The sequence below is a fragment of the Streptomyces sp. NPDC056883 genome (assembly GCF_042788835.1).
Lineage (GTDB): Bacteria > Actinomycetota > Actinomycetes > Streptomycetales > Streptomycetaceae > Streptomyces > Streptomyces stoeckheimensis.
The window spans coordinates 1-55,602 of record NZ_JBHUBS010000004.1 but is presented as its reverse complement, the minus strand read 5'-3'; the positions used below and the strand labels follow the sequence as shown (position 1 = coordinate 55,602).

The following is a 55,602-nucleotide window of genomic DNA, read 5'->3' as shown; positions in this document are numbered from 1 at the left end:
CGAGTGTTACTTGGCCTCGTCGGCGGCGATGTCGCCGTCGGCCTCGACCACGTTCTCGACGGTCTCGGCAGCCTGCTCGAGCTCGTCCTCGTCGTCGGAGAGGTCGACGACCTCACCGTTGGTGTCGGTGACCTTGGCGGCCTCGACGACGGCCGCGAGGGCCTTGCCGCGGGCGACCTCGCCGACGAGCATCGGAACCTGGCCACCCTCGACGACGGCCTGGGCGAACTGGTCGGGGGACATGCCGGAGGAGGCGGCGCGACGCATGAGGTGCTCGGTGAGCTCCTCCTGGTTCACGTTCAGCTTCTCCTTGTTGACCAGCTCGTCGAGGACGAACTGGGTCTTGATGCCCTTGATCGCCTGCTCGGCGGTCTCGGCGTCGAACTCCTCGACCGTCTTGCCCTGGATCTCCAGGTACTTCTCGATGGTGAGGCCCATCTGGCCGAGCTGGTGGTGCTCGAGGTTGTGCTTGCGGGTCTGGACCTCGTCCGCGAGGAGCTTCTCGGGGATCGGGACCTCGACGAGCTCCAGCAGCTTCTCCAGGACGCGCTCCTGGGCCTGCGTGGCCTGGTCGTACTGCTTCATGTTCTCGAGGCGCTTGCGGCTGTCGGCCTTGAGCTCCTCGAGGGTGTCGAACTCGCTCGCCATGCCGGCGAACTCGTCGTCCAGCTCCGGCAGCTCACGGGCGGAAACCTTGGTGACCTTGACGGTGACCTCGGCGTCCTTGCCCTCGGCGGAGCCGCCCTTCAGCTGGGAGGTGAAGGTGGCCTCGCCACCGGCCTCCAGGCCCTTGACGGCCTCGTCGATGCCTTCGAGAAGCTCGCCCGAGCCGATGGTGTAGGAGACGTCCTGGGCGACACCGTCCTCCAGCACCTCGCCGTCGACCTTGGCCTCGAGGTCGATGGTGACGACGTCGCCGTCCTCAGCCGCGCGCTCGACGTCCTTGGTGGACGCGAAGCGGCCGCGCAGCTGCTCGACGGACTTCTCGACGTCCTCGTCCGAGACCTCGATGGCGTCCACGGTGACCTCGATGCCGGAGTAGTCCGGGATCTCGATCGCGGGACGGATGTCGACCTCGGCGGTGAAGGACAGCAGCTCGCCGTCCTTCAGCTCCGTGATGTCGACCTCGGGCTGGCCCAGCGGGTTCAGGTCGGCCTCGTTGACGGCCTCGGTGTAGAACTTCGGGAGGGCGTCGTTGACGGCCTCCTCCAGCACCGCACCGCGGCCGAAGCGCTGGTCGATGACGCGGGCCGGGATCTTGCCCTTGCGGAAGCCCTTCACCGTGACCTGCTGGTTGATCTTCTTGTAGGCCGCGTCGAGGCTGTCCTTGAGCTCCTCGAAGGGCACCTCAACAGTGAGCCGAACCCGAGTCGGGTTCAGGGTCTCCACGGCGCTCTTCACGGTTCGGTCTCCTTGTGGCTGACTGCTGGGGGTCTCTGCTCATCGCCGCGGTCTAGCGGTTCTCAGCGGATCGGGCCCGGTACATCAGACACACGGGCACGCAGCTTGCATAGTAGCCGCAAGCGGCAATCAGCCCACAACGCGATCATCGACGCGGCCTCGTAAGGACACGAGAACCCGAGGACGCGCGCGCTGCTCCTGCTACTCCTGCTGGTCGGGGTGGCCGGATTCGAACCGACGACCTTCCGCTCCCAAAGCGGACGCGCTACCAAGCTGCGCCACACCCCGTCGGTGCGACACGTAGGGTACATGCCCGAAGACCCTCCGCCGTGCGGAGTTTCGGCGATGGACCCGCCGGGCGCCGCCGCGGCCGCACGCGGGCGCGAAATGCGGTGTGCGATCCCCCGCCGGAACCCGCTAGGATGCTGTCCGTGCCGCGGTCCCCGGACCTGCGTCGCACGTGCTGCGGGTGTAGCTCAATGGTAGAGCACTAGTCTTCCAAACTAGCTACGCGGGTTCGATTCCCGTCACCCGCTCAGAGACGCAAAGGGCCAGGTCAGAGGACGTTTCCTCGACCTGGCCCTTCGTCGTTCCCGGGGCTGCGATCAGCTCGGCGTGCCCCCTGCGTGCCCCTTCCGCTGTGGATCTTTCTTCGTGCCCTTGGCGGCTGCCTTCCGGCCCTTCTTCACGAGCCCGCTCAGCGCGTCGGCGATCAGTCGATCTCGGTCGGCACTGGCGTGCTGATAGATCAGCGCGGCCCGGGCGGTGCTGTGGCCCATGCGCGTCATCAACTCCCGTGTGCTGGCGCCCGTCGACGCGGCGAGCGTGTTGCCCGTGTGCCGGAGATCGTGGAAGTGCAGCCCCTTCACTCCCGCTTCCCGACACGCCTTGTGCCAGAGCCGGTTGAAGTGATTCCGGCGCGGGGTGGCTCCCTTGGCCCCGACGAAGACACGCCCATCGGCGCCGGCCTCGGCGTACCGCTTCAGGTGCTCATGCAGATCCGCCAGGATCACGCCGGGGATGGAGACCGTCCTCTTGCCCGCCGCGCTCTTCGGCGCCTTGATCTCCCGCTGCCCGTTGCTCAGTTCAGCGACGGCCCGCCGGACACGCACGGTGCGGTGCTCCAGGTCGACGTCGCGCCGGTGCAGGCCGATCAGCTCACCCCAGCGCAGCCCGAGAAATCCAGCCATCAGCACGAGCGCTCGATAGCGCGGCTGGACCGCTTCGGCCAGCGCGTAGACCTCCTTGACCGTGGCTGTCGGGCGCTCCGGGGTGTGGACGGTGCTGGCTCCCTTGACCTGGCAGGGATTCCGCCGGATCAGCTCGTCGGAGACAGCCGTCCCCAGGATGGCGCGGAGCAGGGCGTAGGCCTTGGCCACAGTGGTGGGCCCGGTGCCGGCGGCGAGTTTGTCAGCACGCCAGCTCCGTACGAGGGGCGGCGAGATCTCTGCCAGGTTGACGGCTCCGAGGACGGGCTCCAGGTGGTGCTTGAGGAGCGAGGAATAGAGCTGTCTGGTGGTGCTCGTCAGCTCGCGCTCTTTGATCCAAGCGGCGGCGTACGGGCCGAAGGCGACCTTCCCGGCGTCTGGATCCCGCCAGTCACCTCGCCGCATCTCGGTCTGCATGTCGGCGAGCCAGTCGTCCGCGTCCTTCTTCGTACGGAACGTCTCAGGCGCGGGACGGAGCTCCCCGTCCGGTCCGAGGTACCGGGCCTGGTACCGGCCGGAGGGCAGTTTGCGGACCCGGCCGAACTGTCGGCGCTTCCCTGCCATCAGGCAGCCACCCCCAGACGGCGACGGCGAGGCTCGACGGTGTTCGCGGCGAGGTACTCCCGGACGGCGCTCTCCGGGATGCGCACGTGCCGACCAACCTTCACGTAGGTGATCCGACGCTCCTCGATGAGGCGGCGAGGGAACCGCACGGTGGTACCGAGCAGCTCGGCGACCTGGACGACGCTGAGGTATCGCTCATTCATGCTGCTCTCCTTGCAGGGCTTCGCGGGCGGTCTGGCGGTTGAGCTGGATGTCGCGGGCGATGGTCGCGGCGAGGACGGACTCCCCCGGATTGTGGCCGTGGCCGGCGTACTCCCAGGAGGCGAGGACGAGCACGGTCTCCGGCTCGAAGTCGTTGAGGCCGCGGGCTTCGCGTTCCTGGGCGGCGCGGTAGTCGGCGCGGGTCTGGCGGAGGGCGCCGAGGGTGGTGGAGTACTGCCTCGACTTGGTGGAGAAGTGGCCGCGGAAGCCGAGCATGTGGGCCCAGCGGGTGAGCGCGCGGTCCGGGTAGAGAGGTTGCAGCGCCGCACAGGCCTCCATCAGGCGGCGGGCGTGCTCGGGCACGGATAGCCGGTCGAGGTCTTCGCCGAGGCCGGTTCCGTGGCAGCGGGAGCAGAGGCTCAGTGCGGAGGCGGGGCGGTGATAGCGGTCGGAGTGGCCAGTCCCCCGGCACTTGCGGCAGTGCACGGCCGTGTCGGTGGCTCCAGTGGTCTCGGCGGCCTTGGTCGCGTACTTCGCGACGTACGAGGCGACGGCCTGTTCAGTGATGTCAGAGCCGTCCCCGAAGGCCTTGATCGGGCGTACGTCGAGCTGAGTGCCCCAGCGGAAGGCGCGGGCGGGCTCACCAGCGACGGAAGGGACCCGAACCGACGTGTAGGAGTGGGCTACGGCAGAGCGGATCGATCGTTCCAGGAGTTCCGTGCTGGCCCAGTACGGCGGCGGGGTCGAGGGGCCGGCAGGCCCGTCGATGCGGATCACGGCGTGGAAGTGGATGGCGCCGCGCTTCTGGAATTCGGCGACCTTGCCGTAGGAGATCCGGGCTTCCTCCGTCAGCTCGCGTTGGGTCAGCCCGGCGGAGGCAGCGATCTCGCGGCGCAGGCGGGTCGTGAATCGCTGCCAGAGCTGTCCGGCGTGGTTGTTGAAGAGGACGGCGGCGGCGTAGTCGTACGTGGTCGGGTCGAGGGCGCTGCCGAGTTCGGCGTCATCGTCGGGGTGGTGGGTGCCGCAGCGGCAGCGCCCGGAGGCGGGCCGGTTGTGGACCGGTCCGAAAGACGGGGCGGTGAGAGTGGCGAAGACGCGGGGATGTCCGCGGACGGTGGCGGGGATCTCGCGGCGGTCGTCGCCTGCCAGCCCGGCCCGGATCAGGTGGTACGTGTCTCCGGCGTGGGTCCAGGCGCAGGCCGGGCAGCGGGAGGCGCGGCGGTTGCCACAGGCGATGCGGAGGCGGGCACCGGGTTCGTCCGCGGTGGAGTAGCGGTGCAGGACCTCGCCGGAGGCCTTGTCCTTGGCGACAGTCCAGCCGGTGATGTGGATCGGGTCGGAGCAGCCACCCGTGCGGTGGATCTGGTCTTCCCAGCGTGCGTACCCGGGGGCCCCGGCCACCTTCAGCATGTCGCCGAGGGTGGACGGGTCCAGGCCCGCGATGGTCGCGGTGTGGGTCACGCGGTCACCGTCCGGTGGGGACGGCGGGTGGGGCGGCGGGTCCCGGTGCCGTGGCAGGTGAAGCAGTGGGCCGTGATCGTACGGAGGTGGCCGTTGTGGTCGCGGCCGCCGAGGGTGATGGCGACGGAGGCGTGGCCGTCGCAGTTCGGGCAGAGCTCTCCCGGGGTGTTCTGCTTCATGATGGTGATTCCGTCCGGTTCGTTGGATCGGGCAGGAATGCGGCGCCGGGACGGCGGAGACTTGGCGGTTGAGCCGTCCCGGGGCCGGTCAACGGCTCTTGAACTCCGGGCACAGGGCGCGGACGAGGAAGAGCATGACGACGGCGCTGATGGACAGGGCGACGGCGGTGACCGCGACGGCCAGGAGCAGCGAGACGGCGACCGAGGCCAGCGCGAGGACTCCAGCGACTCCGCCGGCGGCGAGGGCGAGTGCGGTTCCGGGCGAACTCTGGAGCAGGCCGCCGAAGGCACTCGGGGACTTCGCGGGGACGGGAGCCGGACCGTGCTCCGAGTACTCGACGGGTGCCGCGGTCGGGCGGATGGTCGCCGGGGTGTAGGTGTCGGGGCTGGGGTACTTGGGCTTGAACATGGTCGTTCTCCTTCCGGGGCCGGCTACTTGTTGATCGCGGTGTCGATGGCCGGGGCGAGGAAGCTGTCCGCGAGGAGGAAGCCGCCGACGAGGATCACGGCGACGAGCCAGAGCGGCGGGCGGACGAGCTTGTAGCCGAGGACACCGACGACCAGCAGGGCGAACCAGAGCGGGACGTCCATGGCGGTTGTCCTTCCGGGGTCAGCTGACGCGGCAGCGGTGGGAGCGGGCGGCGAGCTGGGCGGCGGTCGAGGAGCTGTAGTCCGAGGACCAGCCGCAGCCGTCGGTGGTGCAGACGGCGGTGTCCTTGTTGCGACCGCGGTTGTCGCGGTAGGTGCCTATCTGGACGGGGCCGATCTTCATGAGCGAGCGGAAGTTGATCCGGGCGGGCATGGGATCTCCTGTCGGGCGAGCTGGGCAGCGATGGCTTCAGCCATCGGGGACGGGACGCCGAGTCGGGCGCGCAGAGTCTCGGTATCGATGTCCGAGCCGGTACGGGTGCGGTGGTCGGCGGCGATCTTCTGGGCGTGCGCGACGAGGGCCGGCGGGACTGTGGCAGGGAGAACGGGGAGAACGGGGAGCTCGTCGGCCTGTACGCCGGGTTCTGTCACCCGCTCGACCACGGGCAGGGTCGCCGGGTCAGGAACGGGTTCCGGCGCACTGGGCGACGTAGGCCGGTGGACCAAGAGCGTGCCGCCGAGGAAGGCGAGGGCGGGCCATCCGGCGACGAGGATGCGGAGCCAGTCCGGGACGTCGCGGAGGTCGAGTAGGCCGGCGGTCGCAACGTTCGCACCAAGCGAGGCCGCGAGGGCTACGGCGAACCAGGACCAGGCCGACCGCGAGGGCTCCCCCGCATCCCGCAGAGAGCGGAGGCGGTGCCAGGCGGCGACGAGGAGCAGGTCCACGCTGACCGGGTAGGCCCAGGCCTTCCAGCCGTCCTGTCCGGCGGCTTCGGCGAGGTCGTGGAGGTGGGCGAAGGAGAGGGCTCCGGCGATGACGGCCTGGACCAGGACGGCGTCCGGACGGACCAGGCGGGTCATGGTCTTCACCTCCTTTCAGGCATGGGTGGGGTAGGGAACTGGCGCGAGAGGCCGCGCCGACCGGGTGGGCCAAGTGTTTAGAAGGCACCTGCTGTGGCGGCCTTGGGCTGGACCTTGCCGACCAGGACGCGTACCGGCAGCGCAGGCCGGAAGGGGTCCAGCTCCGGGATGTTCGGAGTGCGGTGAGCCTGGGCGTTGCAGGTGTTCACGGCCTGGCGGAGCGTGGTGTGCGGGGCCCTAATGCGGGACCAGCCGCCGGAGGAGTCGCCGGCCACGGCTGTGCCTGGGCGGTCTTTGTCGATCTGGACGGCGGCGAGGACTGCGTCCGGGGAGATGTCCCCGAAGGCCATGTTCGCCGAGGTCTCGTCGTTGACACGGTGAGCAGTACGGCCGGTGAGCTGGGCACGGAGCATCGTGATGCCCTTGCCGAGTTCGGAGCCGAAGCGCTGACCGCAGATCTCCAGGTGAATGCCGGCGGCGCGGCCAAGCTGGGCGAGACGGACCAAGTCGGTGACGATCTGGTCCCGTCGAGCCTCCTCCGCCTTACCCGCGGCGAGGGCGAGCTCCGCAACCTCATCCACCAGCAGCACGACCGGTACGGGGCGAAGGTGCACGGGCAGATCCCAGATGTCAGCAGTGATCTCTGCATCCGGCAGGTCGATGCTGATCCGCTGCTCGGCCCGGATGAGCTCGTAGACGCGGCCCATGTACTGGACGAGCGCGGCGAGCAGCTCCGCTGCATCGTCCGGGTTGTCAGCGAGGGCAGTGAACCGCCGAGCCATCGGCGAGAGTTCCACGCCGTTCTTGCAGTCGATGCCGACGAGGGCGACGTTCTGCGAGGCCAGGCCGGAGACGAGCGTGCGTTGGTAGACGGACTTCCCGGACTTGGTCGCGCCGACATTCAGGGCGTGCGGGACCTGCCGGTAGTCCCGGTGATGGACCTGCCCGTCTTCGCGCAGGGCCACCGGCACGCGGAGCGGTTGATCGGGCAGGGCCGCGGCCGGCATGCGTACCCGCTTGAGTACGTCGTATCCAGTCATCCTCAGCTCGACGACGCTGGAGCGGATCTCTCGTGAGACGACGTTGTGCAAGGCGAATGAGTGGCGGAGCCGGTCCGACGAGGCGGAGAAGTCGAACGCGTCCTGTCCGGGCCGGAGTTTCAGCCGCAGGACCAGGCCGGTCGAGGTAGGCCGGAGCCGCAGGATGCGCGGCGAACGAGCCTCAGGTGCGGGCCTGTTAGCGACCCGAGCGAGTGCTAGTCGCCAGCGGGAGGGCGGGACGGTGAGCCCGCAGGCGTCCATCACCGAGCGGTAGCGGATCAGAACGCGAACGGTCGCGAAGGTGACCCCGAAGGTCATCCAGTACCAGGTGGGATGCCGCCAGCGCAGTACGAGCGCCAAGGCGAGGACCACCACCAGCGTGACCCATAAGGCGTTCATGTTCAGCCCGCCTTTGCCGTGAGCGAGGTGACGGCGACGGCGCGGAAGCTGATGCCGTGGCGCTTCTGGCCGTTGAACTCGTTCTCCCACGGACGGGCGACCAGGCCGGTCAGCGCGACGGGGGTACCCATGACCAGCTCACCCGAGATCCCGGGCGCCGGCACGACCACCGACAGGACTTCCGCCTCCCCGTAAGAGGCGAACAACACGTCCACGGTCATCATCTGGGACCCGGTCTCGGGGTCGGTGGCGATCTCACCGGTCCGACGGTCCTTGATCTTCACTGCCGGGGGCTGGGCGACCATCACCATGGCGGCCGAGGTGTCGACGGGAATCTGACGCACAGCGGATCACTCCTCTATAGATGCTGAGCTCCGTCACTCATGTATAGGAGTGACATGAAGAAGAGTGCCCGACTCCTATACATGAGTCAGCCCGCCACGAAGAGAAACTCGTAGCGGGCTGCGGGGAGTTGAGCGAGCGTCAGTCGCGCGCGGGGATCCGGTACTCGAAGACGAACTGGTCAGCGGCCATGAGGGTGTCGCAGACCTCGACCACACGACCTTCTTCCGTGACCGCATCGCGGAGCAGATGCACCACGGGTGCGCCAGGAGTCAGCGACAGCTCGGTCGCCTCAGCTTTGGCGGCTGGCCGGGCCTGGAGCGTCTCCACGTACTCGGCGAAGACGTGGCCGTGATCCTCCAGCCGGGCGTAGATGCCGCCGGGCCCCGGATTCTCGGCGAACAGCTCCGGGATGTCCTTCACGACGTCCCAGGGCAGGTACGAGGTAGCCGTCTCCACGGGCGTCCCGTTCCGGAAGTACAGCCGACGCCGAGCCAGCACCTGAGTCCCCGCGGTGACCCCGAGCCGCGTCGCGATCTCCTCCGGCGCCTCCATGGGCCCGATGAACAGCACGCTCACCTTGGCTTCAGCCCCGGACTGCGCGGACTCGGCGAGATACGCCGCCCGGCCCTCCTGCCGATGCGTACGCCGAAAGCGATCGGAGGACCGGTGCCGCACAGGCGGCCGAGCCTTCACCAGCGAGCCCTTGCCATGCCGGGTCTCTACGAGCCCGCTCGCCCGAACCTCCACCATGGCCTTGCGGATCGTCCCGCCCGCGACGCCGTAGCGCTCCACGAGCTCCGACTCACTCGGCACCATGTCGCCGGCACTCAGCACCCCGGCCCGGATCTGCTGAACGATGTCTTCGGCGATCTGCACGTACCGAGGCACGGCGGCCCTGCCACCTCCTGCTGCGGTTCCCATAGTCCTTCTCTTCCTCCTATGCTCCTGTACATGAGTACGGGTTCCCCGCAGGCCAAGTCAACGCCACTGCACTCCGTGTCCGTAGCCGGGGCAGTGCTGCGCGAGGACGGCCGACTCCTGGCGATCCGTCGCGCGGACAACGGGAATTGGGAACTGCCGGGCGGAGTCCTCGAACTCGCAGAGTCCCCGGAGGCCGGCGTACGCCGCGAGGTCTTGGAAGAGACAGGCATCGAGGTCGAGGTAGACGAGCTCACCGGGGTCTACAAGAACACCACCCGAGGCATCGTCGCCCTGGTCTTCCGCTGCAAGCCATCAGGCGGCACCGAGCGCACCTCGGCGGAATCGACCGCAGTCGCCTGGCTCACCCCAGCAGAGGTCACTGCTCAAATGTCCGAGGTCTACGCGATCCGTCTCCTGGACGCTCTAGACGACGCCGGCCCCCACGTCCGCAGCCACGACGGCCGCCAGCTCGTCACCTCATGACCCACGAGGAAGCCGTGCGCCTGGTCCAGCAACTCATGGATGGCGACATAGCGACCGAGGACGAGGGCAGCACGATCATCGAAGCCCTGGAACTGGGCCTACGGTGCCCGCACGTCAGCGACTACATCTTCTACCCGTGCCCGGGACAACACCCTTCCGCCGAACAGGTCGTCGAACGAGCCTTGGCCTACCGCCCGATCGCTCTCTGACCCCGAGGCCATGCGGTAAGAGTTTCCCTACTTCATCAAGGGCGCTTCCGCCGCCAAGGCGGCGTCGCGCGCCCGTCGCCCCGGGCCTGCGCCCCTGTCTACGCCCCGCTCCAGCCCGGGACGCCGGCCGCGCGCCAATGGCTAAGGACTTGATGGGCTGGATGACCCCGGCCTGATAGGTGAGCCGCCCGTCAAGACAATGCCTCCGGCGGGGGCGCTCTGACTCTGGGATGCGGGGGCCAGTCGTGCGCCCGCGGCTCCGTTGTGGTTCGGGGTGGGGGCTGTCATCCCGTCTGCCGTCGTCCCAGGGCAAGCCGTAGCAGACCAGCCGCCAGGGGCCCAGGTCGTTCGTCCAGCAGGGCGCTCCACCTGGGCCCCTGACGACTGCCCCGCTACCACTACGTGTGGGACGACGGCAGACGGGATGACAGCCGGGGTGAAGCGTGGATCGCCCCGGAGCAATCCACCAACTAATCCCCGAGGGTCTGGAAGAGCTCATCGACGGGATCAATTTGCGGCTCATACTCTCGCAGCGCTGGCGATCGCAGAGGATACTGCGCAGGAATATCGTCACCAGCGGATTCCTCTTCGCTAAAATCCAGGTCTTGCGCCACTTCATCTTCCAGTAGCTCCAAGCGATCCTTCAAGACCGGGGTATCTACGCCATCCAGCTCGAAGTACTCAACGACGGAAGCAATACGACTAATCGAGTCCTGACAATCTGCGACGGTATTAACACGCCCCGACTCTGAAATATCCCACCCAGAAAGAAAATCTTGAAATCTTCTTCGCAATCCAGCCTCAGCCGTCACCGACCAATCGGACGACGGCACGCTCAGCTCCTTAAATGGAGAAAGAGCTATTTCAAAATCCTCAGGAAGGTCCAGAGCCCCCATTAGCCTCAAAGCAAGCATATCCCTCCCACTTGCGGCCGAGCCCCCCATCTCGGAATATTCCCCCAGGTACGAAATAAGTCGGATCTCTTGACGAACGGAAAGCTCCGCCTCACCTTCCACACGTCGAGCCAGCCCTTCGAGAATCGCCGTAAGCGCATCCACAGGGAGGAGTCCGTGTCGATATTTCGCATCCAACATCAGCATAACGAGATGGCGGTTCAGGAGCGACGCCTGCTGCCTGACCTCAACGGAATGCCTCCCCATCCCCTCGACCCAATAACAAGAAGGAGCATCCACCAAGCGCCTCAACGCCCCCATTAGCACGTGCTGCTGACCGGGCGCCAGGCGAGGGTGGGTTTTTTCTTGCACCCGATTACGGCTACCGAAGAAGGAGTCCATCAGGGACGCAATTAGGCGCTCATCAAGGTTTCCACCAATATCCCAGTTCACGAGCGTTTCAACTTGCTCGAAGAAGACGGCGCCCCGAGCCACTTGGGAAATCTCACCCGGATGAGACGAAAGATAGGAGGAAACAAAATCAATGAAGGAAGGGTTAGCCAGCTGTACAACTGTCGAATAGTTTCCTGGATGAAACCCTCTGGCCTGATCATCTAGGCGCACGTCCGCAGCAACACGGACGAACGTTCCCTGCAGTTTCTTAAGAGCCAGGCTCAAGCGATGGGGGCTATCCGGCAATACTCCCGCCGCAGCCTGATAGGCGGATACTCCCTCAAACAGATCAGACACCTCAACAGGCCGGCGAACTGTGGCTAGAACCAACAAGAGGCCACGTTCAGCCTGCGAAAGCTGATCTTGAAAGATGCTATCCCACAGATCGCGAGGGTTGTCGAGCGCGCCCATCGTATACTGATAGAAATCGCTTCCCGGAACACCGGAATTTCTGAAGTTTGAAGCAACAAGCTCAATCACTCGTGGACTAAAATTCGCATGCTCAACGACATTTACATATTTCCTATCGGAGAGGATCGACCTCAGGGCAGACTCCTCGATTCCGGCGAAATGAATGTGATTGTAGAAAATTTTCGCTTTCTGTAGCCTCGTGTAGTCGCCGAGGTTCAAAACGACCCTATCCTCATACAGGAGCGGAGAAGACTTCAGGCGCGGGTATATCTGCCTCGCCTGTCGCAAAATATACTCTCGCGTTGTCATGATGAGACGCTTGTCGCCTTCTTGGCTGACCCTCTCGGCGATCTGGACAAGGCGACTGTCCTCATTCTTATTCAAGCTGTCGAGCAGAGAGTTCTGCCCCAGGAAGTCGTCATAAAGGAAGGCCTGCTTCCTCCCCGGCTGCCAAACACGTTCAATTTCAGAAATATCTTCCGACGCAGTGTGAACTTCCCAGCCATCCGCCAGGAGCCTCACAAGGAGCGTCTCGGCTAGAGTGGTCTTTCCGATTCCCGGCTCACCCGAGATCACACACACATGATGGGCTTCCAACATCTCAAGGGATGTGGTGTGCGCTTCACTGTGCACATAAAGTCTGCGCCGCTTAACGATTCGTTCAACCAAGCCGGCACTCCTCAGATGCAAGTCTGAATTCATCAGATGCTGCAGCACCGCGCTCGACGTGATCCAGAGCTTAAAGTTCTGCGTCTCAATTTGAGGATGGAGCGTGAGAAGGTTGTCGAGGTCGTCAACGCCGAGGATATCGGTCTCACTTAGGCTGACGCCGCTGAACATTTGAACCACTTCGCGCTTATTGGCTCGCGTTAGCGAAGCCGAAGTTGCAAGCATGTACCTGCAACTAAATCTCCTGCCGATTTTTCTGGCCTCCAATTGCAGCTGACTTCGGATCTGAGCAAACGACCGACCCGGCGAATGCTTGCACTGAATAATTACCGAATCCTCTCCTCCATGATGCAACCGGACATCGACGCCACCGTCCCGGCCTGCGGGAAAGGTTTCCATTCGGACGCCGAACTCGGCTTGGAGGAGGTCCCTAACGAGCAATTCGAAATCATGGGGGGATAGATCGGCATAGTTTCGAGTCATGACCCCAATATGCCATTCCGCGGAATCCCCCGGATGGCTTTCCAGTAAATCCGAGACGGCCGGTCGCAGTGACGTACGAACGGTGAAGCCCCCAGCGATCGGCTGGGGGCTTCACCGTCGTTGGGGCGCGGGCCACTAATCCGAGGCCGCTGGCTGGGGATGAGCTTCATTGCGATCTTCAGGAAGGTAGAGGGCCGGTGTCGCTAGGCGGTGACCGCGGCTGGTTGCTACGCGGACGACGTCCTTCAGGGCTCCAGCCAGGTCGGTTGCTAGGAGGCGGATCTCATCAGGGTCCGCTTCCTCGTCCGCGAGGACTTCGAGGGCGTGGTCCAGGAGCTCCGAGCCCAAGCCGAGATGCACCGCCTCTGTGTTGTCGGCGAGGCGGGACAGGTAGCCGACGTTGTCGTCGGCGCTCAGGAAGCAGGGTTTGCCGTCAGGGCCCGACCACGGCAGGAGTCGCAGTTCGTTGTGGGGTGTCATCGTTCCGCCCTCCTGGCTTCGGTCGTGTGGTGCGTGGTGAAGACTGCGTCGGCTCGGTCGCCAGGGAGTGCCAGGAGCGCCGCCTCAACCACACGGCCGGCGGTGTCGGTTGCCACGCGTGTGATCGAGAGGATGGCCAGGGTCGGGCTGATGCGAAGGGTCGTCGCTTCGCCTGGAGTCGGGAGGCGAGTGCTGACCGATTCCTGGACCACGGCCAGTGGTAGGCGCTGGTCTGGCAATCGTGCGGTTAGCAGTCCCTCCGGGACGTCGGCCGGCGCCAGGTCGCGGGGCACGTAGATGCGGGCGAGGCTGTGCGGTGTCTTCCCCTCGTGGGTGAGGTAGAGAAACTCCGTCAGGGGACTGCGCGGCGAGACCTTGAGGAGGGCGGTCAGCTGGCCGTGCGCTCGGAGGTTGGTGGCTCGGACCGTGGTGTGGAGCGCCTCCTCGGTCGGGGCCAGTGCGCTCGGCGTGTGTCCGCCGCCGATGTACGTGGTCCTGCGGAGCGGGTGGCGGACGAAGTTGCCACTGCCGTGGATCTTCTCCACTAGGCCTTCGCCCTGGAGGAGCGCGAGGGCGTTCCGGAGTGTGGGCGTGCTGACTGCGTAGTGGGCGGCCAGGCGGGCTTCGGAGGGGAGGCGTTCGCCAGCCTTCAAGCGACCATTCGAGATTTGGGACCGGAGATCGTCGGCGATGGCGTGGCGGCGGAACGGTGCGGGTTGCTTCACCAGTTCCTCCGCATTCGGAGGGCGACGAGGCGGGTTCGGGCGTGCATGGTCAGGAGTTCGCCCGACTCGAAGCAGAGTCGCTTCGCGCTGGCGGGGAGTTGGATCAGGTCGATGACGCGGCATGGTTGGCCGCCGATCTGGATGACGTCACCGCGTTGGACGGTGGTTGAGGTGATCTCGACGTTTGTGGCGAGGGCGCCGCTTGGGGTCCATCCGCTCACTTGGTCACCTGCCGCGGTTCGGGCCGGTCGCTTGGGGTGTGGCAGGGGCAGTCGCAGGCCTCGTAGATCACAGGGACGCCTACCGGAGCCGTGGCGGGGGACGACTGCGCGCACTCGTGGTGGGTACCGATGGCGCACGAGCTCGACCGGTAGGGGGGCGGGGCTGCGCCGGGCGGTGAGGCCGGCCGGAGGGGGCGCCCACTGGTGCGGGTGGTTGTGGGGACCATACGGTTCAACATGCTGATCAGCTCCTACTGCTGTCGGCCAGGTCCCCGGACGTCGCCCGTCGCGGGGACCGCTTTGCGTACGGCGGCCCAGAGGGTGCGGCCGGTCAAGCTGCTGGCAAGGAGCCCGAATCGGTCGGCCTCCGCCACCACTTCCAGGACCGCCCGCCATGTGGAGGCGGGCAGCGTTTCCGGTACCTCCGCTTCGATCGACGTGTAGTGGGCGTGCTCCTCCACTCGCGTGGTCAGACCCAGGGCAGACAGGTGGGCAGCGATGCTCTCGGCCCTTGATTCCGCAGCGGGCACCGAGGGCCTCCGTCGCCGAGTGAACACGTTGAGTGAAGCTAGTTAACTAGATTAGAGCTAGTGGACTAGATTTTCTACATGCCTGAGCAGCCGCCTTATCTCCGTATCGCCGACGTACTCCGGCAGCGGATTGCGGAGCATGAGTGGAACGTTGGCGACCGGCTCCCCTCGCGGACGCAGATCGCCGAGGAGTGTGGGGTTGGCGAGAACGTCGTTCGTCGGGCGCAGGAGCTCTTGATCTCCCAAGGAGTGCTGGAAGGGCGCGCGGGCTCGGGTACGTACGTCGCGGAGCCACGGCAGCGCGTGCGGGTTGTCCGGTCGTCGGCTCGTGAGCAGCCCGGCAGTTCTCCCTTCCGTGCAGACATGCAGGCCTTGGGTAGGCAGGGGAACTGGGAGAGCCGGACCGAGGCCAAGGTTCCCGCGCCGGTCGAGATCGCCGCGCGTCTCGGGATCTCGGTTGGGGAGCTGTGCGTGCGCACGGTGTACGAGTTCCTTGCCGATGGCAGGCCGGTGCAGTTGTCGACGAGTTGGGAGCCGTACGGGCTCACCGCCGGCACGCTCGTGGTCCTGCCCGAGGGTGGGCCGCATGCCGGTGCCGGCGTCGTGAACCGGATGGCCGTCATTGGGATCACGGTCAGCCACGCCGTGGAGCAGCCGGAGCCGCGGCAGGCAACCGCCGAGGAGGCGTCGCTTCTCGGGATCCAGAAGGCTGCCCTGGTGACCCACATTCGGCGGACCTACTACAGCGACCAGGGGCAACCCGTGGAGACGGCCGACATCGTCATTCCCGTCGCACTGTGCGAGGTCGTGTACGAGATTCCGATCAGAAGCTGAGTGCTGTCACCTGGAGGGTCGGCGGCTGGGTTCGGCCCCAGGAAGTCAGACCCTGACGGCATGATGTCCTCCGTGACGAACAGCGCAGACCTGCATCCTGACCGGATACCGGGGTACGACGGCGGCCCCCTCACGCATGAGGCAGGGTTCCTGGACGAGCCGTTGTTCTGGCTTGGGCACATCTCCTCGTGTGTCCATTCCGAGGAAGCCGCGGAACTGCTCTTCGGTGCTGACTACGACGCGGCGGGCGAGTTCCAACGGCGGTTGTGGGAGCAGGCCAAGTGGCCGACGTTCACCATCCCCCTTGCCAACGATCACCGTCTCCACATCGTCTATCGCACCCTCACGGGCGAGGCCGGCACCGACTACCTCCTCCACCATCCCGATTGGGAGGAGGCCGAGCACCTCGCCCAGGACGACGGGCACTTCATGGGGCCGGGCCTGTCCTGGCCCGAGCTGGTCGCTGCTGCGGACAATGCACTGCCCGGCGGGAGTACCACCGACCCGCACGCTCGGCTGCTACTGCTGCTTCCCGCGTTGGGTGACGACGAACTGCCCAACGATGCCGTGGACCGCCTGGCGGCCGCGCTGCGCGCTTGTACGGGCGTGGAGGACCCCCAGGCCCTCGGAGTCGCCCTGCTGGACGCCCAGGGCGCACCAGGCCCCGCGCGCTGGACAACAGACGTCCGCGGTTACGCCGTCAACGACGGCGAGTACTCCTGCCGCAACCCCGCCAACCACTTTGCGCTGCCGGCCGCTCGACTGTCACGGGTGGCCGCTGCGCTCGCCCCTTGACCCGTGTACGCCCTCTCGACGCGGTGTCCTGGCTCGTGTCTCCCGCGTGCCCGATCGGAGGGGGCCGTTGAGGGCGCAGCGGGGAACAGCGGTGAGAGAGCAGGGAACCAGCAGGTCAGCGGGTTGGCTGGTCGGGCCAGGGGCGGGTACGCGATCTTCCAAACTAGCTACGCGGGTTCGATTCCCGTCACCCGCTCAGAGACGCAAAGGGCCAGGTCAGAGGATGTTTCCTCCGCCTGGCCCTTCGTCGTTCCGGAGGTCGTGGAAGCGGCGCACACGCGAACGTGCCTTCAGTCGCTGCCGATTCCCGCCGCCGGAGGAATTCCTCGTCCGGGGAATGCCTCTCGCGCGCAGCGCCAGAGGGTCTTGCCGTCGCCGAAGAGCGGCACGAGGAACACGATGTGCGCGAGGTACCACCAGGACAAGGCCTCGTCGAGGCCGGAGAGTCGCAGGAGGCCGCCCACGGCGAGGCAGGCGGCGGGGCCGGCCAGGGCGACCGTGGCGGTCTGGCGCGTGGTCATGGCACCGTGCGGGATCACCGAGGTGCGCAGCGCCGTCCGTTCGATGGTGATGTGGGTGACGGTGCGGATGCGTTTGAGGACGAGCACATGCGCCGATTCGTGTAGGGCGAAGGAGGCCGCCAGACCCAAGGCGCTCGGTTTGGCCACCAGCACCCATGCCATCTCGGCCGGTACCGGGTCGCCGGAGTGCGCCTTCAAGGCCAGCGCCGCCGCCAGAAGGACGCCGGCGACCGCCAGCAGGGGCCACACCTGCGCGGCCGTCGCCCATGCGACGGCCCCCACCTTCAGGTCAGCTGCCGGACGCGTTGAGGAGCTGCTCACGGCGCTGCTTCAACCCTTGGTAGACGGTCTGGATCAGCGTCAGAACGACGGTGAGCACGAGGAACAGGACGATGGGCGGGACCGGGTTCTCGATGCCCGTGGTGATGCCCAGCGCCCCGTTGTCCTTCTTCACCGTTTCGAAGACCACCGCCCCGAAGAACAGGGTGCGTTTGGCGGCCTCGTCAGCGCCCGTCGAGAACATGAGGGCGAGCAGGGACACCGCTACGGTGGCCAGCGTCAGCAGTACGGCCCCCAGCGCGGACGTCATGGCCCACCGTGCCTTGAACATTTCTTCTCCTTGACTCATTTGTGCGGATTCCTTGGATCGCGTACCCGATGAACGCGGCGACCGCCCCGGCCAGGCAGCCCACGACCGCCCACGGCGGAAGGGAGAGCAGCCCCAGCCCGATCACCGACACGCCGGCAACGACGAAGACGACGGAGAGCCCCAGGAACACGGAGAACGGGTTGTCCTTCTCCGCGGGGAACACGATGCTGATGCACGTGGCCATGACCGTGCCGCCCAGGCAGGAGGCCAACGCCGCCCCGCTGGAAACGAGTCGGTCCGCATCGGCCGCCAGCGTGATCGCGAGAGCGGGCACGGCGAACACCACGAGCAGGACCACCTGCGCCCTGACCAGCCGTACATAGACCCGCCAGGCCGGTTCCCTCGCACCGGGGAGCACCCGGAGCGGCTGGGTGGCGGTGAACTGGTACAGGCCGCCGAAGGACAGCGCGGCCAAGCCCCACATGGGGTTCCACGAGGAGTCGGCCAGGAGCAGATAGGCGAACAGAGCCAGGGCCATCGCAACGGCGGCCACGGTCTGCGCGCTGCGCAGCAGGCACCAGTCGTACGGGCCGAGGAGGTTCCGCAGCCGGATGCTTCCGGGGAGTTTCAGGTAGCTGGACTGGCGGATGTGCTGGTTGGGGGCGAGCGCGAAGGTCAAGGTCAGCAGCACGGCCGACACCACTGCGGTGGCGGCCAGCGTCGGCCCAGGGCCGTGTTCGTTCCACGCCCAGGACACGGATGTGACCCACGTGTACGTGGTCCGCTTGCTCAGGTACGCGCTGGACAGAGACTGGATCATCGGCGTCATCTGCGCGGTGTAGTACGCCAGTACGGCGAACAGGGCGAGGGAGTTGAGGATCCCCGCCATCCTGCCGAGCCCCGCCAGCATCCACAGCCGGGTCAGGAGCTGGTACAGCACGGACAGCGTCAGGTAAGTGAGGACGGTGGGCAGGACGATCGAGGCGGTGATGTAGCCGGCCGCGGACGGGCCGAGGAGGATCAGCGCGCTCACGGCGAGGGAGACGAGACCGGCGGCGGCCACGACGGCGGTCATCGCTGCTTCGTACATGAGGAAGGCCGTGGCGCGCTCGCGGTTGGTGACCGGTAGCTGATAGCTGAGCTGGAGCATCCCTTCGGCGTTGATGAACAACACCTTCACCAGCAGGAACGCGATCTGCACCCACAGCACGAGGGACACCGTCGAGGAATCGAACAGCAGCCGCCACACCGCCGCTTCCCCAGCCAGAGGGCGCAGAAAGAAATAAGAGGCGGTGCACATGGCACCCAGCAGCAGCAGGGCTGCCGCGATGACGAACACCCTGACCGGGGTGGATTTCAGAGCGCCGGCCCGAAGGGCCCGGCGGCGGAAGAACACGAGGAGCATCCGGGCGAGGATCGCCGACTGCCGAATTCGCACCGCCGTCATCGCAGGTCCGATTCGAGGTGGTCGACCACCATCGTCGCGAGCGATCCGTGTTCCTCGATCAGTTCCCGCGTCGGCGCGTCGTGCACCACCTGTCCCAGGTCCAGGAAGAGCGTCCGGTCGGCCAGGCGCTCCAGTACGGCAAAGTCATGGGTGCACAGGACGATGGAGCGGCCCTCGTCGCGGATCAGCCGGAACTCCTTCTCCGCAAGATGCAGCGCTTCCAGGTCGATGCCGTTGAGGGTCTCGTCGACGATGGTCAGCGGTGGACGGATCACGAAGGCGGACACCAGCTGCGTCTTCTTGCGCATGCCGTGCGAGTAGTCCTCGATGAGGTCGTCATAGCGGCCGTCCATGGAGAACCTGCGGAACAGGCCGATCGCCTCATCGTGGTCGACTTCCAGGCCGAAGAGCCCGCCCATCATGGAGATGTACTCACGGGCGGTGAGGAACTCGGGCAGATAGTCGTTGCTGGAGAGGTACATGCCCAGCCGTTTCGCCTCGGGCCGCGCGTGCTCGTGGCCGCCGAGCAGGATGGTCCCCGACTGCAGGCGCACGAGATCGAAGATGTTCTTGATGAGCGTGGACTTGCCGGAGCCGTTGGGGCCCACGAGGCCGACGATGGTTCCCTCTTCGACCGCGAAGGACACGTCCAGCAGGACGTTGACGATTCCGTCATAGGAATAGCTGATGCTTCTGACATCAAGGAGAGCCATTGCCGTGTTGATCCTTACCGATTCTGTCGATCAGAGCGGCGCCCGGGAGACCCCCGGCAACCGGGACTTCCCGGGCGCCTCACAGACGTGTCCGTCAGACGGCTAGGCGCATTCGGCGCTGACCTTCAGCCCGTAGTTCTTGAAGGACCAATTGCCGGTGAACTTCTTGTTCTGCTTCACCACGCACCAGACGACCAGCCCGGCGAAGATCGTGGCACCCAGGCCGAGGACGACCGCGACGAAAATCAGGAACCAGGCGTCGTAGCGGACGAGCCCCCGGTCGACCTTCGCCCTGATCGACGAGATGGCGCGCTCGGGCGCCGAGGTCGCGGCCACGTACGCACCGATCGACGCGGAGGTGAACGCTCCGACGCTCCTTCCCCCGGCCGGCGCGACGGCGACTTCGGTCTCTCGTATCAGAGTTGACGCAGACATGGTCATGCTCCTTGCAGTCGGCGCCCGTCAAGGGCCGACGAATGATTGATGGGTGGTCACATCACAGGTCTCACACCGGACTTCGGCGAAATTTCGCCACAAGCGACAGCCGCGCGGAGCCGCGGCGGGGAGCCTCGTGAAGGACTCTGGCATAAGAAATTGATCAATCGGGATGATCTTGCTTGAAATGGGACTTAAGTCCCCCCAAGTCCAGACCTTCATCCCCGGTCAAAGCCGCCACGGACGGGCCCAAGGTCCCGGAACGGCGTTCTCGGCGAGTGGGGAGCCGTACGAGCTCACCGCCATGTGACCCAAGGCCCGCGGGCGCTCGAGAGCCCCGCCGGGTACGTGTGTCGGCCGTCCTGTCCTCGACCTGGCCGCGAAGGGCTCGGCCCGTCTGGGGCGAGCACCACGGCGAGGGAGTGTTACAGGGGTTGCCGAAGGGCCTTGAGCGGTCTCAGGGCGATGCCTGAGCCCGCCGGCCGTACTCCTGCGTCAGAGCTTGATGCCCGCGATGGTGTCCGCGAGGGAGTTCAGGAAGCGGTTGACGTCCGGGGCGATGGAGCTCGACGCGAGGAAGAAGCCGAAGAGGACCGCGACGATGGCGGGGCCGGCCTTGAGGTGGCCTCCGCGGACGAGCACCACGAGGATGATCGCCAACAGAACCACTACTGATAGCGAAATGGCCACTTCTGATCACACCTTCGGTCGTCCCCTGGTCGGCCCGGGGTGCGGCCGCGCGCACCCCCACATGGACCATCCTCCCACCAACGCGCCCCGGCTATCCGCCTCGTGACGAAGAGACGGTGGTGGTTTTGCGTCAGGGGGCGGTGAGGCCCAGGAGGGAGCGGACATAGGCGTACTTCCCGGACAGCCTGTCGCGAGTGGGGGCGTCGAGGACCGCGAGGCGGGCGGGGTCCGCGTTGTGGGCCAGGTCGGCTTCCTTGATCAGGAGGGCGCCGGGGGTGGCGAGGATGCGGGCCGTGTACGCCTCGACCGGTTCGCCGGGGCGTTTGGTGACCGCCAGGACCATGTCCTTGACGGACTGCGGGAGTCCGGCCGATTCCAGCCAGTCCGGGGTGAGGGCTTCGTCCTCGATCGCGTCGTGGAGCCAGGCCGCCGCCTGCTGATCGGCGGTGCCGCCGCGGGCGCGTACGCCCTCGGCGACGGCGGCGAGGTGTTCTGCGTACGGACGCCCGGCCTTGTCGGTCTGGCCCTCGTGCGCGGCGCGGGCGAGGGCTTCCACCTCGATGAGGGTGAGCGGGCCGTTGGTCATCCGAGCTCCTTCGCCGCCGTGTGGAGGGCCTGCGCGGCCCGGCGTACGTCTGCCTGCGTGGTCCGCCAGTTGGAGAACGCGGCGCGCAGGGCGGGGGTTCCACCGTACGTCGTGGGGGTGACGAACACCTCGGGTCCTGCCGCTTCGCGCAGGGCTGTCAGGCGGGTCGCGGTGGGGGTGTGGGTGAGGGTGAAGCAGACGACGTTCAGGCGGACGGGGGCGAGGACCGTGAAGTACGGGTCCTGCGTGAGGGATTCGCCGAGGGAGCGGGCGCAGGCGATGTCCCGTTCCACGATCTCGCGGTGGCCCTCGCGGCCGTAGGCGCGGAGGGTGAACCAGGCGGCGAGGGCGCGCAGCCGGTGGGAGTTCTCCGGGGTGAGGTGGACGAGGTCGGGGTTCTCGCCCAGAGGGCCGAGGTAGGCGGCGGCGTTCTGGAAGACGCGGGCCTGGAGGTCGCGGCGGCGGGTGAACTGGACGGCGCTGTCGTAGGGGACGTTGAGCCACTTGTGCAGGTCGACGCAGATCGAGTCGGAGGCGTCGAGGCCGGTGGTGAGGTGGGCGTGGGCTGGAGAGAGGGCGGCGAACGCGCCGAAGGCGGCGTCCGTGTGCAGCCAGAAGTCGTGGCGTTCGCGGAGGGCGGCGATGGCGCGGAGGTCGTCGAAGTCCACGGTGTTGACGGTGCCGGCGTTGGCGACGACCACGGCGGGCCGGCCGGGCGCGTCGGCGAGGGCGCGGTCCAGGGCGGCCGGGTCGACGGCCTCGCGGCCGGGCAGGGTCGGTACGGGGACCAGGGCTGAGCGGCCGAGTCCGAGCACGGAGAGGGCCTTGGCGATGGAGGAGTGCGGGGCGCCCGAAAGGACGCGGACCGGGCCGAGCGCGGCCGCGCCGTCCTCGGCCGGGGAGACGCCGAGGCGTTCGCCGAGCCATTCGCGGGCGATGGCCAGGCCGGTGGTGTTGGACATCGTCGCGCCGCTGACGAAGGTGCCGGTGTGGGCGGCGGAGAGGTGGAAGAGGTCACGGAGCCAGGTGACGGTTTCGCGTTCGAGGGCCTGGCCGCCGCCGTCCAGGGCGGAGTTGGAGTTCTGGTCGTGGGCCGCCGTGAGCCAGTCGCCCGCGAGGGCGGCGGGGGTGGCGCCGCCGGTGACGAAGCCGAGGTAGCGGGGGCCGGCGGACGCCGACAGGCGCGGTGCCCAGCGCTCCGCGAAGGCCGCGAGGGCGGCCTCCGTGCCGGAGCCTTGCTCGGGGAGCGGCGGGGTCGGCGGTAGCGCTGCCGCTCCGGGTACGACGGGACGCGCGTCCAGTGCTGCGAGGGTTGCTGCGGCGGCGTCGCGGGTGGCGTCTAGGAGCTCGGGGAGGCGGGACAGGTCGGCGGCGAGGGTGCGGTCCATGGGGGCACGGTAGGGGGCTCCGGGGCCCTGCGGACCGGCCAATCGGGAGTGAGTGGCCGGTGTCGCCGGGTGGGGGGGGCGGGCGGGGGGCGGGGGGCGGCCCTGCGGGGCGAAGTCCCCTACCCGCCCTTCCACCGTTCCCTGGGGCTCCGCCCCAGACCCCGCTCCTCAAACGCCGGAGGGGCTGGATGCACCAGAGGGGCTGGATTTGCCGGAGAGGCTGGATAGGGCGCGGCGGGCCGGGAGGGCCGTGGCGGCCAGGGTCAGGGTGATGGCGGCCGCCACGAAGGAGCCGTAGACGAGGGGCGGGACGTACGGGGCGCTGCCCGTCATCGCCTTCGTCAGGGGGTTCAGCGTGGCCAGGGCTATCGCCGAGCCCAGGGCGATGCCCGTGCCGCTGACCAGGAGGGCTTCCCAGTAGAGCATCCGCAGGACCTGGCGGCGGGTGGAGCCGATCAGGCGGAGCATGTGGAGTTCGCGTCGGCGGTCCAGGACGGTCATGACCAGGGTGTTGGCGGCGGCGACGGCCGCGAAGCCGCCGAGGACGGCCGCCATGGTGGTGTTCGCCCAGGCGTTGAGCTGCCGGTCCACGCTCTGTTCGGAGGTCCAGGCGGCGGCCGACAGCACCGGGCCGAGGCCTTCCGGGGCGGGGCCGCGGAACAGGAGTTCCGTGGGGCGGCCGGCGGTGGTGCGGCCGGCCAGGTCGGCGGCGGGGAGGGTGACCTCGCCGAGGCCGAGGCCGCGGGTGTAGACGGCCACGATCTCGGGGGTGACGGGGGTCCCGTCGGGCAGCCGCAAGGGGATCCGGTCGCCGGTCTTGGTGTGGGTGCCCTCGGCCAGGGTGCGGTCGATGGCGACCGTGCCGGGGGCCAGCCGGGAGAGGTCCCCCGAACGGACGTCCAGGTCCTGGACCTTGGCGAGGTCTCCGGTGACGCCCTGTGCGGAGGCGGTGTGGAAGGCGCGGTCGCCGCCGGAGCCGACGACGGTGAGGACGGAGGTACGGGTGAGGGCGACGGCCCCGGCCGCGACCGCCCGGTCGACTGCCCTCCCGTCCGTGCCGCCGTGCGGGACCGACCCGTCGAGGGGCACGACGTGGTCGGCCAGCAGGCCGGCCTCCTGCTGCTGCCGTACGGCCCGGTCCTCGCTGGTGTGGAGGAAGACCAGGGTGGAGGAGAAGGCCATGGCGAGCACGATCGGGGTGATGGCGGAGGCCAGACGGCGGGCGTGCGTACGGGAGTTGGCGGCGGCCAGCCCGGCCGGCGCGCCGCCCGCACGCAGCGGGAGCCCGAAGAGGGCGGCGCAGGCGCGGGCGACCAGCGGGCCGAGCAGGGCGACGGCGAGCATGAAGAGCATGACCACGCCGAGGGCCGCGTTGGCGGCGTCCGGGCCGTTGCTGGTGGCGGCCAAGGTCGCGCAGGCGATGCCGCCGGCCAGGGCGGCGAGGCCGAGCGGGGTACGGATCCACCCGGGCCGCAGCCGCTCCACGGCGGCCGAGGCGAGGGCCAGGCCGGGGCGGATGCGGGCGGGGCGGCGGGATGCGGCCCAGCCGGCGATCAGTGCGGTGACCAGGGCGAGGCCCACCGCGGTGACGAGGGGGATCCAGGAGACGACGAGGTCGACGTCGGCCGGGACGGCACCCTTCGCCTTGAGCTGCCCGAACCACCAGGATGCGAGGCCGATGCCGGGTACGCAGCCCAGCGCCCCCGCGACCGGCGCGACGAGCAGGGCTTCGGTGGCGACCGTACGGCGGATCTGGCGCGGGGTGGCTCCGACGGCGCGCAGCAGGGCGAACTCGCGGGAGCGCTGCCCGACGGAGAGGGCAACGGTGCCCGCGGCGGTGAAGACGGCGACGAGCGTGGCGATCCCGCCGAAGGAGCCGCCGATGCCTGTCAGCACCTCCTGGGCTCCCGCGAGCCGCGCGTCGAGGGCGCGGGCGTCTCCGGTCAGCACCTGGGCGCGGCCGTCGACGGCGGCCCGGGCCCGCTCCGCGTCGGCCCCGAACAGCACGATGGCGTCGAGCGCGTCGGGGTGCCCGGACAGGCTGCGCGCCTCGGGGTCGGCGAACCAGGCTCCGGGCCGGTCCGCGCGGCCCACGACGCGGAACTCCCGGGGCCCGGCGGGGGTGTCGAGCGTCACCCGGTCGGGGCCGTCGGCCCCGCCCAGGACGACTTCGCCCGGGCCGGCCGGGGCGCGGCCCGCGCGCAGCTCCGTAGGGCTGAAGGCGGTGGAGCCCCAGCCGGAGGCGTCGAGCGTGCGGCCCGATGCGTCCCGTACGGGGAACACCACGTCGGGCACCGCCCGCCCCAGCGGAGCCAGTCGCTCCAGCAGGGCGGCGTCCACCCGCGCCCGGTCCGGGAGCGGCGCGGAGACCTCGTAGGCGCCGTCGCCGCGGCCCATCTGCAGGCGGGCCTGCTGATCGGCGGCGACGACGACGGGGGCTCCGGCGTACCGCGTCGGCGGGGTGCTCGCACGGGCCCCGGTCTCCAGCAGGATCCCGCAGGCGGAGACGATGGCGACGGCCAGGAACAGGGCGACGAAGGTGCCGGCGAAGGCGGCGGGCCGGAACCGGAGCACGGCGCGGGCGAGGCCGTTGGAACGGGGACGGAGCGACATCAGGCGGCTGCCCCTGCGTACCGGGGCGCGGAGGCCTTGGAGGGCGCGGTCAGCGCCGTCATGCGGGCTGCGATCGCGGCGACCGGGCTGCGCGGGAGCCGGTCGGCGATGAGGCCGTCGGCGAGGAAGAGCACCTGGTCGGCGTGGGCGGCGGCGGCCGGGTCGTGGGTGACCATGACGACGGTGGCTCCGAGGGCGTCCACGGCGTTGCGGAGCAGGCCGAGGACCTCGGTGGCGGTGGTGGTGTCGAGGGCGCCGGTGGGCTCGTCGGCGAAGACCACGTCGGGGCGGGTCACCAGGGCGCGGGCGATGGCCACGCGCTGCTGCTGGCCGCCGGAGAGTTCGGCGGGGCGGCGGCCGCCCTTGCCTTCCAGGCCGACCCGGGCGAGCAGGTCGGCGGCGCGGGCCTGCGCCTGGGCGGCGGTGCGGCCGCGGGTGCCGGCCAGCCGCATGGGGAGCAGGACGTTCTGCTCGACGGTGAGGGAGGGGAGGAGGTTGAACGCCTGGAAGACGAAGCCGAGGCGGCTGCGGCGCAGTTCGGTGAGCTGGTTCTCGTTCATGCCGGTGATCTCGGTGCCGCCGAGGCGGACGGAGCCCTGGGTGGGGAGGTCGAGCCCGGCGGCGCACTGGAGGAAGGTGGACTTTCCGGAGCCGGAGGGGCCCATCACCGCGGTGAAGCTGCCGCGGGGGAGGGTGAGGTCGATGCCGCGGAGGGCGTGTACGGCGGTGGGGCCGCGGCCGTACTGCCGACGGACCGAGCGCAGCTCGACGGCGGGGGCGGCGGCGGGCGCCTCGGGGTGACCCGGCTGGCCCGGCTGGCCCGGCTGGCCCGGCTGGCCCAAGTAGCCCTGCTGGCCCGCCTGCCCCGGCTGGCCGGCCTGCTGCGTTTGCTGCTCGGCCTGTCGCTTGCTGCGCCGGAGCCCCATGGTTGTGCCGCCTTCCGTGCCGGTCGAACACCCGGTGGTGATCGTGTCTCCGACGCTACGGAGCGTGCGGTGGTCGGGACCATGACGGGAGCTGGCGGACCGGGGGTGGGGGTAACCCGACCATCGGCCCGGCCGTCGGACCGGGTCGGCCCTGGCGGGCGGCATCGGACCGGGCGTGGCGCGGGTGGGTGCCGACGCGGGCATGGCTGGGCCGGCCGCGGCTTCGGGGGGGGTGCCCTGCGGGGCTGTCCCCTACCCGCCCTTCCACCGTTCCCAGGGCCGGCCCTGACCCGGTCCTCAAGCGCCGGACGGGCTGGGAAGGGGTACCGGGCTGCGCCCGGACCCCTCGGGGCTCCGCCCCGGACCCCGGTCCTCAAACGCCGGACGGCTGAAAAGCCCCTGGGGCTCCGCCCCAGACCCCGCGCCTCAAACGCCGGCGAGGCTGGATTTGGCTGGCGCAGCCCGTCATGTGCGCGCAGCGCACCGTGCCCCGCCGGGGCACTTCAGCCCGTACCCGCCACATCCAGCCCCTCCGGCGTTTGAGGAGCGGGGGTCCGGGGGGCGGCCCCCGGCAACGGCGCCGCAGCCGGCAACGGGTCCGGGGCGGAGCCCCGGGGAACGGGCGAAGGGTGGGTAGGGGACCTCGCCCCGCAGGGCCGACCCAGCCGCACCCGCCCACCGGCCCCCGCCCCAGGCGGCAGGGGCGGCAGCCCCGACCGGCCACCGCCGGACGGAGTCCGGCGCAGCGACGCGAAGCCCGCGCAGCGGTGCGAGGGGCCGTCTAAAAAGGCGCGCGGCGGATCAGGAGGAGGGCTCGGTCGTCGTTGACGTCCTTGGCCACCTTTTCGATCAGGTGCCAGGTCGCGCCCTCCCAGCCGGCGCCGACGTAGCGGTCGGCCTCGCCGGTGAGGCGGTCGATGCCCTCGCTGATGTCGCGGTCGGCCGTTTCGACCAGGCCGTCGGTGAAGAGCATCAGGACGTCGCCGGGGCGGAGGTTGCCGCGGGCCGGGGTGAACTCGGCTCCGTCGTAGACGCCGAGGAGCGGGCCCTCGCCGGTCTTCTCCTGCCAGCGGCCGGTGCCGGCGGAGAGCTGGAGGGCGGGCAGGTGGCCGGCGGAGAGGAGTTCGTAGTCGCCGGTCTCCAGGTCCAGGACGAGGTGGATGGAGGTGGCGAAGCCCTCGTCCCAGTCCTGGCGGAGGAGGTAGCCGTTGGCGGCGGGGAGGAAGTCCTGGGGCGGGAGGGCGCCGAGCAGGCCGCCGAAGGCGCCGGAGAGGAGGAGGGCCCGGGAGCCCGCTTCCATGCCCTTGCCGGAGACGTCGGTGAGGACGATCTCCAGCGTGCGGCCGCCGTTGGTACGGGCGGCGACGACGAAGTCGCCGGAGAAGGACTGCCCGCCGGCCGGTCGCAGGGCCATCTCCCGGTGCCAGCCGCGCGGCAGGGCGGGCAGCTTGCTCTGGACCCGGATGCGTTCGCGCAGGTCGAAGAGCATGGTGCCGCCGCGTCGCCAGGGCACGCCGACGCGGCTGCGGAACTGGGCGATGACCAGGCCGAAGAACCCGCAGGCGGCGACGACGAGGACGGTGCCGGGGGTGACCCGTGCCGGGCCCTGGGTGTAGGGGCCGAGGACGAGGGCTTCGACGATGAGCGCGGCCGCGGAGGCGGCGTAGAGGGCGAGCAGGCTGGCGGGGCGGAGGAGCAGGCCGCCGGCGACGATGGGGAGGACGAGTGCGGCCGGTGAGAACCACACCGGCAGCATCAGTGTGCCGCAGGCGATGGCCGGAATGGTCAGCAGCAGGCCGCCGAAGGCCAGCCAGTCGGAGGCGTCGCCGCGGAAGTAGTCGACGGCGGATTTGCGCAGCGCGGTGCGCGCCCGGTGCCACATCATGCGGGACCGGGCCAGGAGGGACTCCACGTGTGCTCCGGCCATTGCTTCGGGACCCTATCCATCCTGGCTGTGCGCGCGCAGGGGTACCCCCTGAGATGGGCCCATCGGCAACCGAAAAGAGATCGACCCGGGACGGATTGCCCTGATAGGGATGGCCGTATGGCTCTTGAGACGCGCGTATTGCAGTCGGATGAGTGGGATGTCTGGTACGACCAGCTTGAACTGGCGTTCGGCGGAGTGCCCGAATCCCCGGAGGAGCGGGAGCTCTACCGCTCCCTGACGGAGATGGAGCGCTCCCTCGGCGTCTGGGACGGAGGGACCTGCGTCGCCACGGCCGGGGCCTTCTCCTTCCGGCTCTCCGTGCCGGGCGGGGCGCTCGTCCCGGCGGCCGGGGTCACGATGGTGGGCGTCTCCCCCACCCACCGCAGGCAGGGTGTGCTCACCTCCCTGATGCGGCGCCAATTGGACGACGTCCGGGCGGGTGGTGAACCGATCGCCGTGCTGACGGCCTCGGATCCGGCGATCTACGGGCGCTTCGGCTACGGCACCGCCGCGTACTCGATGTCCGTGGAGATCGACAAGACCCGCGTACGGCTGACCGTGCCGCCGGGCACCGATGACGTGCGGCTCAGGCTGGTCGATCCGCGCAAGGCGCTGAGCGACTGCGAGCGGGTCTTCGCGGGGCTGCCGGCGGGCCGTCCCGGGATTCCGGCCCGGCAGCCGGGCTGGGAGCTGCAGGCGGTGCTCGACCCGGAGTCGGAGCGCTCCGGGGCCTCCCCGCTGAAGTGCGTGGTCGCGGAGCGGGCGGACGGCGAGGTGGTCGGGTACGCCCGCTACCGGGTCAAGCCCGTGTGGGACCTGACCGGTTCGGACGGCCGGGTGGACGTGCAGGACCTCGACGCGCTCGACCCGGTGGCGTACGCGGCGCTGTGGCGGTACGTGTGCTCCATCGACCTGACCTGGACCGTGAGCGCCCCCAAGCGGCCGGCGGACGACGCGCTGCTGCACCTGGTCACCGATCTCCGCCGGTCGCAGGTGCGGCTGCGCGACTCGATGCACGTACGGCTCGTGGACCTGCCGGCGGCGCTGACCGCGCGGTCCTACGGGGCTCCGCTGGACGTGGTGCTGGAGGTCGAGGACGCGTTCTGCCCGTGGAACACGGGACGCTGGCGGCTGGCCGCCGGTGCAGACGGGGCCGCGGTCTGTACCCGGACGGAGGACACGGCCGACCTGGAGCTGTCGGTACGGGAGCTGGGCGCGGCCTACCTGGGCGGGGTCACGCTGAACTCGCTGGCGGCGGCCGGCCTGGTCCGCGAGGTGCGCGCGGGAGCGCTGGCCCCCGCCTCGCGCGCCTTCGCCGGCGACGTGGCCCCCTGGCTGCCGCACGGCTTCTAGCCGGAGCGCCCGGCTAGCGGCTCTGGCACCCCGGGCACCAGAAGAGGTTGCGGGCGGCGAGACCGGCGGTGCGGATCTCGCCCCCGCAGATGTGGCAGGGCAGGTTCGCCCTCCTGTAGACGTACACCTCGCCGCCGTGGTCGTCCACCCTCGGCGGGCGGCCCATGGCCTCGGGAAGGTGTTCGTCGCGGACGGTGTCGATGCGGTTGTTCCGCACGCCCTCGCGCATGAGGAGGACCAGGTCGGCCCAGATCGCGTCCCATTCGCGGCGGGTCAGGTCCTTGCCCGCGCGGTAGGGGTCGATGCCGTGGCGGAAGAGGACCTCGGCGCGGTAGACGTTGCCGACGCCCGAGACGATCTTCTGGTCCATCAGCAGGGCGGCCACGGTGGTGCGGGAACGGGAGATCCGGGCCCAGGCCCGGTCGGGGTCGTCACCCTTGCGCAGGGGGTCCGGACCGAGCCGCTCGCTTATCGCCCGCTTCTCCTCGTCCGTGATCCACGCGCAGGTGGTCGGGCCACGCAGGTCGGAGAACCAGTCGTCGTTGGCGATGCGCAGCCGGACCGTGTCGGTGGCCGGCGGGGCCGGCGCGGGACCGATCGCGTATTTGCCGAAGAGTCCGAGGTGGATGTGGACCCAGCCGCTCTCCTTGAACCCCAGGAAGAGGTGCTTTCCGTGGGCGTCCACGCCGTCGAGGACCCGGCCGTCGAGCAGGGACGCACTTTCGGCGAACCGGCCCTGGGGGCTGCTGACAGCGACCTCCCACCCGGCGAACCGGTGGAGGTGGTCCTCGGCGAGGCGGTGGATCGTATGCCCCTCGGGCACGGCGGTACTCCTCGGAAACGAAAGCCGGGACGTGGACGACCGGGAAAAGAAAAACCGGCCGCGCCGCCCCGAGGGCGCCGCGGCCGGAAGCGGGATCAGCCCTGCGGGTGGTGCGCCGGGATCGGGGGGAGCTCGCCGGTGGTCTCGTAGGCGGAGAGCATGTCGATGCGGCGGGTGTGGCGCTCCTCGTCGGAGTACGGGGTCTTCAGGAACGCGTCGATGAAGCTGACGACCTCGTCCTGGGTGTGCATCCGGCCGCCGACGGAGATGACGTTGGCGTTGTTGTGCTCACGGCCGAGCTCGGCGGTCTGGACGCTCCACGCGAGGATGGCGCGGATGCCCTTGACCTTGTTCGCGGCGATCTGCTCGCCGTTGCCGGAGCCGCCGATCACGATGCCGAGGGAGCCGGCGTCCGCGGCGGTCTTCTCCGCGGCGCGGAGGCAGAACGGCGGGTAGTCGTCCACCGCGTCGTAGATGTGGGGCCCGCAGTCGACGGGCTCGTGGCCGTTGTTCTTGAGCCAGTCCACCAGGTGGTTCTTGAGCTCAAAGCCGGCATGGTCGGATCCGAGGTACACGCGCATGGTCCGAGTGTGGCACGAGCCGGGCCGGGGACCCGCCGCGGGGTGTCGCGTAAGTCACTTCTAAAGCTCAAGTAAACCCAAAGAACGCAGATGGGACACCGCGGGGCCAAGGTCCTGGACGTTCGTCCCGACGCAACGATCCGGATTGGGGTCTTCCGCCCTGCGTTCATCTCGGGTTTGAATGCCGGGGCTCGCCACCCGAGAACCTAAGGATCCGTTCATGAGTTCCACGACGACCCTTCAGAAGGAAGGCGCCCCCACCGGCAACCCCGGTGACGGTCAGCCCTCCGACGGCCTGAAGGCCGGTCTCAAGAACCGCCACCTGTCCATGATCGCCATCGGTGGTGTCATCGGCGCCGGACTCTTCGTCGGCTCCGGCGGCGGTATCGCCAAGGCGGGCCCCGCCATCCTGATCTCCTACGCGCTGGTCGGCGCGATGGTCGTCTTCGTCATGCGGATGCTGGGCGAGATGGCTGCCGCCAGCCCGAACTCCGGCTCCTTCTCCGCGTACGCCGACCGGGCGCTCGGCCGCTGGGCCGGTTTCTCCATCGGCTGGCTGTACTGGTTCTTCTGGGTCGTCGTCCTGGCCGTGGAGGCCACCGCCGGCGCCGTCATCCTCGAAAGCTGGGTCCCGGCCGTCCCGCAGTGGGCCTGGGCGCTGATCGTGATGGCCGTGCTGACGGTCACCAACCTCGGCTCGGTCGCCTCGTACGGCGAGTTCGAGTTCTGGTTCGCGGGCATCAAGGTGGTCGCCATCGGCGGCTTCGTGATCGTCGGCATGCTGGCCGTCTTCGGCGTGCTGCCGGGCTCGGACAACCCGGGTGCGGGCTTCGCCCACCTCACCGACACGGGCGGCTTCATGCCGAACGGCTGGGGCTCGGTCCTCACCGGTGTGCTGATGGTCGTCTTCTCCTTCATGGGCAGCGAGATCGTCACGCTGGCCGCCGGCGAGTCCGAGGACCCGCGGCGCGCGGTCACCAAGGCCACCAACTCGGTGATCTGGCGCATCGGCGTCTTCTACTTGGGCTCGATCTTCATCGTGCTGACCCTGCTGCCGTGGAACGACAAGTCGATCACCGAGAAGGGCTCGTACGTCGCCGCCCTGGACTCGATCGGCATCGCGCACGCCGGCCAGATCATGAACGTGATCGTCCTGACGGCCGTGCTGTCCTGCCTGAACTCGGGCCTGTACACCGCCTCCCGCATGGCCTTCTCGCTGGGCGAGCGCGGTGACGCCCCGAAGGCCTTCGCCAAGGTGAACAAGCGGGGCGTGCCGGTGGCCGCGATCCTCGGCTCGGTCGTGTTCGGCTTCGTCGCCGTCTACTTCAACTACGCCTTCAAGGACACGGTCTTCAGCTTCCTGCTGAACGCCTCGGGCGCGATCGCGCTGTTCGTGTGGCTGGTGATCTGCCTGACCCAGCTGCGGATGCGCGGGATCCTCATGCGCGAGGCCCCGGAGAAGGTGACGGTGAAGATGTGGTTCTTCCCGTACCTGACCTGGGCCACCGCGGCGATGATCACCTTCGTCCTCGGCTACATGGTCTACGACAAGGACAACCGCGAGACCGTCCTGCTGTCCCTGCTGGTCGCGGCCGTGGTGATCGCGATCGGCGTGGCGCGCCAGCTCCGGCGCAAGGCCGCCGTGAAGGCCTCCGCGTAACCGCTCCGGACATGACGGCAGCCCCGGACCGCACTGCGCGGTCCGGGGCTGCCGTGTGAAGCGTGTGAACCGTCAGAAACTCAGGGCGTACGAGCGCTCACGCGCGGCCGAGCAGCTTCCAGGCGGCCGGCAGCAGGCCCATCGCCAGCGCGGCCTTGAGCGCGTCGCCGATCAGGAAGGGCGTCAGCCCGCCCGCGACGGCCGCGCCGAAGGACATCCCCGTGGACAGCGCGAGGTAGGGGACACCGACGGCGTAGACGACCGCCGAGCCCAGCACCATCGCGCCCGCGGTGCGCAGCACCGAGCGGTCGGCGCCGCGCCGCGCGAGGGCGCCGACGAGGGTGGAGGCCAGCAGCATGCCGAGGACGTACCCGAAGGTCGCGCCGCCCGCGCCGGAGGCGCCGCCCGCGAACCACGGCACGCCCGCCATGCCGACCAGGGTGTAGAGGGCCAGCGAGAGGAAGCCGCGGCCGGCGCCCAGCGCGGTGCCCACGAGCAGCGCGGCGAAGGTCTGCCCCGTGATCGGGGCGGCCAGGCCGTCGACGTGGACGGCGATCTGCGCGGCCAGACCGGTGAGCGCGGCTCCGCCGGCCACGAGCGCGATGTCGCGGACGCGGCTCGCGGGCAGCAGGTCGGCGAGGACGGCGCCGGGCCGGAAGGAGACGGAAGCAGTGCTCATCGGGGACTCCGCAGGGGGTGGGGTCGGCAGGGACGATCACCGACGTTAGTGCCGGGTCCGGGGCCGCAGCAGGGTGGCCCGGGACAAAGCCGTACTCCCCGGTTTGGTGGGGAGTACACAAAGACCCCGTCCAGCGCCCCAGTTGGAGTGATCCGCATCACGGGCAATGACGGCTGACACGTCCGTTTTGCGCGGATGGGCGCTCTCCGGAGAGACTGTAGGGTCCCTCCAACTGTCGCGGAGCCCCCACCGCCGCCAGGCCATTAGAGAGTACGAGCACCCCTCATGCGCGACCTCCCGTCCGCCCCTCCCGGCACCACGGACGAGCTCCCACCCGAGCCCCTGAGCCACAGCCTCAAACAGCGCCACCTGACCATGCTGGGCCTCGGCGGCGTGATCGGCGCCGGGCTGTTCGTCGGCTCCGGCGCCGGCATCACCATCGCCGGTCCCGCGATCATCTGCTCGTACCTGCTCGCGGGCATCCTGGCGATGCTGGTGATGCGTGCGCTCGGTGAGATGTCGGCGGCGATGCCCGCCTCCGGCTCCTTCTCCGTCTACGCGGAGAAGGCGCTCGGCCGCTGGGCCGGCTTCTCGGCCGGCTGGCTGTACTGGTTCCTGCTGGTCGTGGTGCTGGCCGTGGAGGCGACCGCCGCGGCGAAGATCGCGAACGGCTGGCTGCCCTCGGTGGACCAGTGGGTCTGGGTGCTCCTCTTCATGGTGGTCTTCACCGTGAGCAACCTGGCCGCCGTGCGGAACTTCGGCGAGTTCGAGTTCTGGTTCGCGGCCCTCAAGGTCGGCGCGATCGTGCTGTTCCTGATCCTGGGCACGCTGGCGATCTTCGGCTTCCTCCCCGACACCGACCCGGTCGGCATGGCCAACCTGACCGGCCAGGGCGGCTTCTTCCCGAACGGCGCGAGCGGCGTGGTCGCCGGCATGCTGGCCGTCGTCTTCGCCTTCGGCGGCCTGGAGGTCGTCACCATCGCGGCCGCCGAGTCGGACGACCCGGCCCGGTCCGTGTCCCGCGCCGTGCGGAGCGCCGTCTGGCGCATCCTCTTCTTCTACGTCGGCTCGATGATGGTCATCGTGACCCTGCTGCCATGGGACTCGCTGACTCCGGGCCAGAGTCCGTACGTGGCCGTCCTCGATTCGATCGGCATCGCGCACGCCGGCCAGATCATGGACGTCGTGATCTTCGTGGCCCTGCTGTCGGCGCTCAACGCGAACCTGTACGGGTCCTCCCGCATGGTGTTCTCGCTGGCGGAGCGCGGCGAGGCACCGAAGTCCCTGCTGAAGGTCTCGGACGGCGGGGTACCGCGCCGGGCGGTCTTCGCGTCGGTGGCCTTCGGGTTCATCTCGGTGGTGCTGAACCTGCTGTGGCCGGACACGATCTTCCTCTACATGCTCAACGCGGTGGGCGCGGTGCTGCTCTTCGTGTGGGCGCTGATCGCGGTCTCGCAGCTCAAGCTGCGCCGGAAGATCGAGCGGGACATGCCGGAGCGGCTGACGCTACCGATGTGGCTGTTCCCGTACGCGACGTGGGCGGCGCTGATCGGGATGGCCACGGTGCTGGTCCTGATGCTGTTCGACGATTCGGCGCGGCCGCAGCTGCTGTGGTCCACGGGGGCCGCGGCGGCGGTGCTGCTGGTGGCGTGGATCCGGGAGCTCCGCGCCCCGAAGGCCTGACCGGCGAGATCCGAAAAAGACGGCCTAGGCCCCCGCGCACACCGCGCGGGGGCCTTCGTACGTCAGGTGCGCAGGTACGAGGCCCCGTTGACGTCGAGGACGGCGCCCGAGCTCCAGCGCGCCGCGGGCGAGGCCAGGTGGAGCACGGCGGCGGCGATCTCCTGCGGGGCTCCCACCCGGCCGAAGGGGCTCTGCGCCCGGATCCGCTCGCCCTCCTCCCCCTCCAGCCGGCCGGCGACCCGCTCGGTGGCGACGAAACCGGGTGCGACGGAGGCCACCGCGATGCCGTGCGGGGCGAGGGAGACGGCGAGGGACTGGCCCAGCGCGTGCAGCGCGGCCTTGGTGGCGCCGTAGGCGGGGTGGTCGGGCTCGCCCCGGAAGGCGCCGCGCGAGCCGATGTTGACGATGCGTCCCTCGCGGCCGCCGTCGATCATGTGGCGGGCCGCGCAGTAGGCCAGGTTGGCGGCGCCGAACAGGTTGACCGCGGCCGTGTGCTGCCAGGCGGCCTGCCAGTCGGCGTACGAGGTGGTGGGCAGCGGATGCGCGACCATCACGGCCGCGTTGTTCACGAGGACGTCGATCCCGCCGAGCGCCTTCTCGGCCTCGGCGGCGAGGGCTTCCACGCGCGCCGGGTCGGCGAGGTCGCCGGCGACGAGGACGTGCCCCTCGCCCGGCAGCTCCGCGAGGGTCCGCTCGGCGTCGGGCCCGCGGACCGTGCAGTGCACCGCGACCCGGTCGCCCTGCTCGGCGAACGCCGTGGCGATCGCCCGTCCGATGCCCCGTGAGGCTCCGGTGACGAGCACGCCCCGGCCCGTCGCGGCCAATTCCCTTGTGCCGTGGTCCATTCGGCCCTCCGTCGTGTGCTCCGGTCGGATGCGCCAGCGTACGGGGATGATCACACCCGGTCATCCGCTTGTCCGGATAACGGACACGTAAGGTCCAAAGATCGGACACGGGTGAGACTGGGGCACTCCCTCCCGTCCCACCGCACACCGGACAGGCACCTCCCCATGAGCCAGAGCACCCTGACCCCGCCCGAGCAACAGGCCGCGAACCGGCCCGAGGCCGGATCGCCCCTCGGCAACGGGCTCAAGCAGCGCCACCTCTCGATGATCGCCCTCGGCGGGGTCATCGGTGCGGGCCTCTTCGTCGGGTCCGGCGCGGGCATCGCGGCCGCAGGTCCCTCGATCGTGCTCGCGTACGCCGCTTCCGGGCTGCTCGTCATGTTCGTGATGCGGATGCTCGGCGAGATGTCCGCCGCGAACCCCGCCTCCGGCTCCTTCTCGGTGCACGCGGAGCGGGCCATCGGCCCGTGGGCCGGTTTCACCGCGGGCTGGATGTTCTGGACCCTGCTGTGCGTGGGCGTGGCCATCGAGGCCATCGGGGCGGCGCACATCATGACGGGCTGGTTCCCGGGCACCCCCTCGTGGATGTGGGTGCTGGTCTTCATGGCGATGTTCTGCGGCTCCAACCTGGCCGCCGTCTCGAACTTCGGCGAGTTCGAGTTCTGGTTCGCCGCCCTGAAGATCGGCGCGATCGCCCTCTTCCTGGGCCTGGGCGTGCTGGCCGTCCTGGGCGTGCTGCCCGGCACCGGCTCCCCCGGCACCGCCAACCTGCTGCACGACGGCGGCTTCCTGCCCAACGGCGTGGACGGGCTGCTGGTCGGCCTGCTCGCCTCCGTGGTCGCGTACGGCGGGCTGGAGACGGTGACCATCGCGGCCGCCGAGTCCGACAACCCGGTCCGGGGCGTCGCCAAGGCCGTGAAGACCACCATGTGGCGGATCGCGATCGTCTACGTCGGCTCGATGCTGGTCATCGTCACGCTGCTGCCGTGGAACGACCCGGCGGTCACCACCGAGGGCCCGTACGCGGCCACGCTGGACCACCTGGGCATCCCGCACGCCGGCCAGGTCATGAACGTGGTCATCCTGATCGCCCTGCTGTCCGCGATGAACGCGAACATCTACGGCTCCTCCCGCATGGCCTACTCCCTGGTCTCCCGCGGCCAGGGCCCCAAGGCGCTGGGCAAGCTCTCCGGCCGGGTGCCGCGCCGGGCGGTGCTGGCCTCCTCCGGCTTCGGCTTCGTCACCGTGCTGCTGTCGTACTGGTACCCGGACACCCTCTTCGCCTGGCTGCTGAACATGGTCGGCGGCGTCATCCTCGTCGTCTGGGGCTTCATCGCCGTCTCGCAGTTCGTGCTGCGGCGCCGCACGGAGCGCGAGGCCCCCGAGAAGCTGGTCGTGAAGATGTGGGGCTTCCCCTATCTGACGTGGGTCGCGCTGGCCGGACTGGCCGGGGTCCTGGTCCTGATGGCCATGGGCGACGACACCCGGATCCAGCTCGTCTTCACCGGCGGCCTGACCGTGGCCCTCGCCGCCACGGGCTACCTCCTCCAGCGCCGGGCGGCGGCGCGCGAAGCCGCGTAACACCCGACCAGCCACCGCCCCGGAGGCCGGACTCATGCGATCGCATGGGTCCGGCCTCCGGCGTTTCGGAGGCCCCGCCAAGTGAGGTGACCCTTATAGGAATCATGGAATAGATACTGCTAGCGTGCAGTTGCGCATTGATTGCAATAAGCAGTTGGCACGCCGAGGGGACCGGATAACACGCATGGCCATCTACACGCTTCCTGAGCTTCCTTACGACTACGCGGCTCTCGAGCCGGTGATCAACCCGCAGATCATCGAGCTGCACCACGACAAGCACCACGCGGCCTACGTCACGGGCGCCAACAACACGCTGGAGCAGCTGGAGGAGGCGCGCGACAAGGAGAACTGGGGCGCGCTGAACGGCCTGGAGAAGAACCTCGCGTTCCACCTCTCCGGGCACATCCTGCACAGCATCTACTGGCACAACATGGCGAGCCCGAAGACCGGCGAGGGCGGCGGCGAGCCCACCGCGGCCGACGGCCTGGGCGACCTGACCGACGCGATCACCGAGTCCTTCGGCTCCTTCGCGAAGTTCAAGAAGCAGCTGACCTTCGCGGCCTCCGCGACCCAGGGCTCCGGCTGGGGCGTGCTGGCGTACGAGCCGGTCAGCGGCCGCCTCGTCGTCGAGCAGGTCTACGACCACCAGGGCAACGTGGGCATCGCGAGCACCCCGGTCCTGGTCTTCGACGCCTGGGAGCACGCCTTCTACCTGCAGTACAAGAACCAGAAGGTGGACTTCATCGAGGCGATGTGGAACGTCGTCAACTGGCAGGACGTGGCCAAGCGCTACGCCGACGCCAAGGCGAACACCCCGCTGCTGATCCCCGCCAAGGGCTGATCGGCACCAGCAGCCCGTCCGCCTCGTGATCGTCTTCTCAACCTTCACGTGCGGGCGTGTCCACCAGAAGGCCCCCGCGAGGACGTGACTCGCGGGGGCCTTCTGCGTCCACCAGGCCGTCCACCTCGCCGACCACCGTGAACTCCCGCGCCAGCCCCGTCTCGTGGAGCCGCGCGAAGGGGGTGAAGGGGACGCCGAACTCCGACTCCCCCCGGTCGAAGTTCCAGCTCTTGTGCACCTGGAAGCGGTAGTCGCTCACCACGGAGCCGTCCTCGTGGACCCGCACCGTGCCGCTGATCCGGTACTGGGCCCCGCGCAGCGCCAGCCACCAGTCCGCGCTGCCTCCCTCGCGGGCGCGCCGGGTGATCAGCACCCCGCGCCAGCCGCTGTCCGCCGCGTACGCGCCGGGCTCGCCGAGCGCCCGCGCGGCCTCCCGCCACTCGGCCAGGCGCCGGTCCACGTCCTCCCGTACGGCGGGCACGTCGAGCAGCGCCCGCGCATCGACCCGGTACGGGCGGCCCGTGCCGCGGAGGTAGTGGCGCAGGGTGCCGGCGGCCTGCCGGACCCCGAGGGCCGTCCACAGCGGGGGCACCGCGACGCAAGCTGCCCGCAGCACCCGGTCTCGGGGGCGTGCGGGCAGGCTGGCGTGCGCGGCGTTGTCGTTCGGTATCGCGGGCTCCGCCCGGCCGCCGCTGCGGCCGAGCGGTTCCTCGCGCGTACCCTCGTGCGTCGGGCTGCTCCCCATACGGGGACGTTAAGGGAGGAAGGGGATGCCCGCCTCCCGAGAGGGGCCGGTCGAACCAAGAGGGGCCAGTCGAACTAGTCGAAGATCGGGCCCTGCGTACGGGTGCGCTTGATCTCGTAGAACCCGGGGGTGGAGGCGACGAGCAGGGTGCCGTCCCAGAGGCGGGCCGCGGCCTCGCCGCGCGGGGCGGGGGTGACGACCGGGCCGAAGAAGGCGACCTCTTCGCCGTCGGCGCCGGGCACGGAGATGACCGGGGTGCCGACCTCCTGGCCGACGCGGTTGATGCCGTCGTTGTGGGAGTCGCGCAGGACCTCGTCGTACTCGTCGGAGTCCGCGTAGTGGAGCAGCTCGGCCGGCAGGCCCACCTCGTCCAGGGCCTCGGCGATCGCCTCGCGGGTCGGGCCCGTGCCACCGTTGTGGAAGCGGGTGCCGAGTGCGGTGTAGAGCTTGCCGGTGATCTCGTCGCCGAACTTCTGCTGGGCGGCGACGACCACGCGCACGGGGGCCCAGCCCTTGGGGCCGAGCAGCTCGCGGTAGCGCTCGGGCAGTTCGTCGAGCTTGTTCTCGTTCAGGACCGCGAGGCTCATCACGTGCCAGCGGACCTCCACGTCACGGACCTTCTCGACCTCCAGCATCCAGCGGGACGTCATCCAGGCCCAGGGGCAGAGCGGGTCGAACCAGAAGTCGACGGCGGTCTTCTCGCGCACCTGGGTGTCAGCCATGTCTCTCCTCAGATCGGAACGTTCCTCCCTGCCCAACCGCTCCGACCGCACACGCATTCCCCCGTGGGAGGATTCGGTCAGGTATCGCGATCACGCACGAAGGAGTGCACGTGCCCGGAGAGAATCTGTCCCGTGACGAGGCCCGCGAGCGGGCCGAGCTGCTGTCCGTCGACGGGTACGAGGTGGTCCTCGACCTGAGGTCCGCGGTGGACGAGGCCGAACCGGCCGACGGCCCCCGGACCTTCCGCTCGGTGACCACCGTCCGCTTCCGCGCCGCCGCTCCGGGAGCATCGAGCTTCGCGGACCTCATCGCGCCCTCGGTCAACAGCGTGACCCTCAACGGGCGCGAGCTGGACCCGGCCGTCGTCTTCGACGGCGCGCGGATCGCCCTGGACGGACTGGCCTCCGAGAACGTGCTCGTGGTCGACGCCGACTGCGCGTACAGCCGGACCGGCGAGGGCATGCACCGCTTCGTGGACCCGGAGGACGGCGAGGTCTACCTCTACACCCAGTACGAGCCGGCCGACGCCCGGCGGGTGTACGCGAACTTCGAGCAGCCCGACCTCAAGGCCCCGTACCGCTTCGAGGTGACCGCGCCCGAGGGCTGGCAGGTCTGGAGCAACGGCGTCGAGGAGTCCCGCGAGGGGCAGACCCGGCGCTTCGCCGAGACCGCGCCGATCTCCACGTACATCACGTGCGTGGTGGCGGGGCCGTACCACTACGTCACGGACTCCTACACGCGCGGGGACCTGACGATCCCGCTCGGCGCGATCTGCCGCAAGGGGCTGGCCAAGCACTTCGACGCGGACGAGGTGTTCCTCGTCACGAAGCAGGGCTTCGACCTCTTCCACGAGATCTTCGACTACCCGTACCCCTTCGGGAAGTACGACCAGGCCTTCGTGCCGGAGTACAACCTGGGTGCGATGGAGAACCCGGGGATGGTGACCTTCCGGGAGGAGTACATCTTCCGCGGGAAGGTGACGCAGGCCTCGTACGAGCGGCGCGCGAACACGATCCTGCACGAGATGGCGCACATGTGGTTCGGCGACCTCGTCACCATGAAGTGGTGGGACGACCTGTGGCTGAAGGAGTCCTTCGCAGACTTCATGGGCTCCTTCGCGCTGGTCGAGGCCACCCGCTTCGACCAGGCCTGGGTGACCTTCGCCAACAGCCGCAAGGCGTGGGCCTACCGGGCCGACCAGCTGCCGTCCACGCACCCGATCACGGCCGACATCCGTGACCTGGAGGACGCGAAGCTCAACTTCGACGGCATCACGTACGCCAAGGGCGCGGCGGTGCTCAAGCAGCTCGTGGCCTACGTCGGCCGGGACGCCTTCCTGGAGGGCGCGCGGCGCTACTTCAAGGCGAACGCCTACGGGAACACCACCCTGGACGACCTGCTGTCGGTGCTCGCGGAGGTGTCCGGGCGGGACATGGCCGAGTGGTCGCGGGCCTGGCTGCAGACGGCCGGCGTGAACGCGCTGACCCCGGTGGTGACCTGCGACGCGGGCGGCCGGGTGACCGAGCTGGCGGTGGTCCAGGACGGCGCCGAGCTGCGCCCGCACCGGGTCGCGGTGGGCCTGTACCGGCTGGACCCGGACGGCGCGCTGGTCCGCTACGCGCGGGCCGAGGCGGACGTCGCTGGGGTCCGGACGGTCGTCGGCGAGCTGACCGGGCAGGAGAAGCCCGCGCTGGTGCTCGTCAACGACGAGGACCTGACGTACTGCAAGATCCGCTTCGACGAGGCGTCGCTGGCCACGCTGCGCTCCCACCTGGGCTCGGTGACGGACCCGCTGAGCCGCGCGCTGTGCTGGTCGGCGCTGTGGAACCTGACGCGCGACGGGCTGATGCCGGCGCGGGACTTCGTCTCGCTCGTGGTGGCCCACGCGGGCCGGGAGACGGACGTCGGCGTCCTCCAGATGCTGCACGCGCAGGCGCTGACCGCGGTCAGCCGCTACGCGGCGCCCGACTGGCGGGAGCAGGGCGGCAAGGTGCTGGCGGCGTGCGCGCTGCAGGAACTGCGGTTCGCGGAGCCGGGGTCGGAGCACCAGCTCACCTGGGCCCGCTTCTTCGCGGCGGGCGCGGCGACCGAGGGCGACTTCCAGCTGCTGCTGGGGCTGCTGGAGGGATCGGCGCGGATCGACGGGCTGGAGGTGGACCAGGAGCTGCGCTGGGACTTCCTGCTGCCGCTGGCCGCGCACGGGGCGATCGGCGAGGAGGTCCTCGCGGCCGAACTGGCGCGGGACGACACGGCGTCGGGCAAGCGGCACCAGGTCCGGTGCCTGGCGGCGCGGCCGTCGGCGGCGGTCAAGGACCAGGCGTGGGCCGCGGTGGTGGAGTCGGACGCGCTGTCGAACGCGCTGGTCGAGGCGACGATCGCGGGGATGCAGCAGTCTTCGCAGCGGGGGCTGTTGGCGCCGTACACGGAGCCCTACTTCGCCGTGATCGAGCGGATCTGGGCCGACCGGTCGATCCAGATCGGCATGGATGTGGTGCGGGGGCTGTACCCGTCCCTCCAGGACTCCCAGGCGACCCTGGACGCGACTGACGCGTGGCTGGCGGCGCACGAGTCGGCTGCGCCGGCGCTGCGACGCCTCGTCTTGGAGTCCCGCGACGACCTGGCCCGCGCGCTGCGTGCGCAGGCGTGCGACGTGGCGGCGGGCTGACCCTGCGGGGCTGTCCCCTACCCGCCCTTCCACCCTTCCCTGGGGCTCCGCCCCAGACCCCGCGCCTCAAACGCCGGCGGGGCTGGATAAATCCAGCCCCGCCGGCGTTTGGCACGGAGTCCCAGGTGGACGGGGATGTGCTGCGCAGCCCATCGGCAGTCGAACGTCCGTACTTTAGCCCCGTCTTGTCCCGATTTGCCGACGGATGTGTAACAGGGGTTAGCGAGGCCATGGCCTGAGGGAATCTCAGCGTCATGAACCACAACGCACCCCTCCCCCTCGCCCACCTCACCGACAACCGCCCCCGCGTGCTGTCGCTGGCCCAGCTCCGCGAGCACGGGGTCACCGCCTCCGACGCCGCCGAGCGGTCCTGGCAGCAGATCCTGCCGGGGGTGTTCCTGCTCCATTCCGGGACCGCGACGAGCGAGGAGCGGCTGCACGCGGCGCTCCTGTACGCGGGGCGCCGCGGGGACGAGGTCATGATCACCGGGCTGGCCGCCCTCGCCCTGTACCGGTTCTCCTCCGCCCCCGCCCTGCTCGGCCTCCCCCAGATCGACGTGCTCGTCCCGAACACCCGCCGACTGCGCTCCGCCGGACAGGTCCGCATCGTCCGGACGCACACCCCGCCCCGGCCCATGGAGGTCACCGGGCTGCCCGTCGCCCCCGTGGCCCGCGCCGTCGCCGACGCCGTCGCCCACCTCTCCGACGCCGGTACGGTCCGCCGTCTGCTCAGCGAAGCCGTCCGCGGCGGGCACTGCGAACCGGCCGCCGTGGTGCGGGAGCTGACGGTGGCCCGGCTGCTGAACCGTCCGCACGTGGTGGACGCCGTCGAATCGCTGCTCGCCGAGGGCCGGGCCATCGCCGAGGACCGGCTGTACCAGCTCGTACGGGGCTTCGAACTCCCCGAGCCCGTCTGGAACGTGGACCTGCGGCTGCCCGGCGGCCCGCACCTGGGCGGGGTCGACGCGTACTGGCCGGAGCAGGCGGTGGCCGTGGAGATCGACACCCGCGCCCCGCGCCAGGGCGAGGACGAGGCGTGGACGGAGTCCGTCCGCAAGCGGGAGACCCTGGAGCGGTGCGGGGTGACCGTCCTGCACATCACCCCGCGCAAGCTCCGCGACTGGCCCGAGCAGCAGGCCGCCGTCGTACGGACCGCCCTGACGGCGTCCGCCGACCGCGAGCCCGCCGCCTACCTCGTCGTCCTGCCCAGGTGACGGCCCTACAGCGCCGGATTGGCCGGCGAGTACTCCGGGGCGCTCCACACGAGCCGCCCCGGGTGCACGCTCTCCACCACCGACTCGATCCGGAAGCGGACCCGCCGGTCCCCGCCCGCCCCGAACTCGGGCTCCGCCCGCCCGCTGAGCTGGAGCAGCGCCCCGCTCTCCCAGTCCGGGAACAGCAGCCCGGCACGCGGGTCCACCAGCAGGTTCCCCAGCGTCAGGAACATCGTGTTGCCGGCGTAGTCCGGCCAGGCCAGTTCGGTCGGCGACAGCACCTCGACGAAGCCCGGCATCCCGCCCCGGTGACTCGCGTCGGCCCCGTCCGCCCCCGCGGAGGTGGCGACGAAGAAGGTGTCGGCGGCGCGGACGGCCCGTTCCTGGTCGGGGGTGAGCGCGTCCCCGCGCCGCACGACACCGGCTCCTTCGGCGACGAGCTGGACAGGCTGCCGCTTCTGGAGGTACTTGGGGCAGTTGGCGAAGACCCGTTCCGCCGACAGCGCGAACCCGCCGGGGGTCACCTCCAGGGTTCCGCCCAGCCGCATCCGGCGCCGGGTGCGCGGGTCGAGGGAGATGGTCCCGACCCGGGTGCCGGCGGTGGCCAGCGCCTCGGCGAGCGGATCGCCCTCGGGGATCCCTCCCTTGACCGCGATCCGGTCCGGCCCGGTGGCCCGTACGAACCCGGGGGCGCCGGTCAGCAGTGAGGCCCAGAGCAGACCTCCGGGATCGGCCGCGCCGACGACCAGGTGCGGCTGCAGCCCCAGGAAGGCCGCCGCCACGTCCTTGATGTGCGGGGTGATGGACCGGCCGACGTGCACGGCGTGCTCGCGGACGCCGACCCGCTCCTGGATGGCCAGCGAGCCCCAGTGATACCCGGACATTAGAAGAACCCGCAGGTCGGGGCCCCAGTGGTGGGAGCCTCGGCGCCTTCGGCGCCGCTCGGCACGGAGATCTCCAGACGGGTCCCGTCGGGGTCGTGGAAGAAGATCCCGCCGGAGGCCGCCCCTTCGCCGTGGGCGACGACCCCCTCGTAGGCGAAATCGACGCCCAGACCGCGCAGCCGCTCCTCGTACGCCCTGACCTCCTCGATGGCGTCCGCGGAGAGCGCGAGGTGGTGCAGTCCGGCCGCGCCGGGTGCGTAGGCCCCCTCGGCCTGCTGCCACAAGGTGAGCACGAGCTCGCCGTCCTGGCCGAGGAAGGCGAAGCGCCGGTCCTCCTCCTTGCCCTCGCCGAGCAGCTCGAAGCCGAGGCCGTCCCGGTAGAAGACGAGCGACCGGTCGAGATCCGTGACGTTCAGGCCCACGTGGCCGGTGCGCAGCTTGCTGATGACGGTCGTCACAACGGTTCCTTCCCCAGAACTACTCAATCCCTCTAACCTTCTAAATCGAGATTAAAGGTTAGAGCGTCGAGAGTCAACCGCTCACGTACTCTTGAGGGGTTAGTGCCACGAGGAGGCGGACACATGACGGCGGCGGACAAGACGACGGCGGAGAAGACGGCGGACCCGCGACCCCTGATCGGGGAACCGGTGGCCCTGGACCTGCTGAACACCCGGTGGGTCCAGGAGGGCGAGCGCGTCGACCTCTTCGCCGGGGCCTTCGGACTCACCCGCGTCGAAGGGCTCGCCATCTGGCTGGAGAGCGCCGGCCTGGCCGGCCGCTTCCGCGCCGACGCCGCGACCCTGGTCCACCTGCTCACCGCCCGCGAGGCGCTGGCCCGCGCGGTCGCGGACCCGGCCGACGAGAGCGCCCGCACCCTGGTCGACGCCGTCCTGGAGCACGGCCGGATCAGGGCGACCCTGACCGCCGAAGGGCCGGGCGAGCGGACGGAGTTCGACGACCCGACCTGGGGTCCGGCCTGGACGGCCGCCCGCGACTATCTGGAACTGCTGGGCTCCGACCCCGGCCGGATCCGCAAGTGCGCCTCCGAGACCTGCGTGCTGCACTTCCACGACATCTCGCGCAACGGCACCCGGCGCTGGTGCTCGATGTCGGCCTGCGGAAACCGGGCGAAAGCATCCCGCCATTACGCGCGCACGCGCGAGCGCTGAACATGCCGAAGTTGTCACACCCGATCTGAGACCGGGGCCCGCCCGAGCCCTGACGTGCGGTCGGGAAGTCTACAAATCCATGTTCCACCCCGAAGGTTCGCACCGGTTCGGTCCGGTACGGGCCTTCTGGCGTATGCCCCGAGCTGGCGGGAGTCCGCCACGGTAGGTATCGGTCCGTGACAACTCTCCCCAAAGAGCTGTCACTTACGCGAGGCTGACCGGTCATCCGGCACCGAAATCCGGACCGTACCTTTCACTTAGCCAGGGATGCTGATGACCCTCGACTCCCCCAGCTCCATATCCGGGGCCCGGCGCGCCGCGCGCGTCGCGGCCGCGGCCGGCCTGGTGGCCGCCCTCGCGGCCACCGGCGCCATGCCCGTCTTCGCGGCGACCGGCACGAATACCCCCGCGCCCAACCCTGCGGTGAAGTCTGCCGACGAGAAGCTCGGCTCGGCCGACGCCGAACTGCTCCAGGAAGCCAAGACCAAGGGCGAGAAGACCGTCACGGTCATGGTCGCGACGGCCCCCGGCGAGACCCAGCAGGTGGCCAAGCAGCTCGACGACGTCCAGGGCGCCTCGGTGGGCCAGACGTACGACAAGCTCGGCTACGTGCGCGCCACCCTGCCGACCGACAAGGCGGAGGCCGCGCTGAAGGCGGCCGCCAAGCTGTCCTCCGTGCACGGCATCGACCTGCGGCACGAGATCCAGCTGCCGGACCCCCGTCCGGACGCGGACCGCGAGACGGGGACGGTGAAGCGGACCGCCGCCGAGACCTACCCCGGGCCGGGCAAGAACACCCCGGCGAAGAACCCGTACAACCCGTCCTTCGAGACAGGTGCACTGGACTTCCTCAAGAAGAACCCGACGGCCGACGGCCGCGGCGTGACCATCGGCATCATGGACTCGGGCGTCGACCTCGGCCACCCGGCGCTCCAGAAGACCACCACCGGCGAGCGCAAGATCGTCGACTGGGTCACCGCGACCGACCCGATCACCGACGGCGACGCCACCTGGCGCGCCCAGATCACCCCGGTCGCCGGCGGCACCTTCACCGCGGGCGGCGGGAGCTGGAAGGCTCCCGAGGGCTCGTTCCAGTGGAGCCGTTTCACCGAGTCGATCACCGCCAACGGTGACATGAAGGGCGACGTCAACCGGGACGGGGACACCACCGACCGGTTCGGCCTGCTCTACGACCCGGTCGCCGGGACCGTCCGCGTCGACACCGACCAGGACAACGACTTCACGAACAACGAGCCGATGAAGCCGTACAAGGACGGCTACCAGATCGGCTACTTCGGCACGGACAACCCGGCGACCGAGGTCGCCGAGCGCATCCCGTTCGTGATCGAGATCCGCAAGGACGTCCCGATGGACCCGCTGGGCGGTGACTGGGTCGGCAAGAAGGCCGACTTCGTCAACGTCGGCATCATCGAGTCCGAGCACGGCACGCACGTCGCGGGCATCACCGCCGCCAACGGCCTGTTCGGCGGGGCGATGAACGGCGAGGCGCCCGGCGCCAAGCTCGTCTCCTCGCGCGCCTGCTCCTGGTCCGGCGGCTGCACCAACATCGCGCTGACCGAGGGCATGATCGACCTCGTCGTCAACCGCGGGGTGGACATCGTCAACATGTCGATCGGCGGCCTGCCGGCCCTGAACGACGGCAACAACGCGCGTTCCGAGCTCTACAAGAACCTCATCGACACCTACGGTGTCCAGCTCGTCATCTCGGCGGGCAACGAGGGCCCCGGCATCAACACCATCGGCGACCCCGGTCTCGCGGACAAGGTCATCTCCGTGGGTGCGGCGGTCTCCAAGGAGACCTGGGCGGCCAACTACGGCTCCGGCGTGACCAAGAAGTACAACATGTTCCCCTTCTCCTCCCGCGGTCCGCGCGAGGACGGCGGCTTCACGCCGACGATCACCGCCCCCGGCGCGTCGATCAACACCATCCAGACCTGGCTGCCCGGCGCACCGGTGAAGGAGGCCGGCTACACCCTGCCGGCCGGTTACGGCATGCTCCAGGGCACCTCGATGTCCTCGCCGCAGGCGGCGGGCGCCAGCGCCCTGCTGATCTCGGCCGCCAAGCAGCAGAAGATCGCCCTCACCCCGGCGAACCTGCGCATCGCGCTCACCAGCAGCGCGAAGAAGATCGATGACGTTCCGGCGCACGCCCAGGGCGCGGGCCTGATCAACATCCCCGGCGCGTGGGAGTCCATCCAGCGCGGCGCGAAGGCCAACGACTTCACCGTCAAGGCCCCGGTCGACACCGCGATCGACCAGTTCCTGAAGACCCCGGGCTTCGGCACCGGCGTCTACGACCGCGAGGGCGGCCTGAAGGTCGGCCAGAAGAAGGTCTACGACGTCGTCGTCACCCGCACCACGGGCGTCAAGTACGGCACCCTGCACCAGCTGAGCTGGCGCAACAACGACGGCACGTTCAAGGTCCTCAGCGACTACGGCTACGTCACCCTGCCGCTGAACAAGCCGGTCACCATCAAGGTCGAGGCCAAGGCCAAGACGGCCGGCGTCCACAGCGGCATCCTGCAGCTCGACGACCCCTTCACCGAGGGCGTCGACAAGCAGATCCTCTCCACGGTCGTCGTCTCGACCCCGCTGGCGAAGCCCTCGTACAGCTACTCGGACACCTCCTCCGTGCAGCGCAACAGCCACAAGTCGTACTTCGTGACCGTCCCGGCGGGCGCGAAGACCCTCGAGGTCGCCCTCGGCGGACTCGCGGCGGGCAGCCAGACGCGCTTCATCTCGATCCACCCGTACGGTGTGGGCGTCGAGGACAGCGCGACGACCCAGTGCTACCCGAACTACGACAACCCGGCCAACCAGTGCCGCCCCGACCTGCGTTCGTACCCGAACCCGCAGCCGGGCGTCTGGGAGATCGAGGTCGAGTCGCGCCGTACGTCGCCGCTGCTCGACAACCCGTTCAAGCTGGACGTCTCCGTGCTCGGCGCGGCCTTCGACCCCGCGGTCAAGGTCCTGCCCGAGGTCAAGCAGGGCACCCCGGCGCCGGTCCAGTGGACCGTCAAGAACGACGGGGCCGCCATCTCCGGCGGAAAGCTCCAGGGTGGTCCGCTCGGCTCCGCGAAGGTCGCCAAGCCGACCATCGCCACCGGTGAGACCCACACCACCGAGGTCACGATCGGCGAGGGCGTCTCCCGCCTCGACATCGCGATCGGCAAGGTGTCCGACACCGCCGCCGACCTCGACCTGGACGTGTACAAGGACGGCGTCAAGGTCGGCTCCTCCGCCGACGGCGACTCCGAGGAGGCCGTGAGCCTCGTCAACCCGGCCGCGGGCACCTACACCATCGAGGTGCTCGGCTACGCGATCCCGTCCGGCTCCACCACGTACGACTACCGCGACGTCTACTACTCGGCCGCCCTGGGCACCGTCCAGGTCGACGAGGCCGCCGCGGTCAACCTCGCCAACGGCGCCTCGGCGACCGTCTCCGCGAACGTGCTGGTCAACAGCGCCGCTCCGGAAGGCCGCCAGTTCTTCGGCGAGGTCAAGCTGCTCAACGCCCGCGGCACCGCCGCCGGCACCGGCAGCGTGCAGATCGAGAAGGTCCTGCCGTAACCCGGTAGGAGCCTGAAACAGCGGGGGCGGTGCTCTGACGAGCACCGCCCCTCCTGTTTCCCCCTCTTCCCCCTCGAGGACGGGACTACTTCCCCAGCGAGCTCAGGTCCTGGGCGTACGTGCCCACCGCGTGGGCGATCACGTCCAGGTTGGTGTCGAAGGCCTTGAGGTCGATGTTCTTCAGGGTGTCGCCCGCCCCGTGGTAGTTCGGGTCGTACGGGGCCCCGGCCGTGCCGCCGTACCGCTTTGCCTGCTCCGGCGTCTTGATGCCCTCGGCTCCGGTGAAGGTGCCGCCGGCCGGGATGCCGTTCGCGATGAAGGGGCCGTAGTCGGAGCGGCCGTCGAAGTCGCTGCCCTCGTGCGGCTTGCCCTTCCTGTCGAGGAAGCCGTTGATCAGCGCCTCGATCTGCGCCGAGCCGGCCGGTCCGGCGCCCTCGCCGGTCTTGTCCGAGTCGTCGCCGTCGTAGACGAACTGCACCGGGTTGGGCGAGGCGATCATGTCGAAGTTGAGGTACAGCGCGATGTCCTTCTTCTGCCGCTCCGACAGCTGTGCCACGTAGTGCTCGGAGCCCAGCAGGCCGAGCTCCTCCGCCGACCACCAGGCGAAGCGGACCTTGTTGGCGGTCTGCTTGCCCTTGCCCTTCTTGTTGGCGCCCTCGTCCGCGAGCTTGAGGGCCACCTCCAGCAGGCCGGCCGAGCCGGAGCCGTTGTCGTTGATGCCCGGCCCCTCGGGGACCGAGTCCAGGTGGGAGCCGACGGTGACCACGCGGTCGGCGCGGCCGCCGCGGGTCTCGGCGATCACGTTGCGCGTGGTCTTCTTCACGTGCTCCTGGTCCAGGTCCAGGCGTACGGTCACCTCGCCCTTCGCGGCGGCCGCGGTCAGCGCCTCGCCGTCGGCGAGGGTGATGCCGGCGCTCGGGATGATCCCCTCGGCGGGCGAGGAGAAGGAGCCGCGGACCGGGGTGGTCCCGCTGTGGTTGTAGACGATCACGCCGATCGCGCCCGCCGCGGCGGCGGCCCGCTGCTTCTCCACGAAGGTGCAGGTCCCACGCTTGACCAGGGCGATCTTCCCGGTGAAGGCGCCGGCCGCGTAGTCGTCGGCCGTGCAGCCGGGGCTCTCGTCGACCCGGGCGAGGGCCAGCGAGGCCGTCAGGCCGCCGGCCGGGGTCGACCGGGTGAAGGTGAAGGCGGCGGTGGCCAGCTCGCGGGGGTCCGCGCCGCTCAGGACGGTGGTCTTCTCCGTCTTCGTGTGCGCGTCGTAGATGTCGAAGTCCTGGTACGAGACCTCGTACCCGGCCTTCTTCAGCGTGTCGTGGACGTAGGCGGCGGAGGCCGCGTGGCCGGGCGTGCCGGCGGCGCGGTTGCCGCCGTTGGCGTCGGCGATCTGCTGGAACTTCGCCAGATGGCGGTAGGCGCCGCGGGCGGTGACCTCCTCCACCAGCTCCTTGGCCAGCCGGCCCTCGCGCGGGTGGGCGGCGGCCGGCGTGGCGGCCAGCAGGACGGGTGCGGCGACGGCGGCCGCGAGGGCGGCGAGCGCCGGTATGGACCGGCGGCGGTGGCGGATGGCGCGCACGGTGATCTCCCCGAGTTCGAAGTACGGAACGTGCGTCCGAATTGCGGACGCGACAGATCGGACCGTAACCGCCTTCGACCAGGCGAAACGCCCATCGGGCGGCGGTGCAACACGCCCGCCACGGAGTTGTCACGCGGGTTCACAGGAAGAACACCGTCCGCTCCTCGGACAATGGATTGGACAAGGCTCGTGGGGTCGAACGCATGATGGCTTCACGCGCGCCCGCGTCGTACGTACCAAGAGGAGTCACCGTGAGGGTCGGAATCGTCGGAGCCACCGGACAGGTCGGCGGAGTCATGCGCGGCATCCTGGCCGAGCGCAAGTTCCCGGTGGACGAGCTGCGGCTGTTCGCCTCGGCCCGTTCGGCCGGCTCCACCCTCGAGTGGGAGGGCCGGGAGATCACCATCGAGGACGCCTCCACGGCCGACTACTCCGGCCTGGACATCGTGCTGTTCTCCGCGGGCGGCGCCACCTCCAAGGCCCTCGCCGAGAAGGTCGCCTCGCAGGGCGCCGTCGTGATCGACAACTCCTCCGCCTGGCGCCGCGACCCCGAGGTCCCCCTCGTCGTCTCCGAGGTCAACCCGCACGCGATCAAGAACCGCCCCAAGGGCATCATCGCGAACCCGAACTGCACCACGATGGCCGCGATGCCGGTGCTGCGCCCCCTGCACGACGAGGCCGGTCTGACCGCGCTGATCGCGACCACCTACCAGGCCGTGTCCGGCTCGGGCCTGGCGGGCGTCGCCGAGCTCAAGGGCCAGGCCTGCGCGGTCTCCGAGGCCGCCGACCAGCTGACCTTCGACGGCGACGCCGTGGAGTTCCCGGCGCCCGCCGTCTACAAGCGTCCGATCGCCTACAACGTGATCCCGCTCGCGGGCTCGATCGTCGACGACGGCTCCTTCGAGACCGACGAGGAGCAGAAGCTCCGCAACGAGTCCCGCAAGATCCTGGAGATCCCGGAGCTCAAGGTCTCGGGCACCTGCGTGCGCGTGCCGGTCTTCGCCGGTCACTCCCTCCAGGTCAACGTCCGCTTCGACCGCCCCCTGAGCGTCGAGCGCGCCTACGAGCTGCTGAAGGACGCCCCCGGCGTCGAGCTCTCGGAGATCCCGACCCCGCTGCAGGCCGCCGGCAAGGACGCCTCGTACGTGGGCCGCATCCGCGTCGACGAGACCACCGAGAACGGCCTGGCGCTGTTCCTCTCCAACGACAACCTCCGCAAGGGCGCCGCGCTGAACGCGGTCCAGATCGCGGAGCTGGTCGCGGAGGAGCTGCGCGGCTGATCCCGCCCGCACGGACGGAGGGCGGCACCGTGACGGTGCCGCCCTCCGGCGTTCCCGGCGTTCCCCGCGGGCCTCAGGGCCGGCGGACCTCGAAGAGGTAGCAGCCGAATTCGGCCGAACGGACGTGGACGAGCGCGGTCCGGGGGTCCTCGAAGGCCTCCGTCAGCGCCTGCCCGACCACCGCGTCCGGGTCCTCGGCGAGGTCGAGCACCCGTCCGCCGAGGATGTGGCCCGCCGCGTCGTAGCGGCGGGCCGTGCGCAGGGCACCCGGGTGGGCGAAGGGGAGGCCGGACTCGGGGGCCGGTCCGCCGCAGTCCGCGGCGTGGACGAACACCGGGCCCTGCTCGTCGTAGGCCCCGGGGTCGGCGCCGGTCGCGGCGGCCCAGCGGCGCAGCGGGGCGTACGAGACGAGGGCGATCCGCTCTCCGGGGACGCTGCGGCGCAGGCAGCACCGCAGCGGGGCGCCGCCCTCCGGGTCCTCGTAGGGCGTGCAGGGCCGCCCGGCATCGTCGAGGGTGCGCAGGCGGGCGAGGACGGGAGGGGCGATGGCGAGCACGGTGTGGGTGGTCATGGGGTCCAGGGTGCTCCCGGCGGACCGGTCGGAGCTGGCGGAAATCGGACGTCGCGTTTCGCCCGTGGATGACTCCGGCGCGGTGGCGCGGCCCGCGTGGAAGGATGGGCCGGAACGTCACCATCGAAGGAGATGACCGCGTGCCAGGCACGAATCTGACCCGTGAAGAGGCTCAGCAGCGGGCAAAGCTGCTCAGTGTCGACTCGTACGAGATCGAACTCGATCTCAGCGGCGCGCAGGAGGGCGGCACGTACCCCTCCGTGACCACCGTGCGCTTCCAGTCCGCCGAGGCCGGCGCCGAGACCTTCATCGACCTGGTCGCTCCGGCCGTGCACGAGGTCGTCCTCAACGGCAAGTCGCTCGACGTGGCCGCCGTCTTCCGGGATTCCCGGATCGCGCTCGCGCACCTCGCCGCCGGGGACAACGAGCTGCGCGTCGTCGCCGACTGCGCCTACACCAACACCGGTGAGGGGCTGCACCGCTTCGTCGACCCGGTCGACGAGCAGGCGTACCTGTACACCCAGTTCGAGGTCCCGGACGCGCGCCGGGTGTTCGCGAGCTTCGAGCAGCCCGACCTGAAGGCGACATTCCGGTTCACCGTGACGGCTCCCGCGGGCTGGACGGTCATCTCGAACTCCCCGACGCCGGAGGTGCCCGCCGACAACGTCTGGCGCTTCGAGCCCACCCCGCGCATCTCCACGTACATCACGGCCCTGATCGTCGGCCCGTACCACGCGGTGCACAGCTCCTACGAGGGCGCGGACGGGCAGTCCGTCCCGCTCGGCATCTACTGCCGTCCCTCACTCGCCGAGTTCCTCGACGCCGACGAGATCTTCGACGTGACCCGGCAGGGCTTCACCTGGTTCCAGGAGAAGTTCGCGTACGACTACCCCTTCGCGAAGTACGACCAGCTCTTCGTGCCGGAGTTCAACGCGGGCGCGATGGAGAACGCGGGCGCGGTCACCATCCGCGACCAGTACGTCTTCCGCTCGAAGGTGACGGACGCGGCGTACGAGACGCGCGCCGAGACCATCCTGCACGAGCTCGCGCACATGTGGTTCGGCGACCTCGTCACCATGGAGTGGTGGAACGACCTGTGGCTGAACGAGTCGTTCGCCACCTACACCTCCATCGCCTGCCAGGCGTACGCGGAGGGCTCGAAGTGGCCGCACGCCTGGACCTCCTTCGCCAACTCCATGAAGACCTGGGCGTACCGGCAGGACCAGCTGCCCTCCACGCACCCGATCATGGCCGACATCCGTGACCTGGACGACGTCCTGGTCAACTTCGACGGCATCACGTACGCCAAGGGCGCCTCGGTGCTCAAGCAGCTCGTGGCCTACGTCGGCCAGGACGCCTTCTTCAAGGGCGTGCAGGCGTACTTCAAGGCGCACGCTTTCGGCAACACGCGCCTGTCGGACCTGCTGGGCGCGCTGGAGGAGACCTCCGGCCGCGATCTGACCGCCTGGTCGAAGGCGTGGCTGGAGACGGCCGGCATCAACATCCTGCGCCCGGAGATCGAGACGGACGAGAACGGCGCCATCACCGCCTTCGCCATCCGCCAGGAGGCTCCGGCGCTGCCCGCCGGCGCCAAGGGCGAGCCCGTCCTGCGCCCGCACCGCATCGCGGTCGGCCTGTACGAGCTGACCGACGGCAAGCTGGTGCGCGGCGACCGGATCGAGCTGGACATCGACGGCGACCTCACCGCGGTGCCGGAGCTGATCGGCCGGACCCGTCCGGCCGTGGTCCTGCTGAACGACGACGACCTGTCGTACGCCAAGGTCCGCCTCGACGAGGTGTCACTCGCCAACGTCACCGCGCACCTGGGCGACTTCACCGAGTCGCTGCCGCGCGCGCTGTGCTGGGCCTCGGCCTGGGACATGACCCGCGACGGCGAACTGGCCACCCGCGACTACCTCGCCCTCGTCCTGTCGGGCATCGGCAAGGAATCGGACATCGGCGTCGTCCAGTCGCTGCACCGCCAGGTGAAGCTGGCCGTGGACCTGTACGGCGACCCGGCGTGGCGCGACCAGGGCCTGGCCCTCTGGACGGAGGCCTCGCTGGAGCACCTGCGCGCGGCCGAGCCGAGCAGCGACCACCAGCTGGCGTGGGCCCGTGCCTTCGCGGCGACGGCCCGCACCGAGGAGCAGCTGACCTACCTGGCGGCGCTGCTGGACGGTTCGGCCGAGGTCAAGGGCCTGGCCGTGGACACCGAGCTGCGCTGGGCGTTCCTGGAGCGCCTGGTCGCCACGGGCGTCGCCGACGAGGCGGCCATCGCGGCCGAGCTGGAGCGGGACAAGACCGCGGCGGGCGAGCGGCACGCGGCGACCGCCCGCGCGGCGGTTCCCACGGCGGAGGCCAAGGCTGCGGCCTGGGCCTCGGTCGTCGAGGGCGACTCGCTCCCGAACGCGGTGCAGGAGGCGGTGATCGGGGGCTTCGTCCAGACCGACCAGCGCGAGCTCCTCGCCCCGTACACGGAGAAGTACTTTGCGGCGGTCAAGGAGGTCTGGGAGACCCGCAGTCACGAGATCGCCCAGCAGATCGCGGTGGGGCTCTACCCGTCCCTCCAGGTCTCCGCGGAGACCCTCGCGGCGACGGACGCCTGGCTCGCCTCGGCGGAGCCGAACGCGGCGCTGCGGCGCCTGGTCTCGGAGTCCCGCGCGGGCGTCGAGCGCGCGCTGCGCGCCCAGGCGGCCGACGCGGCTGCCGCAGCCCGGGGCTGACCGGAGCCCCGGACGCCGGGCGGTGCCGGACCCTCCGGCCCCGCCCGGCCCCGGGCCCTGCGGGGCTGTCCCCTACCCGCCCTTCGCCGGTTCCCCGGGGCTCCGCCCCGGACCCCGCGCCTCAAACGCCGGCGGGGCTGGATTTGCCGCTGCGCGGCAAACTCCAGCCCGCCCGGCGTTTGAGGGCACGGGCGCGCAGCGCACGTACGGGTCCGGGCGGAGCCCGGGG

Annotated in this window: 53 protein-coding genes and 2 tRNA genes; 16 read left to right on the top strand and 39 right to left on the bottom strand. The window is 69.9% G+C overall.

Features of this window, described 5'->3' with window-relative positions; genetic code table 11:
* Positions 1–6: 6 nt before the first annotated feature.
* On the bottom strand, positions 7–1,401 hold the full coding sequence (tig, locus tag ACFRU2_RS12155) for a trigger factor (RefSeq protein WP_382971007.1): 1,395 nt from the start codon (positions 1,399–1,401) through the stop codon (positions 7–9).
* Between the two features lie 211 nt (positions 1,402–1,612).
* Positions 1,613–1,689 (bottom strand) — tRNA-Pro (locus ACFRU2_RS12150).
* A 177-nt stretch (positions 1,690–1,866) separates the two neighbouring features.
* On the opposite strand from ACFRU2_RS12150, the gene ACFRU2_RS12145 reads away from it, so the two are divergent.
* A tRNA-Gly gene (locus ACFRU2_RS12145) sits at positions 1,867–1,937 on the top strand.
* Between the two features lie 69 nt (positions 1,938–2,006).
* Here ACFRU2_RS12145 and ACFRU2_RS12140 read toward each other — a convergent pair.
* The 11 genes from ACFRU2_RS12140 to ACFRU2_RS12090 all read right to left on the bottom strand — a co-directional run bounded on the left by ACFRU2_RS12140 (position 2,007) and on the right by ACFRU2_RS12090 (position 9,168).
* Positions 2,007–3,173, bottom strand: a complete 1,167-nt coding sequence (locus ACFRU2_RS12140; RefSeq protein ID WP_382971005.1) for a tyrosine-type recombinase/integrase — start codon at positions 3,171–3,173, stop codon at positions 2,007–2,009.
* The gene (locus ACFRU2_RS12135) at positions 3,173–3,376 is read right to left on the bottom strand and encodes an excisionase family DNA-binding protein (RefSeq protein WP_382971003.1); all 204 of its coding nucleotides are present in this window, start codon (positions 3,374–3,376) and stop codon (positions 3,173–3,175) included. Before ACFRU2_RS12135 ends, ACFRU2_RS12140 begins: the two co-directional genes overlap by 1 nt.
* Positions 3,369–4,784 carry a replication initiator gene (locus ACFRU2_RS12130; protein WP_382971877.1) on the bottom strand — a complete coding sequence of 472 codons (1,416 nt, stop codon included), beginning with the start codon at positions 4,782–4,784 and terminating at the stop codon, positions 3,369–3,371. Before ACFRU2_RS12130 ends, ACFRU2_RS12135 begins: the two co-directional genes overlap by 8 nt.
* A gap of 47 nt (positions 4,785–4,831) precedes the next feature.
* The gene (locus tag ACFRU2_RS12125; protein WP_274548043.1) at positions 4,832–5,014 is read right to left on the bottom strand and encodes a hypothetical protein; all 183 of its coding nucleotides are present in this window, start codon (positions 5,012–5,014) and stop codon (positions 4,832–4,834) included.
* Between the two features lie 88 nt (positions 5,015–5,102).
* Entirely contained in the window at positions 5,103–5,423 is a 321-nt protein-coding gene (locus ACFRU2_RS12120; protein WP_382970999.1) for a hypothetical protein, read from the bottom strand.
* Between the two features lie 23 nt (positions 5,424–5,446).
* Positions 5,447–5,605, bottom strand: coding sequence for a hypothetical protein (locus ACFRU2_RS12115; protein WP_266908904.1), 159 nt, complete (start codon positions 5,603–5,605; stop codon positions 5,447–5,449).
* A gap of 19 nt (positions 5,606–5,624) precedes the next feature.
* On the bottom strand, positions 5,625–5,816 hold the full coding sequence (locus ACFRU2_RS12110; RefSeq protein ID WP_052871652.1) for a mobile element transfer protein: 192 nt from the start codon (positions 5,814–5,816) through the stop codon (positions 5,625–5,627).
* Entirely contained in the window at positions 5,783–6,463 is a 681-nt protein-coding gene (locus tag ACFRU2_RS12105) for a DUF2637 domain-containing protein (protein ID WP_382970997.1), read from the bottom strand. The genes ACFRU2_RS12110 and ACFRU2_RS12105 overlap by 34 nt, the downstream gene beginning before the upstream one ends.
* A 77-nt stretch (positions 6,464–6,540) precedes the next feature.
* Positions 6,541–7,902, bottom strand: coding sequence for an FtsK/SpoIIIE domain-containing protein (locus tag ACFRU2_RS12100; protein WP_382970994.1), 1,362 nt, complete (start codon positions 7,900–7,902; stop codon positions 6,541–6,543).
* Positions 7,903–7,904: 2 nt separating this feature from the next.
* Positions 7,905–8,246 (bottom strand): hypothetical protein, encoded by a 342-nt coding sequence (locus ACFRU2_RS12095; RefSeq protein WP_052871649.1) that lies wholly within the window; start codon positions 8,244–8,246, stop codon positions 7,905–7,907.
* Between the two features lie 139 nt (positions 8,247–8,385).
* Positions 8,386–9,168, bottom strand: a complete 783-nt coding sequence (locus ACFRU2_RS12090; protein WP_052871648.1) for a GntR family transcriptional regulator — start codon at positions 9,166–9,168, stop codon at positions 8,386–8,388.
* An 18-nt stretch (positions 9,169–9,186) separates the two neighbouring features.
* Between ACFRU2_RS12090 and ACFRU2_RS12085 the strand changes: the two genes are divergently transcribed.
* Both ACFRU2_RS12085 and ACFRU2_RS12080 read left to right on the top strand, forming a co-directional pair.
* Positions 9,187–9,651, top strand: a complete 465-nt coding sequence (locus ACFRU2_RS12085; protein ID WP_382970991.1) for an NUDIX hydrolase — start codon at positions 9,187–9,189, stop codon at positions 9,649–9,651.
* A complete protein-coding gene (locus ACFRU2_RS12080) occupies positions 9,648–9,860 on the top strand; it encodes a bacteriocin immunity protein (protein ID WP_382970989.1) in 213 nt (70 codons plus the stop codon). The genes ACFRU2_RS12085 and ACFRU2_RS12080 overlap by 4 nt, the downstream gene beginning before the upstream one ends.
* A gap of 470 nt (positions 9,861–10,330) precedes the next feature.
* Here ACFRU2_RS12080 and ACFRU2_RS12075 read toward each other — a convergent pair whose 3' ends face one another.
* The 5 genes from ACFRU2_RS12075 to ACFRU2_RS12055 form a co-directional block, all read right to left on the bottom strand.
* Positions 10,331–12,769, bottom strand: coding sequence for a restriction endonuclease (locus tag ACFRU2_RS12075; protein WP_382970986.1), 2,439 nt, complete (start codon positions 12,767–12,769; stop codon positions 10,331–10,333).
* A gap of 135 nt (positions 12,770–12,904) precedes the next feature.
* Positions 12,905–13,249, bottom strand: coding sequence for a hypothetical protein (locus ACFRU2_RS12070; RefSeq protein WP_382970983.1), 345 nt, complete (start codon positions 13,247–13,249; stop codon positions 12,905–12,907).
* On the bottom strand, positions 13,246–13,974 hold the full coding sequence (locus tag ACFRU2_RS12065) for a GntR family transcriptional regulator (protein ID WP_382970980.1): 729 nt from the start codon (positions 13,972–13,974) through the stop codon (positions 13,246–13,248). The genes ACFRU2_RS12070 and ACFRU2_RS12065 overlap by 4 nt, the downstream gene beginning before the upstream one ends.
* On the bottom strand, positions 13,971–14,195 hold the full coding sequence (locus ACFRU2_RS12060) for a hypothetical protein (RefSeq protein ID WP_382970977.1): 225 nt from the start codon (positions 14,193–14,195) through the stop codon (positions 13,971–13,973). Before ACFRU2_RS12060 ends, ACFRU2_RS12065 begins: the two co-directional genes overlap by 4 nt.
* A gap of 251 nt (positions 14,196–14,446) precedes the next feature.
* On the bottom strand, positions 14,447–14,725 hold the full coding sequence (locus ACFRU2_RS12055) for a hypothetical protein (protein WP_382970975.1): 279 nt from the start codon (positions 14,723–14,725) through the stop codon (positions 14,447–14,449).
* A gap of 78 nt (positions 14,726–14,803) precedes the next feature.
* Here ACFRU2_RS12055 and ACFRU2_RS12050 point away from each other — a divergent pair, with 78 nt between their 5' ends.
* Positions 14,804–15,559 (top strand): GntR family transcriptional regulator, encoded by a 756-nt coding sequence (locus ACFRU2_RS12050; RefSeq protein WP_382970973.1) that lies wholly within the window; start codon positions 14,804–14,806, stop codon positions 15,557–15,559.
* Between the two features lie 72 nt (positions 15,560–15,631).
* Positions 15,632–16,354 (top strand): hypothetical protein, encoded by a 723-nt coding sequence (locus tag ACFRU2_RS12045; RefSeq protein WP_382970970.1) that lies wholly within the window; start codon positions 15,632–15,634, stop codon positions 16,352–16,354.
* Positions 16,355–16,644: 290 nt separating this feature from the next.
* Here the strand turns inward: ACFRU2_RS12045 and ACFRU2_RS12040 are convergent, their stop codons facing one another.
* The 11 genes from ACFRU2_RS12040 to ACFRU2_RS11990 all read right to left on the bottom strand — a co-directional run bounded on the left by ACFRU2_RS12040 (position 16,645) and on the right by ACFRU2_RS11990 (position 28,189).
* Entirely contained in the window at positions 16,645–17,196 is a 552-nt protein-coding gene (locus tag ACFRU2_RS12040; RefSeq protein WP_382970967.1) for a hypothetical protein, read from the bottom strand.
* On the bottom strand, positions 17,165–17,464 hold the full coding sequence (locus tag ACFRU2_RS12035) for a hypothetical protein (RefSeq protein WP_382970964.1): 300 nt from the start codon (positions 17,462–17,464) through the stop codon (positions 17,165–17,167). The genes ACFRU2_RS12040 and ACFRU2_RS12035 overlap by 32 nt, the downstream gene beginning before the upstream one ends.
* Positions 17,379–18,902: a hypothetical protein gene (locus ACFRU2_RS12030; RefSeq protein ID WP_382970962.1), complete on the bottom strand. Its 1,524-nt coding sequence runs from the start codon at positions 18,900–18,902 to the stop codon at positions 17,379–17,381. The genes ACFRU2_RS12035 and ACFRU2_RS12030 overlap by 86 nt, the downstream gene beginning before the upstream one ends.
* A gap of 5 nt (positions 18,903–18,907) precedes the next feature.
* Positions 18,908–19,624 carry an ATP-binding cassette domain-containing protein gene (locus ACFRU2_RS12025; protein ID WP_382970959.1) on the bottom strand — a complete coding sequence of 239 codons (717 nt, stop codon included), beginning with the start codon at positions 19,622–19,624 and terminating at the stop codon, positions 18,908–18,910.
* 102 nt (positions 19,625–19,726) lie between these two features.
* Positions 19,727–20,059, bottom strand: coding sequence for a hypothetical protein (locus ACFRU2_RS12020; RefSeq protein WP_382970956.1), 333 nt, complete (start codon positions 20,057–20,059; stop codon positions 19,727–19,729).
* Positions 20,060–20,554: 495 nt separating this feature from the next.
* Entirely contained in the window at positions 20,555–20,749 is a 195-nt protein-coding gene (locus tag ACFRU2_RS12015; protein ID WP_250739483.1) for a hypothetical protein, read from the bottom strand.
* Between the two features lie 130 nt (positions 20,750–20,879).
* On the bottom strand, positions 20,880–21,335 hold the full coding sequence (locus ACFRU2_RS12010) for an HD domain-containing protein (RefSeq protein WP_382970952.1): 456 nt from the start codon (positions 21,333–21,335) through the stop codon (positions 20,880–20,882).
* The gene (locus ACFRU2_RS12005) at positions 21,332–22,723 is read right to left on the bottom strand and encodes a pyridoxal phosphate-dependent decarboxylase family protein (RefSeq protein ID WP_382970949.1); all 1,392 of its coding nucleotides are present in this window, start codon (positions 22,721–22,723) and stop codon (positions 21,332–21,334) included. The genes ACFRU2_RS12010 and ACFRU2_RS12005 overlap by 4 nt, the downstream gene beginning before the upstream one ends.
* A gap of 168 nt (positions 22,724–22,891) precedes the next feature.
* A complete protein-coding gene (locus ACFRU2_RS12000; protein ID WP_382970946.1) occupies positions 22,892–25,336 on the bottom strand; it encodes an ABC transporter permease in 2,445 nt (814 codons plus the stop codon).
* Entirely contained in the window at positions 25,336–26,262 is a 927-nt protein-coding gene (locus tag ACFRU2_RS11995) for an ABC transporter ATP-binding protein (protein ID WP_382970944.1), read from the bottom strand. The genes ACFRU2_RS12000 and ACFRU2_RS11995 overlap by 1 nt, the downstream gene beginning before the upstream one ends.
* Positions 26,263–27,043: 781 nt before the next feature.
* Positions 27,044–28,189, bottom strand: coding sequence for a PP2C family protein-serine/threonine phosphatase (locus ACFRU2_RS11990; protein ID WP_382970941.1), 1,146 nt, complete (start codon positions 28,187–28,189; stop codon positions 27,044–27,046).
* A gap of 117 nt (positions 28,190–28,306) precedes the next feature.
* Here ACFRU2_RS11990 and ACFRU2_RS11985 point away from each other — a divergent pair, with 117 nt between their 5' ends.
* Positions 28,307–29,542 (top strand): GNAT family N-acetyltransferase, encoded by a 1,236-nt coding sequence (locus tag ACFRU2_RS11985; protein ID WP_382970939.1) that lies wholly within the window; start codon positions 28,307–28,309, stop codon positions 29,540–29,542.
* Between the two features lie 13 nt (positions 29,543–29,555).
* Here the strand turns inward: ACFRU2_RS11985 and ACFRU2_RS11980 are convergent, their stop codons facing one another.
* A complete protein-coding gene (locus tag ACFRU2_RS11980) occupies positions 29,556–30,365 on the bottom strand; it encodes an Fpg/Nei family DNA glycosylase (RefSeq protein WP_382970936.1) in 810 nt (269 codons plus the stop codon).
* A 95-nt stretch (positions 30,366–30,460) separates the two neighbouring features.
* Positions 30,461–30,946 carry a ribose-5-phosphate isomerase gene (locus ACFRU2_RS11975; protein WP_250739491.1) on the bottom strand — a complete coding sequence of 162 codons (486 nt, stop codon included), beginning with the start codon at positions 30,944–30,946 and terminating at the stop codon, positions 30,461–30,463.
* A gap of 220 nt (positions 30,947–31,166) precedes the next feature.
* On the opposite strand from ACFRU2_RS11975, the gene ACFRU2_RS11970 reads away from it, so the two are divergent.
* Entirely contained in the window at positions 31,167–32,606 is a 1,440-nt protein-coding gene (locus tag ACFRU2_RS11970; RefSeq protein WP_382970933.1) for an amino acid permease, read from the top strand.
* Positions 32,607–32,703: 97 nt separating this feature from the next.
* Here the strand turns inward: ACFRU2_RS11970 and ACFRU2_RS11965 are convergent, their stop codons facing one another.
* Positions 32,704–33,285: a biotin transporter BioY gene (locus tag ACFRU2_RS11965; RefSeq protein ID WP_382970930.1), complete on the bottom strand. Its 582-nt coding sequence runs from the start codon at positions 33,283–33,285 to the stop codon at positions 32,704–32,706.
* 285 nt (positions 33,286–33,570) lie between these two features.
* Here ACFRU2_RS11965 and ACFRU2_RS11960 point away from each other — a divergent pair, with 285 nt between their 5' ends.
* On the top strand, positions 33,571–34,968 hold the full coding sequence (locus ACFRU2_RS11960) for an amino acid permease (RefSeq protein WP_382970927.1): 1,398 nt from the start codon (positions 33,571–33,573) through the stop codon (positions 34,966–34,968).
* 62 nt (positions 34,969–35,030) lie between these two features.
* Here the strand turns inward: ACFRU2_RS11960 and ACFRU2_RS11955 are convergent, their stop codons facing one another.
* Entirely contained in the window at positions 35,031–35,813 is a 783-nt protein-coding gene (locus tag ACFRU2_RS11955) for an SDR family NAD(P)-dependent oxidoreductase (RefSeq protein WP_382970924.1), read from the bottom strand.
* Positions 35,814–35,978: 165 nt separating this feature from the next.
* On the opposite strand from ACFRU2_RS11955, the gene ACFRU2_RS11950 reads away from it, so the two are divergent.
* Both ACFRU2_RS11950 and ACFRU2_RS11945 read left to right on the top strand, forming a co-directional pair.
* Complete coding sequence (locus ACFRU2_RS11950; RefSeq protein WP_382970921.1) at positions 35,979–37,394, top strand: amino acid permease; 1,416 nt, start codon at positions 35,979–35,981, stop codon at positions 37,392–37,394.
* 184 nt (positions 37,395–37,578) lie between these two features.
* The gene (locus ACFRU2_RS11945; protein ID WP_281210776.1) at positions 37,579–38,235 is read left to right on the top strand and encodes a superoxide dismutase; all 657 of its coding nucleotides are present in this window, start codon (positions 37,579–37,581) and stop codon (positions 38,233–38,235) included.
* Between the two features lie 37 nt (positions 38,236–38,272).
* Here the strand turns inward: ACFRU2_RS11945 and ACFRU2_RS11940 are convergent, their stop codons facing one another.
* Positions 38,273–38,980 carry a hypothetical protein gene (locus ACFRU2_RS11940; RefSeq protein WP_382970918.1) on the bottom strand — a complete coding sequence of 236 codons (708 nt, stop codon included), beginning with the start codon at positions 38,978–38,980 and terminating at the stop codon, positions 38,273–38,275.
* 74 nt (positions 38,981–39,054) lie between these two features.
* A complete protein-coding gene (locus ACFRU2_RS11935; RefSeq protein ID WP_382970916.1) occupies positions 39,055–39,702 on the bottom strand; it encodes a DsbA family protein in 648 nt (215 codons plus the stop codon).
* A 110-nt stretch (positions 39,703–39,812) separates the two neighbouring features.
* On the opposite strand from ACFRU2_RS11935, the gene pepN (ACFRU2_RS11930) reads away from it, so the two are divergent.
* Both pepN (ACFRU2_RS11930) and ACFRU2_RS11925 read left to right on the top strand, forming a co-directional pair.
* Complete coding sequence (pepN, locus tag ACFRU2_RS11930) at positions 39,813–42,368, top strand: aminopeptidase N (protein ID WP_382970914.1); 2,556 nt, start codon at positions 39,813–39,815, stop codon at positions 42,366–42,368.
* 254 nt (positions 42,369–42,622) lie between these two features.
* Positions 42,623–43,582, top strand: coding sequence for a hypothetical protein (locus tag ACFRU2_RS11925; protein ID WP_382970911.1), 960 nt, complete (start codon positions 42,623–42,625; stop codon positions 43,580–43,582).
* Between the two features lie 5 nt (positions 43,583–43,587).
* Here the strand turns inward: ACFRU2_RS11925 and ACFRU2_RS11920 are convergent, their stop codons facing one another.
* On the bottom strand, positions 43,588–44,466 hold the full coding sequence (locus ACFRU2_RS11920) for a pyridoxamine 5'-phosphate oxidase family protein (protein ID WP_382970908.1): 879 nt from the start codon (positions 44,464–44,466) through the stop codon (positions 43,588–43,590).
* The gene (locus ACFRU2_RS11915) at positions 44,466–44,924 is read right to left on the bottom strand and encodes a VOC family protein (protein ID WP_351384907.1); all 459 of its coding nucleotides are present in this window, start codon (positions 44,922–44,924) and stop codon (positions 44,466–44,468) included. The genes ACFRU2_RS11920 and ACFRU2_RS11915 overlap by 1 nt, the downstream gene beginning before the upstream one ends.
* A 123-nt stretch (positions 44,925–45,047) precedes the next feature.
* Between ACFRU2_RS11915 and ACFRU2_RS11910 the strand changes: the two genes are divergently transcribed.
* Together ACFRU2_RS11910 and ACFRU2_RS11905 are read left to right on the top strand one after the other, a co-directional pair.
* Entirely contained in the window at positions 45,048–45,635 is a 588-nt protein-coding gene (locus ACFRU2_RS11910; protein ID WP_382970906.1) for a CGNR zinc finger domain-containing protein, read from the top strand.
* 273 nt (positions 45,636–45,908) lie between these two features.
* Positions 45,909–49,226: a S8 family serine peptidase gene (locus tag ACFRU2_RS11905; protein ID WP_382970904.1), complete on the top strand. Its 3,318-nt coding sequence runs from the start codon at positions 45,909–45,911 to the stop codon at positions 49,224–49,226.
* Positions 49,227–49,311: 85 nt separating this feature from the next.
* Here ACFRU2_RS11905 and ACFRU2_RS11900 read toward each other — a convergent pair whose 3' ends face one another.
* Positions 49,312–50,799, bottom strand: coding sequence for a M28 family metallopeptidase (locus tag ACFRU2_RS11900; RefSeq protein WP_382970901.1), 1,488 nt, complete (start codon positions 50,797–50,799; stop codon positions 49,312–49,314).
* Positions 50,800–51,050: 251 nt separating this feature from the next.
* On the opposite strand from ACFRU2_RS11900, the gene ACFRU2_RS11895 reads away from it, so the two are divergent.
* The gene (locus ACFRU2_RS11895) at positions 51,051–52,079 is read left to right on the top strand and encodes an aspartate-semialdehyde dehydrogenase (RefSeq protein WP_250739506.1); all 1,029 of its coding nucleotides are present in this window, start codon (positions 51,051–51,053) and stop codon (positions 52,077–52,079) included.
* Positions 52,080–52,152: 73 nt separating this feature from the next.
* Here the strand turns inward: ACFRU2_RS11895 and ACFRU2_RS11890 are convergent, their stop codons facing one another.
* The gene (locus ACFRU2_RS11890) at positions 52,153–52,650 is read right to left on the bottom strand and encodes a DUF1203 domain-containing protein (protein ID WP_382970897.1); all 498 of its coding nucleotides are present in this window, start codon (positions 52,648–52,650) and stop codon (positions 52,153–52,155) included.
* A gap of 140 nt (positions 52,651–52,790) precedes the next feature.
* Between ACFRU2_RS11890 and pepN (ACFRU2_RS11885) the strand changes: the two genes are divergently transcribed.
* Positions 52,791–55,373, top strand: coding sequence for an aminopeptidase N (pepN, locus tag ACFRU2_RS11885; protein WP_382970894.1), 2,583 nt, complete (start codon positions 52,791–52,793; stop codon positions 55,371–55,373).
* The last annotated feature ends 229 nt before the right edge of the window (positions 55,374–55,602 follow it).

Coding starts and splice junctions, on each gene's coding strand:
- ACFRU2_RS11990 (WP_382970941.1), bottom strand. CDS start 28,189: ATGGCCGGAGCACACGTGGAGTCCCTCCTGGCCCGGTCCCGCATGATG.
- ACFRU2_RS11890 (WP_382970897.1), bottom strand. CDS start 52,650: ATGACCACCCACACCGTGCTCGCCATCGCCCCTCCCGTCCTCGCCCGC.
- ACFRU2_RS12075 (WP_382970986.1), bottom strand. CDS start 12,769: ATGACTCGAAACTATGCCGATCTATCCCCCCATGATTTCGAATTGCTC.
- ACFRU2_RS11965 (WP_382970930.1), bottom strand. CDS start 33,285: ATGAGCACTGCTTCCGTCTCCTTCCGGCCCGGCGCCGTCCTCGCCGAC.
- ACFRU2_RS11940 (WP_382970918.1), bottom strand. CDS start 38,980: ATGGGGAGCAGCCCGACGCACGAGGGTACGCGCGAGGAACCGCTCGGC.
- ACFRU2_RS11950 (WP_382970921.1), top strand. CDS start 35,979: ATGAGCCAGAGCACCCTGACCCCGCCCGAGCAACAGGCCGCGAACCGG.
- ACFRU2_RS12115 (WP_266908904.1), bottom strand. CDS start 5,605: ATGGACGTCCCGCTCTGGTTCGCCCTGCTGGTCGTCGGTGTCCTCGGC.
- ACFRU2_RS12025 (WP_382970959.1), bottom strand. CDS start 19,624: ATGGCTCTCCTTGATGTCAGAAGCATCAGCTATTCCTATGACGGAATC.
- ACFRU2_RS12080 (WP_382970989.1), top strand. CDS start 9,648: ATGACCCACGAGGAAGCCGTGCGCCTGGTCCAGCAACTCATGGATGGC.
- ACFRU2_RS12010 (WP_382970952.1), bottom strand. CDS start 21,335: ATGACCAACGGCCCGCTCACCCTCATCGAGGTGGAAGCCCTCGCCCGC.
- ACFRU2_RS12100 (WP_382970994.1), bottom strand. CDS start 7,902: ATGAACGCCTTATGGGTCACGCTGGTGGTGGTCCTCGCCTTGGCGCTC.
- ACFRU2_RS12020 (WP_382970956.1), bottom strand. CDS start 20,059: ATGTCTGCGTCAACTCTGATACGAGAGACCGAAGTCGCCGTCGCGCCG.
- ACFRU2_RS12120 (WP_382970999.1), bottom strand. CDS start 5,423: ATGTTCAAGCCCAAGTACCCCAGCCCCGACACCTACACCCCGGCGACC.
- ACFRU2_RS12110 (WP_052871652.1), bottom strand. CDS start 5,816: ATGCCCGCCCGGATCAACTTCCGCTCGCTCATGAAGATCGGCCCCGTC.
- ACFRU2_RS12105 (WP_382970997.1), bottom strand. CDS start 6,463: ATGACCCGCCTGGTCCGTCCGGACGCCGTCCTGGTCCAGGCCGTCATC.
- ACFRU2_RS12050 (WP_382970973.1), top strand. CDS start 14,804: ATGCCTGAGCAGCCGCCTTATCTCCGTATCGCCGACGTACTCCGGCAG.
- ACFRU2_RS11925 (WP_382970911.1), top strand. CDS start 42,623: ATGAACCACAACGCACCCCTCCCCCTCGCCCACCTCACCGACAACCGC.
- ACFRU2_RS11975 (WP_250739491.1), bottom strand. CDS start 30,946: ATGCGCGTGTACCTCGGATCCGACCATGCCGGCTTTGAGCTCAAGAAC.
- ACFRU2_RS12070 (WP_382970983.1), bottom strand. CDS start 13,249: ATGACACCCCACAACGAACTGCGACTCCTGCCGTGGTCGGGCCCTGAC.
- ACFRU2_RS11985 (WP_382970939.1), top strand. CDS start 28,307: ATGGCTCTTGAGACGCGCGTATTGCAGTCGGATGAGTGGGATGTCTGG.
- ACFRU2_RS11920 (WP_382970908.1), bottom strand. CDS start 44,466: ATGTCCGGGTATCACTGGGGCTCGCTGGCCATCCAGGAGCGGGTCGGC.
- ACFRU2_RS11995 (WP_382970944.1), bottom strand. CDS start 26,262: ATGGGGCTCCGGCGCAGCAAGCGACAGGCCGAGCAGCAAACGCAGCAG.
- ACFRU2_RS12090 (WP_052871648.1), bottom strand. CDS start 9,168: ATGGGAACCGCAGCAGGAGGTGGCAGGGCCGCCGTGCCTCGGTACGTG.
- ACFRU2_RS11970 (WP_382970933.1), top strand. CDS start 31,167: ATGAGTTCCACGACGACCCTTCAGAAGGAAGGCGCCCCCACCGGCAAC.
- ACFRU2_RS12005 (WP_382970949.1), bottom strand. CDS start 22,723: ATGGACCGCACCCTCGCCGCCGACCTGTCCCGCCTCCCCGAGCTCCTA.
- ACFRU2_RS12140 (WP_382971005.1), bottom strand. CDS start 3,173: ATGGCAGGGAAGCGCCGACAGTTCGGCCGGGTCCGCAAACTGCCCTCC.
- ACFRU2_RS12085 (WP_382970991.1), top strand. CDS start 9,187: ATGCTCCTGTACATGAGTACGGGTTCCCCGCAGGCCAAGTCAACGCCA.
- ACFRU2_RS11935 (WP_382970916.1), bottom strand. CDS start 39,702: ATGGCTGACACCCAGGTGCGCGAGAAGACCGCCGTCGACTTCTGGTTC.
- ACFRU2_RS12000 (WP_382970946.1), bottom strand. CDS start 25,336: ATGTCGCTCCGTCCCCGTTCCAACGGCCTCGCCCGCGCCGTGCTCCGG.
- ACFRU2_RS11905 (WP_382970904.1), top strand. CDS start 45,909: ATGACCCTCGACTCCCCCAGCTCCATATCCGGGGCCCGGCGCGCCGCG.
- ACFRU2_RS11910 (WP_382970906.1), top strand. CDS start 45,048: ATGACGGCGGCGGACAAGACGACGGCGGAGAAGACGGCGGACCCGCGA.
- ACFRU2_RS11960 (WP_382970927.1), top strand. CDS start 33,571: ATGCGCGACCTCCCGTCCGCCCCTCCCGGCACCACGGACGAGCTCCCA.
- ACFRU2_RS12130 (WP_382971877.1), bottom strand. CDS start 4,784: ATGCTGAAGGTGGCCGGGGCCCCCGGGTACGCACGCTGGGAAGACCAG.
- ACFRU2_RS12135 (WP_382971003.1), bottom strand. CDS start 3,376: ATGAATGAGCGATACCTCAGCGTCGTCCAGGTCGCCGAGCTGCTCGGT.
- ACFRU2_RS12125 (WP_274548043.1), bottom strand. CDS start 5,014: ATGAAGCAGAACACCCCGGGAGAGCTCTGCCCGAACTGCGACGGCCAC.
- ACFRU2_RS11945 (WP_281210776.1), top strand. CDS start 37,579: ATGGCCATCTACACGCTTCCTGAGCTTCCTTACGACTACGCGGCTCTC.
- ACFRU2_RS11955 (WP_382970924.1), bottom strand. CDS start 35,813: ATGGACCACGGCACAAGGGAATTGGCCGCGACGGGCCGGGGCGTGCTC.
- ACFRU2_RS12035 (WP_382970964.1), bottom strand. CDS start 17,464: ATGACGTCCGCGCTGGGGGCCGTACTGCTGACGCTGGCCACCGTAGCG.